The organism is Bradyrhizobium sp. LTSPM299 (assembly GCF_000938235.1).
Classification (GTDB): Bacteria; Pseudomonadota; Alphaproteobacteria; order Rhizobiales; family Xanthobacteraceae; genus Bradyrhizobium.
This window is the reverse complement of sequence record NZ_JYMU01000098.1, coordinates 1-57,671: the sequence shown is the minus strand read 5'-3', so window position 1 is coordinate 57,671 and position 57,671 is coordinate 1. Positions and strand designations below refer to the sequence as shown.

At 63.5% G+C, this 57,671-nt stretch carries 53 protein-coding genes (1 of these 53 running past the window's edge); 30 read left to right on the top strand and 23 right to left on the bottom strand.

The features are described from left to right. The 9 genes from UP10_RS40890 to hisC form a co-directional block, all read left to right on the top strand. Positions 1–436, top strand: the end of a protein-coding gene (locus UP10_RS40890; protein WP_044592813.1) for a phosphotransferase family protein. It extends 668 nt beyond the left edge of the window; the window shows 436 of its 1,104 coding nt (coding positions 669–1,104); the start codon falls outside the window, past its left edge; its stop codon occupies positions 434–436. Continuing rightward, positions 433–936: a hypothetical protein gene (locus UP10_RS40885; protein WP_044592812.1), complete on the top strand. Its 504-nt coding sequence runs from the start codon at positions 433–435 to the stop codon at positions 934–936. The genes UP10_RS40890 and UP10_RS40885 overlap by 4 nt, the downstream gene beginning before the upstream one ends. Before the next feature lie 126 nt (positions 937–1,062). Further along, a complete protein-coding gene (locus UP10_RS40880) occupies positions 1,063–2,322 on the top strand; it encodes an aromatic ring-hydroxylating oxygenase subunit alpha (protein WP_044592811.1) in 1,260 nt (419 codons plus the stop codon). Next, on the top strand, positions 2,322–2,819 hold the full coding sequence (locus UP10_RS40875; RefSeq protein ID WP_044592810.1) for an aromatic-ring-hydroxylating dioxygenase subunit beta: 498 nt from the start codon (positions 2,322–2,324) through the stop codon (positions 2,817–2,819). Before UP10_RS40880 ends, UP10_RS40875 begins: the two co-directional genes overlap by 1 nt. A gap of 13 nt (positions 2,820–2,832) precedes the next feature. Next, positions 2,833–3,627, top strand: coding sequence for an enoyl-CoA hydratase/isomerase family protein (locus tag UP10_RS40870; protein ID WP_044592809.1), 795 nt, complete (start codon positions 2,833–2,835; stop codon positions 3,625–3,627). Positions 3,628–3,630: 3 nt separating this feature from the next. After that, positions 3,631–4,383, top strand: coding sequence for an SDR family NAD(P)-dependent oxidoreductase (locus UP10_RS40865; RefSeq protein ID WP_044592808.1), 753 nt, complete (start codon positions 3,631–3,633; stop codon positions 4,381–4,383). Position 4,384: 1 nt separating this feature from the next. Further along, entirely contained in the window at positions 4,385–5,311 is a 927-nt protein-coding gene (locus tag UP10_RS40860) for an alpha/beta hydrolase (RefSeq protein WP_044592807.1), read from the top strand. Next, complete coding sequence (locus tag UP10_RS40855; RefSeq protein WP_082077546.1) at positions 5,308–6,501, top strand: acyl-CoA dehydrogenase family protein; 1,194 nt, start codon at positions 5,308–5,310, stop codon at positions 6,499–6,501. The genes UP10_RS40860 and UP10_RS40855 overlap by 4 nt, the downstream gene beginning before the upstream one ends. 85 nt (positions 6,502–6,586) lie before the next feature. Continuing rightward, entirely contained in the window at positions 6,587–7,639 is a 1,053-nt protein-coding gene (gene hisC, locus UP10_RS40850) for a histidinol-phosphate transaminase (RefSeq protein WP_044592806.1), read from the top strand. Between the two features lie 8 nt (positions 7,640–7,647). On the opposite strand, the gene UP10_RS40845 is transcribed toward hisC, so the two are convergent. Genes UP10_RS40845 through UP10_RS40810 form a run of 8 tightly spaced genes read right to left on the bottom strand, consistent with a single transcriptional unit; the run spans position 7,648 to position 16,405 of the window. Further along, positions 7,648–8,391 (bottom strand): NAD(P)H-dependent oxidoreductase, encoded by a 744-nt coding sequence (locus tag UP10_RS40845; RefSeq protein ID WP_044592805.1) that lies wholly within the window; start codon positions 8,389–8,391, stop codon positions 7,648–7,650. A 7-nt stretch (positions 8,392–8,398) separates the two neighbouring features. Beyond that, complete coding sequence (locus UP10_RS40840; RefSeq protein ID WP_044592804.1) at positions 8,399–9,559, bottom strand: ABC transporter substrate-binding protein; 1,161 nt, start codon at positions 9,557–9,559, stop codon at positions 8,399–8,401. Between the two features lie 28 nt (positions 9,560–9,587). Further along, positions 9,588–10,634, bottom strand: coding sequence for a branched-chain amino acid ABC transporter permease (locus UP10_RS40835; protein WP_044592803.1), 1,047 nt, complete (start codon positions 10,632–10,634; stop codon positions 9,588–9,590). Continuing rightward, positions 10,634–11,506 (bottom strand): branched-chain amino acid ABC transporter permease, encoded by an 873-nt coding sequence (locus UP10_RS40830; protein WP_044592802.1) that lies wholly within the window; start codon positions 11,504–11,506, stop codon positions 10,634–10,636. The genes UP10_RS40835 and UP10_RS40830 overlap by 1 nt, the downstream gene beginning before the upstream one ends. Further along, positions 11,507–13,441, bottom strand: a complete 1,935-nt coding sequence (locus UP10_RS40825) for an AMP-dependent synthetase/ligase (protein WP_050044059.1) — start codon at positions 13,439–13,441, stop codon at positions 11,507–11,509. Continuing rightward, positions 13,441–14,235, bottom strand: a complete 795-nt coding sequence (locus UP10_RS40820; protein ID WP_044592901.1) for an ABC transporter ATP-binding protein — start codon at positions 14,233–14,235, stop codon at positions 13,441–13,443. The genes UP10_RS40825 and UP10_RS40820 overlap by 1 nt, the downstream gene beginning before the upstream one ends. Beyond that, positions 14,232–15,086 (bottom strand): ABC transporter ATP-binding protein, encoded by an 855-nt coding sequence (locus UP10_RS40815; protein WP_044592801.1) that lies wholly within the window; start codon positions 15,084–15,086, stop codon positions 14,232–14,234. Before UP10_RS40815 ends, UP10_RS40820 begins: the two co-directional genes overlap by 4 nt. Before the next feature lie 5 nt (positions 15,087–15,091). Next, positions 15,092–16,405: a phytoene desaturase family protein gene (locus UP10_RS40810; RefSeq protein ID WP_044592800.1), complete on the bottom strand. Its 1,314-nt coding sequence runs from the start codon at positions 16,403–16,405 to the stop codon at positions 15,092–15,094. Positions 16,406–16,704: 299 nt separating this feature from the next. On the opposite strand from UP10_RS40810, the gene UP10_RS40805 reads away from it, so the two are divergent. The 3 genes from UP10_RS40805 (at position 16,705) to UP10_RS40795 (ending at position 19,297) form a co-directional block, all read left to right on the top strand. Further along, complete coding sequence (locus tag UP10_RS40805) at positions 16,705–17,352, top strand: TetR/AcrR family transcriptional regulator (protein WP_044592799.1); 648 nt, start codon at positions 16,705–16,707, stop codon at positions 17,350–17,352. Positions 17,353–17,711: 359 nt separating this feature from the next. Further along, positions 17,712–18,836 carry a serine hydrolase gene (locus tag UP10_RS40800; RefSeq protein ID WP_082077544.1) on the top strand — a complete coding sequence of 375 codons (1,125 nt, stop codon included), beginning with the start codon at positions 17,712–17,714 and terminating at the stop codon, positions 18,834–18,836. A 128-nt stretch (positions 18,837–18,964) separates the two neighbouring features. Next, positions 18,965–19,297, top strand: coding sequence for a hypothetical protein (locus UP10_RS40795; protein ID WP_044592798.1), 333 nt, complete (start codon positions 18,965–18,967; stop codon positions 19,295–19,297). Positions 19,298–19,304: 7 nt separating this feature from the next. On the opposite strand, the gene glgA is transcribed toward UP10_RS40795, so the two are convergent. Both glgA and glgC read right to left on the bottom strand, forming a co-directional pair. Further along, a complete protein-coding gene (glgA, locus tag UP10_RS40790; RefSeq protein ID WP_044592797.1) occupies positions 19,305–20,759 on the bottom strand; it encodes a glycogen synthase GlgA in 1,455 nt (484 codons plus the stop codon). Next, positions 20,756–22,018, bottom strand: a complete 1,263-nt coding sequence (gene glgC, locus UP10_RS40785) for a glucose-1-phosphate adenylyltransferase (RefSeq protein ID WP_044592899.1) — start codon at positions 22,016–22,018, stop codon at positions 20,756–20,758. Before glgC ends, glgA begins: the two co-directional genes overlap by 4 nt. A 278-nt stretch (positions 22,019–22,296) precedes the next feature. On the opposite strand from glgC, the gene UP10_RS40780 reads away from it, so the two are divergent. From UP10_RS40780 to UP10_RS40765, 4 genes are all read left to right on the top strand, one after another. Beyond that, on the top strand, positions 22,297–23,529 hold the full coding sequence (locus UP10_RS40780) for a rhodanese-like domain-containing protein (RefSeq protein ID WP_044592796.1): 1,233 nt from the start codon (positions 22,297–22,299) through the stop codon (positions 23,527–23,529). A 101-nt stretch (positions 23,530–23,630) separates the two neighbouring features. After that, positions 23,631–24,059, top strand: a complete 429-nt coding sequence (locus tag UP10_RS40775; protein ID WP_044592795.1) for an SRPBCC family protein — start codon at positions 23,631–23,633, stop codon at positions 24,057–24,059. Beyond that, a complete protein-coding gene (locus UP10_RS40770) occupies positions 24,056–24,496 on the top strand; it encodes an EVE domain-containing protein (protein ID WP_044592794.1) in 441 nt (146 codons plus the stop codon). The genes UP10_RS40775 and UP10_RS40770 overlap by 4 nt, the downstream gene beginning before the upstream one ends. Continuing rightward, a complete protein-coding gene (locus tag UP10_RS40765) occupies positions 24,493–24,960 on the top strand; it encodes a MarR family winged helix-turn-helix transcriptional regulator (protein ID WP_044592793.1) in 468 nt (155 codons plus the stop codon). The genes UP10_RS40770 and UP10_RS40765 overlap by 4 nt, the downstream gene beginning before the upstream one ends. Positions 24,961–25,015: 55 nt before the next feature. Here the strand turns inward: UP10_RS40765 and UP10_RS40760 are convergent, their stop codons facing one another. Then, complete coding sequence (locus tag UP10_RS40760; protein ID WP_050044058.1) at positions 25,016–26,023, bottom strand: NHL repeat-containing protein; 1,008 nt, start codon at positions 26,021–26,023, stop codon at positions 25,016–25,018. 184 nt (positions 26,024–26,207) lie between these two features. On the opposite strand from UP10_RS40760, the gene UP10_RS40755 reads away from it, so the two are divergent. Beyond that, positions 26,208–26,432: a hypothetical protein gene (locus tag UP10_RS40755; protein WP_156180760.1), complete on the top strand. Its 225-nt coding sequence runs from the start codon at positions 26,208–26,210 to the stop codon at positions 26,430–26,432. 78 nt (positions 26,433–26,510) lie between these two features. Here the strand turns inward: UP10_RS40755 and UP10_RS40750 are convergent, their stop codons facing one another. Next, positions 26,511–27,746, bottom strand: coding sequence for a serine hydrolase domain-containing protein (locus tag UP10_RS40750; protein WP_044592791.1), 1,236 nt, complete (start codon positions 27,744–27,746; stop codon positions 26,511–26,513). A 169-nt stretch (positions 27,747–27,915) separates the two neighbouring features. After that, positions 27,916–29,292: an aminotransferase-like domain-containing protein gene (locus tag UP10_RS40745; RefSeq protein ID WP_044592790.1), complete on the bottom strand. Its 1,377-nt coding sequence runs from the start codon at positions 29,290–29,292 to the stop codon at positions 27,916–27,918. 94 nt (positions 29,293–29,386) lie between these two features. On the opposite strand from UP10_RS40745, the gene UP10_RS40740 reads away from it, so the two are divergent. After that, entirely contained in the window at positions 29,387–29,818 is a 432-nt protein-coding gene (locus tag UP10_RS40740; protein ID WP_044592789.1) for a DUF983 domain-containing protein, read from the top strand. On the opposite strand, the gene UP10_RS40735 is transcribed toward UP10_RS40740, so the two are convergent. From UP10_RS40735 to UP10_RS40725, 3 genes are all read right to left on the bottom strand, one after another. Further along, positions 29,808–30,629 (bottom strand): carbohydrate ABC transporter permease, encoded by an 822-nt coding sequence (locus UP10_RS40735; RefSeq protein ID WP_245322202.1) that lies wholly within the window; start codon positions 30,627–30,629, stop codon positions 29,808–29,810. The genes UP10_RS40740 and UP10_RS40735 overlap by 11 nt on opposite strands. Continuing rightward, positions 30,629–31,501 carry a carbohydrate ABC transporter permease gene (locus tag UP10_RS40730; RefSeq protein WP_044592788.1) on the bottom strand — a complete coding sequence of 291 codons (873 nt, stop codon included), beginning with the start codon at positions 31,499–31,501 and terminating at the stop codon, positions 30,629–30,631. The genes UP10_RS40735 and UP10_RS40730 overlap by 1 nt, the downstream gene beginning before the upstream one ends. Positions 31,502–31,588: 87 nt before the next feature. Continuing rightward, positions 31,589–32,788, bottom strand: a complete 1,200-nt coding sequence (locus UP10_RS40725) for a multidrug effflux MFS transporter (RefSeq protein ID WP_502692458.1) — start codon at positions 32,786–32,788, stop codon at positions 31,589–31,591. A 318-nt stretch (positions 32,789–33,106) separates the two neighbouring features. Here UP10_RS40725 and UP10_RS40720 point away from each other — a divergent pair, with 318 nt between their 5' ends. The 6 genes from UP10_RS40720 (at position 33,107) to mddA (ending at position 42,709) form a co-directional block, all read left to right on the top strand. Continuing rightward, a complete protein-coding gene (locus UP10_RS40720; protein ID WP_044592786.1) occupies positions 33,107–34,441 on the top strand; it encodes an MFS transporter in 1,335 nt (444 codons plus the stop codon). 420 nt (positions 34,442–34,861) lie between these two features. Then, the gene (locus tag UP10_RS40710; protein ID WP_044592784.1) at positions 34,862–38,083 is read left to right on the top strand and encodes an AAA family ATPase; all 3,222 of its coding nucleotides are present in this window, start codon (positions 34,862–34,864) and stop codon (positions 38,081–38,083) included. 256 nt (positions 38,084–38,339) lie between these two features. Further along, on the top strand, positions 38,340–38,954 hold the full coding sequence (locus UP10_RS40705; protein ID WP_044592783.1) for a TetR/AcrR family transcriptional regulator: 615 nt from the start codon (positions 38,340–38,342) through the stop codon (positions 38,952–38,954). 8 nt (positions 38,955–38,962) lie between these two features. Then, a complete protein-coding gene (locus UP10_RS40700; protein ID WP_044592782.1) occupies positions 38,963–41,068 on the top strand; it encodes an alpha/beta hydrolase in 2,106 nt (701 codons plus the stop codon). A gap of 49 nt (positions 41,069–41,117) precedes the next feature. Then, positions 41,118–41,960 (top strand): alpha/beta fold hydrolase, encoded by an 843-nt coding sequence (locus UP10_RS40695; protein WP_044592781.1) that lies wholly within the window; start codon positions 41,118–41,120, stop codon positions 41,958–41,960. A 17-nt stretch (positions 41,961–41,977) separates the two neighbouring features. Then, positions 41,978–42,709 (top strand): methanethiol S-methyltransferase, encoded by a 732-nt coding sequence (mddA, locus tag UP10_RS40690; protein ID WP_044592780.1) that lies wholly within the window; start codon positions 41,978–41,980, stop codon positions 42,707–42,709. Between the two features lie 70 nt (positions 42,710–42,779). Here the strand turns inward: mddA and UP10_RS40685 are convergent, their stop codons facing one another. From UP10_RS40685 to UP10_RS40655, 7 genes are all read right to left on the bottom strand, one after another. Beyond that, a complete protein-coding gene (locus UP10_RS40685) occupies positions 42,780–44,201 on the bottom strand; it encodes a Dyp-type peroxidase (RefSeq protein WP_044592779.1) in 1,422 nt (473 codons plus the stop codon). Positions 44,202–44,206: 5 nt separating this feature from the next. After that, complete coding sequence (locus tag UP10_RS40680) at positions 44,207–44,926, bottom strand: hypothetical protein (RefSeq protein ID WP_156180759.1); 720 nt, start codon at positions 44,924–44,926, stop codon at positions 44,207–44,209. Continuing rightward, positions 44,916–45,944: a catalase gene (locus UP10_RS40675; protein WP_044592777.1), complete on the bottom strand. Its 1,029-nt coding sequence runs from the start codon at positions 45,942–45,944 to the stop codon at positions 44,916–44,918. The genes UP10_RS40680 and UP10_RS40675 overlap by 11 nt, the downstream gene beginning before the upstream one ends. Before the next feature lie 167 nt (positions 45,945–46,111). Then, entirely contained in the window at positions 46,112–46,747 is a 636-nt protein-coding gene (locus UP10_RS40670) for an aspartate/glutamate racemase family protein (RefSeq protein WP_044592776.1), read from the bottom strand. Positions 46,748–46,916: 169 nt separating this feature from the next. Beyond that, positions 46,917–47,927, bottom strand: a complete 1,011-nt coding sequence (locus UP10_RS40665) for an amino acid ABC transporter substrate-binding protein (protein WP_044592775.1) — start codon at positions 47,925–47,927, stop codon at positions 46,917–46,919. Between the two features lie 12 nt (positions 47,928–47,939). Continuing rightward, a complete protein-coding gene (locus UP10_RS40660) occupies positions 47,940–49,289 on the bottom strand; it encodes an aspartate aminotransferase family protein (protein ID WP_044592896.1) in 1,350 nt (449 codons plus the stop codon). Positions 49,290–49,294: 5 nt separating this feature from the next. Beyond that, entirely contained in the window at positions 49,295–50,170 is an 876-nt protein-coding gene (locus tag UP10_RS40655; protein ID WP_044592774.1) for a MurR/RpiR family transcriptional regulator, read from the bottom strand. Positions 50,171–50,310: 140 nt separating this feature from the next. On the opposite strand from UP10_RS40655, the gene UP10_RS40650 reads away from it, so the two are divergent. From UP10_RS40650 to UP10_RS40625, 6 genes are all read left to right on the top strand, one after another. Further along, on the top strand, positions 50,311–51,498 hold the full coding sequence (locus UP10_RS40650; protein ID WP_044592773.1) for an amino acid ABC transporter permease: 1,188 nt from the start codon (positions 50,311–50,313) through the stop codon (positions 51,496–51,498). A gap of 1 nt (position 51,499) precedes the next feature. Continuing rightward, positions 51,500–52,621: an amino acid ABC transporter permease gene (locus UP10_RS40645; RefSeq protein ID WP_044592772.1), complete on the top strand. Its 1,122-nt coding sequence runs from the start codon at positions 51,500–51,502 to the stop codon at positions 52,619–52,621. A 331-nt stretch (positions 52,622–52,952) separates the two neighbouring features. Then, the gene (locus UP10_RS40640) at positions 52,953–53,747 is read left to right on the top strand and encodes a FadR/GntR family transcriptional regulator (protein ID WP_044592771.1); all 795 of its coding nucleotides are present in this window, start codon (positions 52,953–52,955) and stop codon (positions 53,745–53,747) included. Between the two features lie 28 nt (positions 53,748–53,775). Next, a complete protein-coding gene (locus UP10_RS40635; RefSeq protein ID WP_044592770.1) occupies positions 53,776–55,194 on the top strand; it encodes an amidase family protein in 1,419 nt (472 codons plus the stop codon). 40 nt (positions 55,195–55,234) lie between these two features. Further along, positions 55,235–56,665, top strand: a complete 1,431-nt coding sequence (locus tag UP10_RS40630; RefSeq protein ID WP_044592769.1) for an amidase family protein — start codon at positions 55,235–55,237, stop codon at positions 56,663–56,665. Positions 56,666–57,428: 763 nt separating this feature from the next. Continuing rightward, positions 57,429–57,671 (top strand): transposase (locus UP10_RS40625; protein WP_502692175.1); only part of this gene is annotated, 243 nt, incomplete at its 3' end.

Below are 57,671 nucleotides of genomic sequence, written 5' to 3'. Positions count from 1 at the left end.
ATGGTTGCAGGAGAACTGCCCGCAGCCGCTGCGCCGGACCATCGTGCATGGCGACTACAGGATCGGTAACTTCATCGAGCACGACAAGAAAATCGTCGCCATCCTCGATTGGGAGCTGACCCATCTCGGCGATCCCCATGAAGATCTGGCCTGGGCACTAATGCCGACCTTCAATGGCAGGAGCAAAAAGCTCTACGGCGTGGTCGAGCGCGCCGAGGTGATCGAGCTCTATCAGCGCGCCTCTGGAATTCCGGTCTCGGCCAAAAGCCTCGCATTCTACGAAGCATACGCGCTGTATCAGGCCGCGGCGATCCAGATGTGCGCCGTGCGCGCCTTCGAGGTCGATCGCTTCAACGACATGCGGATGGCCGTGATGGCGAGCCAGATGCCTTCGATTGTGAGGGCCTTCGAACGGGCGCTGGAGGCTGCGGCATGAGCGCGTCTTTCGAGCGGTTGATCGAGGGCATCATCGACGCCTTGCAGACCCATGTTGTGCCGAACAGCGGCGACGATTTCATCCGCGGTCAGGTGTTCTCCGCGATCTATGCGCTGAACGGGCTGAAGCTCGCTGCGGACTGGAAGCCGGGGCCACTGCTGGATCAGGTCTGCTTGCAGGACGACGCATTTGCTGGGGTCAGGCAGCAGGCGATCGGGATGGATCATCCGCCAATTCCCGCAACGCCCCGCATCGCACGCGAAAACGCCGACGCTGCGCAGATCGAGGCATTGCGCGACGACGGCGACAGGCTGCTCGGACAGCTTCTGCTCTGGGCGAGCGGTGAGGGCGCGCGTACGGCCGATCCGGATGCGGCGAACGAGATCGAGCGCTTGCTGCGGCGCGCGATCTGCGATCAGCTCAAGATCGAACTCGCGACAACGCCGAAATCGATGCTGCAACAGATCGCAGGCGGCGACGGCGACGCCGCGCGAGGTTGAAGCGCGCTTGCCCGCAAAGAAGCTTGCCGATTCGGCTCGGTCATGCTATTTACTAAACGGTCGTTCGGATTATTATAGAGTGCACGAAGAAAGCCGAAGGACGCGGCCAGCGAGGGAGACGCAACGATGAACGTGATGACCGGCGTCTCGCCGTGGGAGCGCCTGATCCGGCCGGACCGGGTGCATGGATCGCTCTACACCGATCCCGCGATCTTCGAGGCGGAACTCAAGAACATCTGGTACCGGACCTGGGTCTATGTCGGGCACGAGAGCGAGGTGCCCAACGCCAATGACTACGTCGTCAAATCGATCGGCCCGCAATCCATCATCATGACGCGCGACGAGCAGGGCAAGGTCAACCTGCTGCTCAACCGCTGCTCGCATCGCGGCAACCAAGTCTGCTCCTATGAGCGCGGCAATGCGCGCTCCTTCACCTGTCCCTTCCACTCCTGGACCTTTGCCAATGACGGCCGTCTGGTCGGCTATGCCTTCCCGGATGGTTATGAAGGGCAGGACAAATCCCAGCTCGCGCTCGGGCGGGTGACACGCGTCGAATCCTATCGCGGCTTCGTGTTCGGCTCGTTCGCTGCCGATGGGCCGACGCTGAAGCAGCATCTTGGCGGCGCCGCCGAGACCATCGATCGGCTGGTGCGTAGCTCGCCGGAAGGCGAGGTCGAGGTCACCGCGGGCTTCCTCAAGCACCGCGTCAAGGCGAACTGGAAGTTCATCCTGGAAAACGAGTGCGACGGCTATCATCCGGCCTTCGTCCACACCTCGATATTCGGCGTCGCCGACAGCATGATCGGCAAACTCTATGGCGGCGCCTCGACGGCGCTGACGCGCGACTACGGCAACGGCCATACCGAGATCGACTTGCGCCCCGAGTTCCGCAAGCGCGGCGCGCCGATGAGTTGGTTCGGCACCAGCGAGGAGCGGCTGCCGGACTATACGGCGCGAATGAAGTCCGCCTATGGTGACACCGCCGCGCGCGAGATCATGATCGACGGCACGCCGCATGTGATGATCTTCCCGAACCTGTTCATCGCCGAGATCCAGATGTTCGTGATCCAGCCGCTCGGCGTCGACGACAGCGTGCAGCATGTCACCGCGCTGCAGTTCAAGGGTGCGCCGGACCTGAACCGCCGGCTGCGCCAGCAGACCATGGGCTCGGTCGGCCCGGCCGGCTTTCTGCTCGCCGACGATTCCGAGATGTATGAGCGCTGCCACCGCGGCGTGCAGGCGCGCAATCCCGAGTGGATCTTCCTTGGCCGCGGCGAGAAGCGCGAGCGCCGCGACGAGCTCGGCTTCACGATCGGTCATGTCACCGACGAAGTGCCGTCGCGCGGCATCTGGAGCCATTACCGCAAGCTGATGGAGCCGGCCTGATGCTGTCGCGCGAAAGCAGCGCCACGCTGATGAGCGCCATCACCGCCTTCCTCTATCGCGAGGCGCGGCTGCAGGACGAGCATCAATACGAGGCCTGGGAAAAGCTCTGGACCGATGACGGCGTCTACTGGGTGCCGGCCAATGGCGCGGATATCGATCCGGAGCGGCAGATGTCGATCATCTACGACAACCGCTCGCGGATCACGCTGCGCGTTCGGCAGTTGATGACCGGCAAGCACTTCACCCAGACGCCGCAGTCCAACTTGCGCCGGCTGATTTCCAACATCGAATTGATGGACCAGCAGCCTGACGACGGCGACATCGCGGTCGCCAGCAACAGCCTGATCTTCGAATCGAGCCTGCGCGACGACACGCTGTGGGCCGCGCGCAATGAATACCGGCTGCGTCATGTCGATGGCGAATTGCGGATGGCCACCAAGAAGGTCGTCCTCGTCAACAACGACAAGGCGATCTACACGCTCTCATTCCTGGTTTAGGAAAGGTCTCGCCATGATCGACAAGGGACCCGTTCTGCTCGACATCGACGACGGCATCGCTCGGCTGCGGCTGAACCGTCCCGATGCCGCCAACGGCATGAGCGCCGAGCTGTTGAGCGCGCTGTGCGATGCGATCATGGTCTGCCACGGCCATCCCGATCTGCGCGTGGTGCTGCTGAGCGGTGAGGGCGCGAATTTCTGTGCCGGCGGCGACGTCCGCGCCTTCCTGTCCAAGGGCGAGAAGCTGCCGGACTATATTCGCCAGGCGACGGCTTACTTGCAGAACGCGGTGACCGGCCTGCTGCGGCTTGAAGCGCCCGTGATTACCTCAGTGCAGGGCTTTGCCGCAGGCGGTGGCGGGTTTGGTCTGGTCTGCGCCTCCGACATCGTGATCGCGGCGGAGTCGGCAAAGTTCCTCGCCGGCGCGACGCGGGTCGCGATGGCGCCGGATGCCGGCGTCTCGGTCACGCTGTCGCGGCTGGTGGGCTTGCGGCGCGCGATGTCGATCCTGCTGACCAATCCGGTAATTCCGGCCGCCGAGGCGCTGCAGATGGGCATCGTGACCAAGGTCGTGCCCGACCACGAACTCGCCGACGCCTCGCTGGCGCTGGCGCGTGAACTTGCGGCCGGCGCGCCGAAGGCATTGGCGGCGACCAAGCGGCTGGTCTGGGCCGGCACCGGCACCAGCATCGAGCAATGCCTGTCGGAGGAGGCGCGCACGGTGGCCGAACTGTCAGGCATGGCCGACGCCCGCGAGGGCCTTGCCGCCGTGATCGAGCGGCGCAAACCGATCTTCACGGGGCGTTGAGGCATGGCAGCCGCGTTGCCATTCGGGCGTCTCGATGGCCGCCGTGCCTTCGTCTCCGGCGGTGCCCGGGGCATTGGCGCGGCGATCGCGCGAAGTTTTGCGGGTGCGGGCGCCAAGGTCGTCATCGCTGATCTCGACGTTGCGGCAGCTTCCGACCTCGCACAGGAGATCGACGCTGGCATCGCAGGACTTGATGTCAGCGATGTTAAGGCCGTGCAGGCGGTCATCGCGCAGGATGGTCCGTTCGACATCCTCGTCAACAATGCCGGAATCGACCAGCACGCCTTCTTCACCGACACCACGGCGGAAGATTGGGCCAGACTGATCGCGGTCAATCTCACCTCGGTGCTCGCCTGCACCCACGCCGTTCTGCCGGCGATGAAGGCGGTGCGCTTCGGCCGCATCATCAACGTTACCTCGGAGGCGGCCCGGCTCGGCTCCAAAGGCGGCTCGGTCTACTCGGCCGCGAAGGGCGGCGTGATCGCCTTCACCAAGAGCATCGCGCGGGAAAATGCGCGCTTCGGCATCACCGTGAACGCGATCGCGCCGGGGCCGATCCGCACCCCGATGCTGGAGCGGGCGGTGGCCAAAGGCGGCGACAAGATTTTGCGCGCGATGACGGATGCGACGCTGCTCGGCCGCCTCGGCGAGCCCGAGGAGGTGGCAGCCGCGGCGCGATTTCTGGCGTCGGACCAGGCCGCTTACATCACCGGCGAGACGCTCGGCGTCTCCGGCGGCATGGGGATTGGCGGCTGAGATGAACGGTGCGGCCAACGATAGCGAGGTCGATCGCGCGATCGAGCGGTTGCGTGCGATCTATCGCAACTGGACCCGCGATACGTCGGTCGCGCAGATGCGCAGCGACTGGGACGCGGCCTTTGCCGGCTGTTCGGTGCCGGTGTCGTGCCGGCATGTTTCCGCCGGCGGCGTCGACGGTGAATGGATCGTGCCGGCAGACGCGCCGCACGACAAGGCGATCCTCTATTTCCACGGCGGCGGCTTTCGCATCGGCTCGGTAGCCTCGCATCGCGACCTGATCGCGCGGATGGCCGAAGCCAGCGGTTGCCGCGTGCTGGCGATCAACTATCGCCTGGCGCCGGAGCATCGTTTCCCGGCCGCGCTGGACGATGCGTTGACCGCCTATGGCTATCTGCGCGACCAGGGCTTGCGGCCGGCCGACATCGCCTTCGTGGGCGATTCCGCCGGCGGCAATCTCGTGCTCGCCGCGATGCTGGCCGCGCGCGACCGCGGGGAGCCGCTGCCTGTAGCCGCTGCGGTGATGTCGCCGTGGACCGATCTCGCGGCAAACGGCGCGAGCTATGACAGCCGGGCCAAAGCTGATCCGATCCACCAACGCGCGATGATCTTGGCGCTCGCGAAAAATTATCTCGGCAAGGACGGCAACCCCTGTGATCCGCGGGCCTCGCCGCTCTACGCCGATCTCGCCGGCCTGCCGCCGCTGCTGGTGCAGGCCGGAGACCGCGAAACCGTGCGCGACGATGCGACCGAGCTGGCCACGAAGGCGAAGGCCGCCGGTGTCGAGGTCGAATTGCAGATCTGGGACGATATGATCCATGTGTTCCAGATGTTTCCGGAGATTCCGCAGGCGCGAGAGGCGATCGTGGGCCTCGCGAATTTTCTGCGCGGGCATCTTCACATCGAAGGTGGGAGTGCGTCACAATGAACGTCATGACATCAGATCCGCGCGAGCCCTTCGAAGCCGATTTTCACTTCTCGGAGCAGCCCAATCTGCCAGAGGAACTGCGCATGCTGCGCGAGCAGGTCCGCCGCTTTGTCGAGAAGGAAGTTGTGCCGCATGGCGAAGCGTGGGAGCGTGACGGCAAGATCCCGCGCGAGATCTTTCTCCGCATGGGCGCGCTGGGTTTCCTCGGCATGCGTCATGCGGCCGAGTATGGCGGCACCGACATGGGGCCGCTGGCCTCGATGGTGTTTGCCGAGGAACTGGGCCGCTCGAGCTTCGGCGGCTTCACCTCGTCGATACTGGTGCACACCGACATGTCGGCCGTCCACATCACTCTGCGCGGCACGCCCGAACAGAAGCAGAAATATTTGCCGGCGATCATTCGCGGCGAGACCATCTGCTCGATCGCGGTGACCGAGCCGGACGCGGGCTCGGATGTTGCTGGCTTGAGGACACGCGCGACGCGTGACGGCGATGTCTGGGTGATCAACGGCGCAAAAATGTTCATCACCAATGCTGTCTATGGCGACATCCTGATCGTCGCCGCGCGCACCGATCCGCACGCCAAGGGCAGCCGTGGTCTCTCACTGTTCATCGTCGAGCGCCACACGCCGGGTATCTCGGTGACGAAGCTCGACAAGCATGGCTGGCTCTGTTCGGATACAGCCGAGATCGGCTTCCAGGACGTGCGTATCCCGGCCGAGAACCTGCTCGGCGAGGAGAACAAGGGTTTCTATGGCATCATGGAGACCTTTCAGAACGAGCGCATCGTCATCGGCGGCATCTGCGCCGGCGAGTCCGCCAAGGCGATCGAGCTGACGACCAATTATGTAAAGGCGCGGCAGGCGTTTGGCGGTCCGCTCTGGAACCAGCAGGCCGTGCGGCTGAAGCTCGCCCAGCTCGCCGCGAAGGCGGCGGCGGCGCGGCAGCTGGCCTATCATGCCGCCGAGTTGGCTGAAGCCGGGCAGGAGTGCCTGCGCGAGGTGTCGATGGTGAAGGCGCTGTCGCCGGAGGTACTGCATGAGGTCGTGCATGGCTGCCTGCAGCTGCATGGCGGCTCTGGCTTCATGCGTGGCACCCCGATCGAGCGCATGGTGCGCGATGCGCGGGTGCTGACGATCGGCGGCGGCGCCACTGAGGTGATGCTGGAAGAGGTCGCGAAACGGATGTGAAGGGTGATGTACCTGGCCGAAAGCGGACTATCGTCAAGGCCCGCCATATCCTACTGTGACGAGATCAGCAGTTGGATCGGGGATCATGAGTCGCTTCTGGAGTTCAGTCGTCCACAATCTGTCGCCCTACGTGCCCGGCGAGCAGCCGAAGCAGCATGGCATCGTCAAGCTCAATACCAACGAGAATCCGTACGACCCGTCGCCGCGCGTGCTGGCGGCGATCGCCGCCGCGACAGACCGTCTGCGGCTCTATCCCGATCCGCATGCGACCGTTCTGCGCGAGGCGATTGCTGCCCGCTACGATATCACGCCCGACGAGGTGTTCGTCGGCAATGGTTCGGACGAGGTTCTGGCCCACACCTTCCAGGCCCTGCTGAAGCATGATGCGCCGCTGCTGTTCCCCGACATCACCTACAGCTTCTACCCGGTCTATAGCGGCCTGTATGGCGTCAACTACGAGGAGGTACCCCTCGACGATGGGATGAGGGTGCAGATCGCCGACTACCGGCGGCCATGCGGTGCCATCATTGTGCCAAATCCGAACGCCCCGACCGGGATCGCGCTTTCGCGCGACGCGATCGAAACGCTGCTGACCGACCATCCGGACCAGTTGGTGGTGATTGACGAGGCCTATGTCGATTTCGGTGCTGCGAGCGCCGTATCGCTGGTTGCCCGCCACGACAATCTGCTGGTCATCCAGACGCTGTCGAAGTCGCGGGCCCTGGCTGGCTTAAGAGTTGGCTTTGCGATCGGCCAACGACCCCTGATCGAGGCACTGGAGCGGGTGAAGGACAGCTTCAACTCCTACCCGCTGGGTTGCCTCGCCATCGCCGGTGCGGTCGCAGCAATCAAGGACGATGAATGGTTTACGGCAGCGCGCCAACGCATCATTGCGACCCGCGAGTCGCTCATCCGTGACCTCTTTGAGTTGGGCTTCGAGGTGCTTCCATCCGCCGCGAACTTCGTCTTCGCGCGCCACCGCGCTCAAAGTGGCGCGCAGCTTGCGGCCCGGCTTCGGGAAGGCGGCGTGCTGGTGCGGCATTTCAAGAAGCCGCGAATTGAGGACTTCCTGCGGATTACTGTTGGTACCGAGGAGCAATGCGGCCGCTTGATTGCCTTGCTGCGCGGCTTGATCTGACCGCGCGCTCAGCCGGCGGGCCGGCCTTGGCCGACTGCCTGCGCCGCAACGCCGGGCCTGAGGCGCCAGTCCGGACCAAAATCTTCGAGCGGATGAAAGAACAGCGGCTTGGCGGTCTCGATCCGCCGTAGCCGCTCGGCGTAATCGTCGAGATAGCCTTGCCGCGTCGCCTCGTCGACGAAATTCGCCGACCAGGACACGAAGGGCGGCAGCACCTTGCAGCCAGTATAGGCGAGCGTACCGTTCTGGATCGGCCACAGGATCACATCGAGCGCCCCGACCAGTCCGTCAGGTGCGCACATCCCGGGATATGCGGCGGTCGAGGTGACGACCATGGCGCGGCGGCCGGCGAGGCCGCCGGTATCGTAGCGGCGGCCGGCGCCGTAGACCGCGCCGTTGACGAACACGCGATCGATCCAGCCCTTCATGATAGCGGGAACCGAAAACCACCACAGCGGAAACTGCAGGATCAGGAGATCGCACCAGATCAGCTTCTCGATCTCGGCGGTGATGTCGTCGCTGAGCGACCGGTGCTGGAAGTTGTGCTTCTGCTCGCGGTCGTATTGCAGCCGGTCGGGAAATCGCCGCTCGCCGAAATCCTCCCCGGTCGCCACCGGGTTGAAGCGCATGGCGTAGAGATCGGAGACCCTGACCGTATGCCCGAGCGCGGTCAGCTCCGCTACCGAACGCGCCAGAAGTGCAGCGTTGAAGGACTGCGCCTCCTGGTGGGCATACACGATCAGGGTTTTCATCGTTGGCTCACTCCACCGGCTTGAAGCTGAGTGTGGCCGCATCGGCCTGCATGATCTGCAGCTTCTGGTTCGAGAAACGGACGCCGGGGCCGAAGCTGATCGGCGCCATCACGCCGGTCTCTACGTTTTTGGTCTTCTCCAGCTCGGAGATGGTACAGGCCCAGGTCGGTTGTTTGCCGCAGCGCTCGATCGCCGCGATCAAAACCTTTGCCGCCGCATAACCGCTCATGGTGTAGCGGTTGATGCCCTTGAACTCGGCCTCCGACACCAGCGACTTTGCCTTTTCGAGGAATGCCTTGCCGGCGGCACCGGCGAACGGTTCGACATAGTCGACGGCGTAGATGCCGTCGCCGGCTGGGCCCATCAGCTTCAGCACCGGCTCGATGCGGCCGGGCCAGAAGATGCCGGTCACCGGCTTGACGCCGAGCTTCTCGAGCTCCTTCATCATCGCGATGTTTTCGGCGATGATGCCGCCGGCCAGGAACACCTCGGCGCCGGATTCTTTGAGCTGCAGCATGTCGGACGAAAAGTCCTGCTGGCCCTTCTTGTAATTGCCGCTGTAGACGACCTTCAGCTTCTTCGCCTTGACCACGGAGTCGAAACCATCGCGTACGGTGATGCCGTAGTCATCGTCCTGGGTGATCAGGCCCCATGTCTTGCCGGGATTCCTGTCCGCGAGATAGTTGACAAGATGGATGATGCCTTCCTCGTAGGATTGCCCGATCACGAACACATTCTTGCGCGGCGGCTCCCACAGGGACTTAACCGGTGCGACGTCGATCACGGTGGGAATTCCCGCTTTCTCCAGCACCGGCATCACAGCGATCGACTGGCCCGAGCCTGACATGCCGAGCATGGCGAAGACCTTGTCGACGTCGATCACCTTCTTGACGCCCTGGATGGTGCGCGCGGTGACGTAGCCGTCATCTTCAAGCACATATTTGATCTTGCGGCCGTTGATGCCGCCGGCGGCATTGGCCTCGGCGATTGCTATTCTGTGGCCGAGTGAAGCGGCGACGCCGAGCAGCGCCGGCGGGCCGGTCAGCGGCTCGACGTCGCCGATCATAATCTCGGTGTCGGTGATCCCGGGGTCGGCGGCTTTCACCGGACCGATGGCGAGACAGGTGGCGGAAATCAGCAGCGAGGCTGCCGCAAAATGTTTGATCATTGTCTCCTCCTCATGATGTGTTTTTTTGTTAATAGCGCAGCGGCCAGTGCACCCAGGCTCGCTTGATGTCATGCCAGACGCCGACCAGCCCGCGCGGTTGGAAGCGCAGGAACAGGATAATGACGAGGCCGTAGAGCATGCTCTTCAGTTCCTGCGCGCCTGTGGTGAGCATCGCGTCCATCTTGGAACTGAGCAGGCTGAAGACGAGGCGGGTCGCTTCCGGCAGCAGCACGATCAAGACGGTGCCGAGCACCGCCCCGAGCGCCGAGCCGAGCCCGCCGACGATCAGGATCGCCAGCGCCTCGATCGAGAGCAGGAACGGAAAGCCCTCGACGCTGACGAACGACAGATAGATGCCGTAGAGCGCGCCGGCGATGCCGGTGATGAACGCACACGTCGCGAAGGCGACCAGCTTGGTGGCGTGCAGATTGATGCCCATCACGCGGGCCGCGGTGTCGTTGTCACGGATCGCCACAAAGGCGCGGCCGACCCGGCTGCGGCGGATGTTGAGGGTGGCAAACAGCGTCAGGATGGCGACGCCGAGACAGAGATAAATAAAGGCGGTATCGCTGTCGAAGCTGACGCCAAAGATCTCCGGCCGCTGCACCTGGAGGCCGCGGGCGCCGTTGGTGAGCCAGCGCATCTCCAGGATCACGCTGTTGATGATGAAGGAGAAGGCCAGCGTCGTGATGGCGAGATAAAGTCCCTTCAGACGCAGCGACGGCGCGCCGACGATCAGGCTGGCGAGCGCCGGCACCACCCCGGCGCCGAGGAAGCCGATCAGCGGGTGCATGTGGCATTTGGAGACCAGGATCGCATAAGCATAGGCGCCGGTGACGAGGAAGCCGACATGGCCGAGCGAGATCAGGCCGGTGTAGCCGGTCAGGACGTTGAGCCCGAGCGCGCCGGTCATCGTGATCAGGATGATGGTGAGAAACGACAGCGCGTAGGAGTTCAAGAGATGGGGCGCGATAATAAGCGCCAGCACCAGCACGGCCGACCACAGCCAGACCGGCGGGGAATCGACCAGCGCGACCAACTCGCCATAAGTTTGCTTGTAATCGCCGGTGCGCATCAGACCCTCTCGATGTCGCGTTCACCGAAGATCCCGAACGGGCGGATCATCAGCACGACGATGATCATCGCGAAGCCCGCGATCTCCTTGGTGCCGGAGCCGATATAGCCGCCGGCGAGATTCTCGGTGATGCCGATTAGGAGGCCGCCGAGGCCGGAGCCGAGCACGGCGTCGAGGCCGCCGAGGATCGTCGCCGGAAACGCTTTCAGCCCAAGCTGGAACATGGCCGGCGACAAATCATAGGACAGCGCGAAGAACACGCCGCCGATCCCGGCGATGACGGAGGATGCGGCCCAGGCCAGCGCATGGACTCGTGTGGCGCTGATGCCCATCAGCAACGCCGTACGGTCGTCGGCCGCGACCGCACGCATCGCCACGCCGATTTTGCTGTAGCGGAAGAACGCCCAGATCGCCACGAGCAGCGCCAGCAACGTTGTGATGACGGCAATCTGCCCGGTGCGCACGCCGATGCCGCCGAGATGCACGATGCCGCGGCCGATGCCGATATCGAGACCGTGCGGATAGGCGTCCCAGATGAAGTTGATGGCCGAGCGCAGGATCACCGCGAGGCCGATGGTGACCATCACGGTCGCAAACACCGGCTCGCCCAGCATCGGCCGCATCACGACGCGCTCGATGATGAAGCCGAGCAGGACCGCCGCGAGAATGGCACTGATTGCGACCACGAATACATTGCCGCTGACCGTGGTCGAGATCGTCCAGGCGATATAGGCCGTGATCATGGTCATCTCGCCTTGCGCGAAATTGACCAGGCCGGTCGACTTGTAGATCACGGCAAAACCCATTGCGATCAGGCCGTAGATCGCGCCGATTGCGAGGCCCGAGATCAAGAGTTGCAGCAGATATTGCATTCAGCCCTCCGCCGGATAAATGATGGCGAGCTCGCGCGCGAACTTCTTCTCGATCATGGCGCGGCGCACTTTCTGTGTGGCGGTCAGTTCGCCGTCGTCATGGTCGAGTTCTTTCTCGAGGACCGCGAAGCGGCGGATGTTCTCGACCCGGGCAAAGCGCTTGTTGGTCTCATTGACGATGTGCTCGACCAGCTCATGCACTTCGGCGAGCTGCGACAGCGACTTGTAGTTGGTGTAGGCCAGCGCCCGGTCGCGGGCCCAGCGGCCGACATTGTCGTAGTCGACCTGGAGGATGGCGCCGAGATACTTCTTGGCCTCGCCGACCACGATCGCTTCCTTGATAAACTCAGAATCTTTCAGCGCATTCTCGATCTCCGATGGTGCGATGTTCTTGCCACCGGCGGTGATGATGATCGCCTTCTTGCGGTCGACCACGGCGATCTCGCCATTGTCGAGCAGCTCGATGATGTCGCCGGTGCGCAGCCAGCCGCCCGGCTCGAGCGAGGCGGTCGAAGCTGTCGCATCGAGGAAGTAGCCCTTGAAGATTCCGGGGTTGCGCAGCAGGATCTCGCCGTCGGCATCACACTTCCATTCGGTCTGCGGCAGCGGCAGGCCGCAACCGCCGATCCGGTGGCAGCTCCCGGTCTGGATGAAGGCGACGCCGCCGCTCTCGGTGAGGCCGTAGCCCTGCGACACCGGGCGGCCGATGATGTCGAAGAAGCGCAGGGTCTCCGGCGAGATCGATGCGCCGGCGCAGAGCCGGTGGCGGCTAGTGGCGAAGCCAAGATGTCGCTGCAAATTGCGAAACATCAGGAGATAGAGCAGCCCGTAGGCCGTGCGATCGAGCCAGCTGTCCTTGCCGGCCTGCCGGCGATCGGACAGTTTGCGGCCCCACGCGAGGCAGGCTCTTGTGAAATCTTGCCACAGCTTGCCGCTTTCGCCGAGCTTGAACAGAAAGCCCTGCTGCAGCTTCTCATAGATGCGGGGGACGCCGACGAAGAAGGTCGGCGCGATTTCGCGGATATTGAGCGCGACGGTGTCGATCGATTCGGCAAAGCTGACGGTGCCGCCGAGCACGAGATGCGTCACCATACCGTAGCAACGCTCGGCGACGTGACAGAGTGGCAAGTAGCTCACGGCTTCGAATGGCTTATCGGCGATGCCGACGGTCCTGGCGTAGGCGTAGGCCGCATAGACCAGGTTGCGGTGCGTCAGCATCGCGCCCTTGGGTGGGCCTGTCGTGCCCGAGGTGTAGACGAGGATGCAGACATCGTCGGGCGCGCCCTGGCTGATCAGGCGGTCGAGGGTGGCGTTGGCCTCGGGGCTCTCCAGCGCATAAGCGTTGCCGCGTTCGCACAGCGCCTCGAACGACATCAACTCGGACTGGCGATAGTGCCGCAGGCCCTTCATGTCGATGCAGACGATGGCCTCAAGGTCGGGCAAGCCGCCATTGTTGGCCATCGCATCCAGCACTTTGTCGGTCTGCTCCTGGTCGCCGGTGACGACGATGCGGGCGCCGGAGTGCTTGACGATGTATTGCAGCTCGACCCAGGGATTGGTCGGATAGATCCCGACGGCGACTGCGCCGATCATCTGGATGCCCAGATCGGCATAGAACCATTCCGGCGCGTTCTCGCCGGCGATGGCGACGCGGTCGCCCGGCTTGATTCCGAGCGAAAGGAGCCCGAGCGCAACCGCGCGCGCCGTCTCGTCATAGTGGCGCCAGGAATACGGATTCCAGATGCCGTATTCCTTTTCGCGCAGCGCCAGTGCCTCGCCGTGGATCGTGGCGCGATGCTGCAGCAATTGCGGGATGGTGATGGCGGCGTCTTGTAGCGCGTTCTGGAACGCATCGGCATCGGTCACGGGCGCACTGCGCGCTATGTCGGCTCGCATCGACGGGTGGACGGTTCGCAGGCTGTCCAGGGTCGACATCAGGCGCCTGCCTTTGCCGCGGCCTCAGTGCGGTGGCCGCCGAGATAGGCTTCGGCGACGGCGGAATCGCGCCTGATTTCGTCGGGCGTGCCTTCGGCGATCTTGCGACCGAAGTTCAGTACATGGATACGGTCGGAGATGTCCATCACGATGCGCATCTCGTGCTCGATCATCAGCACGGTGATGCCGAGCTCGTCACGGATGTCGAGCACGAAGCGCGCGATGTCCTCGGTCTCCTCCTGGTTCATGCCGGAGACCATCTCGTCGAGCAGCAACAGCTTCGGCTCGCAGGCCAGCGCGCGGGCGAGTTCGACGCGCTTCTGCTGCCCGTAGGAGAGCGTGCCGACGACCGCGTCCCTGACATGCTCGATCTCGAGGAATTCGATGATGTGCTCGACGCGCTGCCGCGCCGCGATCTCCTCCTTGCGGGTGCGGCCGAGGAACATCACGGCATCGAGCACCGTCGAGCGCAGATGGGTGTGGCGGCCGGTCAGGATGTTCTCGACTACGGTGCCGTGCTTGAACAGCGCCAGGTTCTGGAAGGTGCGGCCGATCCCGACGGCGGCGAATTTCCACGGCGAGATCGTGGCAAGATCGATGCCGTCGAACGCGATGCTGCCACCGTTTGGTCGTAGCACGCCTGAGATCATGTTGAACAGCGTGGTCTTGCCGGCACCGTTCGGGCCGATCACGCTGCAGATCTCGCCTTTGGTGACGCGGAGGCTGACGTCGGCCACGGCCTGCAGGCCGCCGAAGCGCTTACTGAGGTTCTCGACGGTGAGCAGCGCGGTCACGACAGCCACCGCTTGCGGCGCTTGTAGTGCTTGACGTCGCGCAGGCTCTTGCGCCCCGCGCGGGAGATGCCGAGATAGAATTCCTGGACGTCCTCGTTGGCGGTGAGCCTCGCTGCCGTGCCGTCGAGCACGACCCGGCCGGTCTCCAGGATGTAGCCATAGTCCGCAATATCGAGTGCGCGCTGTGCGTTCTGCTCGACCAGCAGCACGGTCATCTTCAGCTCGTCGCGGAGGCGAGCGATCACCTCGTAGATGCGGTCGATGATCAGCGGCGCCAGCCCGAGCGACGGCTCGTCGAGCGCGAGCAGCACCGGATCGGTCATCAGGGCGCGGCCGATCGCGAGCATCTGCTGCTCACCACCGGACATGTAGCCGGCAATCTGGTCGCGCCGCTCGTAGAGCCGCGGGAACAGCGCAAACACCTTGTCGCGGCGTTGGCGCGCATCCGCGTTGGTCCTGGTGTAGCCGCCCATCTGCAAATTCTCGTCGATGGTGAGGGCTGCGAACACGCGGCGGCCCTCCGGCACCTGGACGATGCCACGGCGGACCAACTCGTCCGGTGCGAGATGGTGCACGTCGTCACCGCGGAAGCGGATGCTGCCGTTCTCGATCACGCCTTCTTCGGTGTAGAGGATGCCGGACATCGCCTTCAGCAACGTCGATTTGCCGGCGCCGTTGGAGCCGAGCAGGGCGACGATGCCGCCCTCGGGCACTGCGATCGAGACGTCGCGGATCGCTTCGATTGCGTTGTCGTAGACGATGCGGATGTTGCGGAATTCGAGCAGGCAATCGTGCGCAGGCGCCGCCTGTGGTGCGCCGGGGGGCATTTTGGTCGGGATCGTGGTCGGCATCGCTCTCAGACCCGGCCGGCCTGTGGCATTCGCGGGCGTGCGGCAAGGATCGCATCGGTGACGATCTTCGCGGTCTCGGCACAGGCCTGCGTGCCGCCATTGCCATATTGCTTCACCGCGTCACCGACGCACCAGAGGCCGTCGATGCCGGTTTCCCGCGGCAGATCGTAGCCAGCGCAGCTCCGTTGCGCCGGCCAATCGTCGCGCATCACGCGGATCGACAGGATTTTGGCCTGATCGAAATTGTTGAACTGCTCGCGGAGATCAGTGAGGGCGAGTTCGACCTCGGCCTCCGAGTCGAAATCGCCAAGCGCGGGGATCGGCACGGCGTAGGCAACATAGAGATGCCAGTCCGGCGGCGCGAGCTCCGGACAGGTCGCAGTGAGGTTGGCCATGTTGCAGAGCCGGCGCGTCTTGCCGAAGGTGATGATGCCGGGATGGTTCATCAGCGGCTCGCGGCTGGCGACGTTGATGACGATATTGGCGGCCGGGCGAAGCACGTCCTTCACCTTGCCGACGTAATCCGCCGGGAAGACTGCTTCGCCGGCGAGCGCGACCGTGGCCTTGGGTCCTGCATTGCTGATGACGAGATCGGTGTCGATCCGCACCCGTTCGCCGCCCCTGATGACGGTGACGCCTTCGACGCGGCCGTCAGCCGTGTGGATCATTACCGCCGGCGTGACGAGCCAGATGTCGCCATTGCGGCGGATCGCAGTGCCGAGGCTGTTCCAGACCCCGATCGTGCCTTGCGGGCAGAAGCCGAACTTCTTGAAGGCGCCCTTGCTGGTAAAATAGGTGAGGAAGGCGCGGGCCGGCAGTTCGTCGGCATTGCAGGCGAAGATCGCGGCGCAGAGATTGCGAAACAGCGCGTGCACGGTGGCGTTGCTGGTATAGCCCTTCAGCCAGTCTTCGGTCGATTGCCGCCCGTCGGGCAAATTGCCGGAGCGCGCGTCGGCGAATTTTTCCAGGATGCGCGAGGCCTGTTTCGTGAGTTGCCCGAGCAGCAGCGACCAGCCGCCCCGGCCGACGTCGATCAGCTTGCCGTCGATGAAGAAGGAACTCGCAGGTTCGGGTGAGCGGATATCGAGCGGGGCGCCGACGGTGTGGAACGTCTCCTCGAACACGCCGCCGAATTCGATCGCGATAGCGCCGATATTGACCTTGAAGCCGTCGATCTCCTCGGTCGAGGCGCGCCCGCCGAGCCGGTCCTTGTCGTCGACGACGAGCGTATGCAGGCCGCCATGGGCCAGCCGCGCCGCGGCGCACAGCCCGCCGGCGCCGGCTCCGATCACGATAGCATCGACCTTCTGAGCATCCACGAACTGCCTCCCTCGATGCCGCCGGTTGCTCCCGGCATGCGCGATCTGCTTGCTTGACGGCCGTCATCCTAATATAATCCGAACGGCCGTTCAAATTATTTTTTGCCGCAGGCCGAAGGTTCGTCCAAGGGGTGGTCGAAGGGGACGTCGAAGGGTTCGTCGAAGGGTTCGTTGCGGATGTTGCAAGAGGTTCTGGTGGATGGCCCTGCAAAGCGCGGGAGTGCCGGGCAAGGCTCTAGTATAGAGAGACCGGAGTCGCCTGATCGCGACGATGCCTGTTGTGGACAAGAGAGACGCTGATGGCGCGGACGCGCTCGGAGAATTACGACGACATTCAGCGGGGCATCCTCACCTCGGCCTGCGGCCTGTTCGCCCGACAGGGCTACATGCGCGCGTCGATCTCGGATCTCGCCGACGCCTGCAAGCTCTCGCGCGGCGCGCTGTATCACTATTTCGATTCCAAGGAAGCGATCCTGTTCGCGATCCTCGATGCGCATATCCGCGAGATGATTACGGATGTCGAGGCTGCGATGGCCGGCAAGACGACGACGCTGGAGCAGTTCCGCGCCGCGATCCAAGCTATCGTCGAACTCAACGCGCGCTCCAGCGACGAGCAGCGCGTGATCCTGAACGATTTGTCGTTCCTCGGTGAGACCGAGCAGGCCGCCATCAAGGCGCTGGAGCGCCAGTTGGTCGACGTGGTCGCCGACCTCCTGATCCGGCTCGACAAGGAAGGCAAGATCGTCAAGCGGACCAAGAAGATCTACAGCATGATGCTGTTCGGCATCCTGAACTTCAGCCACACTTGGTACGATCCGAGAGGCGGGGTCGACCCAAAGGAGTTCGCCGACATGGTGGTGGACCTGTTCCTGTACGGCTTCACCATGCCGCTGCCGGCCAAGGACGCCGCCAAGGATACCGCGAAGCCGCAGCGCCAGCGCGCCTGAGCCCGGGCACGATGTCGCAGCATTCGTCTTACGCGGCGTCGGCCCAGAATACCGCTCGGTCGCGACCGCCAGCTAAGTCGCAGCAAATCAAGACGATTCCTCTGGGTGAAAACTGGAGCCCGGATATGGAACCGGAATCGCGGCGATCTTTCGCTTGAATCGATGGGACCACAGCAAGCTTCGATTGACGAATTGTTGCTAATTAGAAACGTCCCTGGACGGGATGCTGTGCTCGCAGGTGCCGATCGAGTTCCGGCGCCGTCGCTGGTGCGCACGGGAGGGCGGTTGCAATTGCCGTAACGGTTCTGGCCGACGGAACGGTCATTGCGCCGCCTCTTTCCCGCCTGAGGATCACGGCAATGAGGCTGTGGCTCATCGTCCAGATTGTGACCGCTTTGCTTGCCGTGTCCGCGATTGCAGGCGCGGGCTCGGAGCCCGACATGCAGGCGCAGATCCAGGATATCGTGACCGCCGAACTCGCGCCGACTACGACCGCGACCGACCCGGGTGGTCTCGCGGCAGCCGTTTATGCCGGCGGCCGTCTCGCATTCTTCAACTACGGCTTCGCCGACGACGCCGCCAAACGGCCGATCACGCCGGATACGCGGTTCAATCTCGCATCGCTGCGGAAGATTTTTGAGGCCACGCTGGTCGCGCTCGGCACCGGTCGCGGCGAGCTGCGACTGGATGATCCCGTCAGCAAATATCTGCCCGAGTTGCGCGGCGATTATATAAGCCGCGTCACCATCGGCGAACTCGTCACCCATACGTCGGGGCTGCTGCTGCCGACCGATCATCCGCCCTGGCCGGACCAGACTTTCAGCCGCGACCAGTTCATCGCGATGCTCAATGCATGGACCCCGCATGCGGGAGAACAGCCCGGCAAGCAGCGCATCTACAGCCACGCCGGCTATGTCCTGCTGCAACTCGTGCTCGAGCGGCGCTACGGCATGCCGATCGGCGTGCTGATCGACAACCGCATCCTCAAGCCGCTCGGCATGACATCGACATTCATTCCGGAGCGCGGCGAGGACAATCGCGCAGTGATGACGCCCCAGATCATGCAGCGTGTGGTCCAGGGTTACTCTGATCAGGGCGTGCCGATCGGTCCACCGGGCAACCAGCAGAGCTACTACGACTTCGCAGGCACCGGCCAGATGTTCTCCTCCGCCCGCGATCTCGGCATCTTCCTCCGTGCCTGTCTCGACGGCGCGGTGATCGATCCTGACCTGCGCGCGGCACTTGAGATGACCGAGCGCGAGAGTTTCCGGGTCGACGACAAGTTCGGGCAGGCGATGGCGTGGGAGCATGTGCGGCTCGATGGTGTCACCGTCGTCGACAAGCCCGGCGGCCTCAACAACGCCTCGGCCTATCTCGGCCTGGTGCCGGCGCGAAAGCTCGGCATCGTGCTGCTCGCCAATCGCGGCGAGTATCCGCACGAGATCGCGCGTTACAGGATATTGCCGGCGCTCGCGCGACTTTAAAGGCAGCGCGTGCCAATCCAATGACACGCTTGCGCAAATGCCGAGGCGGGGTGCGAAAATTGTCATGGCGCGGCACGACGGCCGGCTGTATAAGCCAGTAGCTTCTTCTCCAATCTGAAGAGGCTGACATGACCGACTTCCCCGCTTCCGACATCCTAACGTCCGACTTGCATACGTGGCTTTCGCAACAGCACCACGGGCTGCGGACCTTCAAGACCTTCCAGCAAAAACTCGAGACCTTGAGCAGCGACGAGCCCGAGCAACGGGCCGTGTGCCGGCTGCTGAGCGGTCTCGTCGGCAGCTATATCGAGGCTTTCGATGAAGCTCCGCTGCCCGTCACGGTCGCCGACCGCGCCTATAGCCGCTTGCTCGATCTCGTTGCCAGCCTCGATCTGCGCGGAAATACCGACCGGCGGCTGGCCGACATCAACCGCATCGCGGCCTGCGATCTCCTGCGCTGATTGTGCATCAGCGACGCGTCGCGACGAGTTCGCGATAGAGCGCGGCGTATTGGCCGGCACGGTTGTGCCACGAGACATCTGACGTCATGCCGCCATGTTGCAGCCGGCGCCAGGTTACCTTGTCGTTGAATAGCAGGTTCGCCTTTCGGAGCGCGTGGGCCAGCGCTTCCGATGTGACGGGTGCGAACTTGACGCCGGTCGCCTCCCCGCCGGTGACCGCGGCTTCGCCGACGTCGAGCACCGTGTCGGCAAGCCCGCCGACATCAGCGACAACAGGGACTGCGCCGTAGCGCAGCGCGCATAGCTGGGTGAGGCCGCAGGGCTCGAACCGCGACGGCACGGCGAGCGCATCCGAACCCGCCTGGATCAGGTGGGCCAGCGCCTCGTCATAGCCGATCTTCACCGAGATCCGTCCGGGATTAGCATCAGCCAGCGCCTGATAGCGATCCTGGAGATCGCGATCGCCGCTCCCAAGCAGAGCCAGCTGGATGCCTTCGCCCAGCAGCGTCGGGACGTTGTCGAGCAGAAGATCGAGGCCCTTCTGCCAAGACAGCCGGCTGATGACGCCGAGTAGCAGCGCATCGGCTGCGGGATCGAGCCCGAAGCGTTGCTGCAGCTCCGCCTTGTTTGCCGCGCGTGGCACCAGTTGCTCCGCACTGAAACGCGCGGCGATATCAGGATCGGTTGCCGGATTCCACACCGCGATATCGATGCCGTTGAGGATGCCGCTCAGCACATCGGAGCGTTCGCGCAGCAGGCCGCCGAGTCCCATGCCGCCTTCGTCGCTCTGGATCTCCTGCGCATAGGTCGGAGACACCGTGGTGATGCGGTCGGCGAATTGCAGGCCGGCCTTGAGGAAGCTGATCGTGCCGTAATATTCGACGCCGCCGACCGCGTAAGACTCATCCGGCAGTCCGAAGCTCGCGAGCATGTCGGGCGAAAATTGTCCCTGATAGGCGAGGTTGTGAACCGTCATGACAGTGCCCGGCCGCGGCAGGTTGCTGTAGTGCAGATGGGCCGGCACCAGCCCCGCTTGCCAGTCATGCGCGTGCACGACCTCGGGCACGAAGGAGGGGATGGCACCCTGGCCGATCTCGGCCGCTATCCGCGCGAGCGCCGCAAAGCGGATGCCATTGTCCGGCCAATCGTGGCCGTCGGGACCGACATAGGGGTTGCCCGGGCGCGCGAACAGATGCGGCGCATCAAGCGCGTAGAGATCGAGGCCGTCATGCGACCCGCCGAGCACGCGGACCGGCCCGCCGTAGAATTCCTGCCAATCCAGCAGCGTTTCGGCTGAGGCAAGCGCATTGAGGACGCTGGGATATCCAGGCACCAGCGTCCGCGTCGCAACATCGTGCTCCCGCAACGCCGCCGGCAGCGCGCCGGCCACGTCGGCCAGCCCGCCGGTCTTGACGATCGGGTAGATTTCCGAGGCGACCGCGAGGACGCGGATCGGCGTCATGTCCCGAGCCTGTCGATCATCGCCTGCGTGATCAGCGAGATGCCCTGCGAGGTCGTGCGGAATCGCTTGCCGTCGGATTCGGGATCCTCGCCGACCACGAGGCCCTCCGGGATCTTCACACCGCGATCGATCACGACATTCTTGAGCTGTGCGCCGCGGCCGATATTGACGTAGGGCATGATCACCGCATTCTCGATGCTGGCATATGAATTGACGTGCACACCGGTGAACAGCAGGGAACGGCGCAGCGATGCGCCGGAGATAATGCATGCGCCCGACACCAGCGACGTCACCGCCTGTCCGCGCCGTCCGTCCTCGTCGTGGACGAATTTGGCGGGAGGCGTGATCTCGGCGTAGGTCCAGATCGGCCAGGAGCGATCGTAGAGATCGAGCTCCGGCACCACATCGGTGAGATCGATGTTGGCGGCCCAATAGGCATCGACGGTGCCCGCATCGCGCCAATAGGCGCGGGGATCGTCGCCCGAGCGGACGCAGGAATCGTTGTACTGATGCGCGATCGCGCGGCCGTGCTTCACAATGTAGGGAATGATGTCCCTGCCGAAATCGTGAGCCGAGTTCGGGTCGGCGGCATCGCGGCGCAATTCGTCGAACAGGAATTCCGAATTGAAGACATAGATGCCCATACTGGCGAGCGACTTATCCGGCTTGCCCGGCATCGGCGGCGGATCGGCCGGCTTTTCGAGGAAGGACTGGATCAGGCCATTTTCGTCGATATGCATGACGCCGAAGCCGCTGGATTCTGCCCGCGGCATTTCCAGGCAGCCGACGGTGACGTCGGCGCCGCTCTCGACATGCTGCTTGAGCATAATCTCATAATCCATCTTGTAGACGTGGTCGCCCGCCAGCAGCACGATGTATTTGCTGCCATGCGGCTCGATGATGTCGATATTCTGATAGACCGCATCGGCTGTGCCGACATACCACTGCGTTTCCGAGACGCGCTGGCTCGCCGGCAGGATATCAAAGCTCTCGTTTCGCTCCGGGCGGAAGAAGTTCCAGCCGCCCTGCATGTGCCGGATCAGGCTGTGGGCCTTGTACTGGGTCGCCACCGCGATGCGGCGGATGCCGGAGTTCACGGCGTTGGAGAGCGCGAAATCGATGATCCGGGATTTGCCGCCGAAATAGACCGCAGGCTTGGCGCGCCTGTCGGTCAGCTCCTGAAGTCTGCTGCCGCGTCCGCCAGCCAGCACGAAGGCGAGGGCGTGGCGGGACAGCGGTTCATTTACGATGGGCCTCATGATCTTCCTCCAGGGCTTCACGGTATGGCCCCGCTGCCTTCTCTTTCGGAAGGCTTGATCGGGCACAACGGGGCCGGCTGCGAACGTAGCAAGCGGCCCCGGTTGAGCAAAGCGGTACGGTGAGTTTCGTTCCGTGATCCCGCGGGGCGGGGGCCTGCAAGCAACGCAGGGGCCGGTATGTCGGCCATTGACCGAGCGTCATTTCGGTATAGAGGAGGCCGGCCCATCGCTTCCGCCCCGTCCCGAATTCCAGACCTGTATTCCAAGGCCCCTATTCCATGACGATTTCAACCGTGACACCCCAAGATATCCGCGCTGCATTGCTGCTGCGCCAGGAGATCGCGCTGCTCGATCTCAGGCATGAGGCTGAGTTCGCCACCGGCCATCCGTTGTTTGCTGCCAACATGGCGGTTGGCCGGATTGCGATCGAGGCCGACCTGCGGCTGCCGCGCAAGGATGTGCCGATCGTTCTCTATGATGATGGTGAAGGGCTGGTTGACGCCGCAAGGGACCAATTGCAGGCGCTGGGCTATGGCAATGTTCGCGCGCTGGCCGGCGGCCTGCAGGCCTGGCGTTCGGTAGGCTACGAGGTGTTCCAGGACGTCAATTCCTACGCCAAGGCGTTTGGCGAACTGGTCGAGGCGCGGCGCCATACGCCATCGCTGAGCGCGGACGAGGTCGCGTCCCTGATCGCAGCGAAGGCCAATATCGCGATCCTCGATGTGCGGCGGTTCGACGAATATGCCACCATGAACATCCCGGGCTCGGTCAGCGTGCCCGGCGCGGAACTGGTGCTGCGTGCGGGACGCGCCGCGCCCGATCCTGACACCACCATCATCGTCAACTGCGCGGGGCGAACCCGCTCGATCATCGGGACGCAATCGCTGATCAATGCGGGGCTGCCCAACAAGGTGCGGGCGTTGCGCAACGGCACGATCGGCTGGACGCTCGCCAAACACGGTCTTGAGCACGGCGCCGACAAGCGCGGCGATATCGGACCATTTGACGGTGCAAAGGACAATGCGCGCGACGTCGCCTATCGCGCCGGTGTCCGGCAAATCGGCACCCGCGAGCTGGCCGCGTTGCAGGCGGACAACACGCGCACGCTCTATCGCTTCGATGTGCGTGATGCAGATGAGTACGCGTCCGGCCATCTCGCCGGCTTCCGCCATTACGCGGGCGGCCAGCTCGTCCAGGAGATCGACATGGCGGCGCCAGTGCGCGGCGCGCGCATCGTGCTGTCGGACGACAGGAGCATCCGCGCCGACATGACGGCGTCCTGGCTCGCGCAGATGGGCTCGGACATCTACGTGCTGGATGGTGGTTATGACGGCCCGCGCGACGCTGGACCGCCGCAAGTCCTGCCCAAACCCGATCCCGCACACCGCTACCGGCGCCCCTATGAAGGCACCGCGGTCGCTGAGGCGGCGATGCAGGCTTATCTCGACTGGGAATATGGCCTGGTCGAACAGCTCAGGCGCGACGGGACGCACGGGTTTTACGTGATCTGAGAAGGGGTGTCCGATCACCTCATGCGGCGCCACAAAGGGCTTGCATCCCTATACTAAGTACGCTTATAATAAGTTAACTTATCAAACAGGGAGCGAGTACCATGGCCGCACAATCCGCCTGGCAGACCCAATTCAGCATCGAGACCGCCGCGATCCCGGAGACGATCTGGGCGCTATTCCGGGACGTGACCGGATGGACGCGCTGGAACGCCGGGATCGAGTCGATCGCCCTCGAGGGCCCGTTTGCGGCCGGCACCAGCTTCGTCATGAAACCGCCTGGCGAGGAAGCGCTTCGCTCCGTGCTGACGGAGGTGCGCGAGAATGAGTGCTTTGTCGACGAGACCCGGGTCGGCGATCTCGTCATTGCGGTCGCGCATCGCATCAAGCGCCTCGATCCGTCGCACACCCGCGTTACCTACGCGGTCGATGCGCGGGGCGAGGGGGCAGCCGAGATCGGTCCGATGATCTCGGCCGATTTCCCGGATGTTCTGGCGGCGCTCGTTGCCGCCGCGGAAGGGAGGCGGTCATGACCGGCTGGCTCGGCGTGGTGTCGCGCAGCCATGTGCAGCGCGGCGTTGCCGGCGGTTTCGCGCAAGTGTGCCACGGCAAGGCGCAGCCGCTGCGGCGGATGCGCCCGGGCGACTGGCTGATCTACTACTCGCCGACGATCGAGATGGGCGGCGAGGCGCTACGCGCCTTCACGGCCATCGGCGAGATCGCCGATGACGAGGTTTTCGAGCACGATATGGGCGGCGGCTTTGTGCCGTTCCGCCGCCGCGTGCGCTACGCGACTGCGCGCGAGGTTCCGCTCGCCGATCTCAAGGACCGCCTCGATCTCTGTGCCCAGCCGAACTCGGGCATGGCGCTCCGTCGCGGACATCTGTTGCTGACATCAGGTGATTTTGCGACCATCGCGCGCGCCATGGACGTGAAAGTACCTGATGTGAAAGCACCCGTGCCGGCATGACGAGCAGGAAACAAACGGCCCCGCCGCTGCCGACGCGCTTCTCCGGCCCGGCAGAGAGCCCGGGCTTCCTGCTGTGGCGGGTCTCCAACGCGTGGCAGCGCCGGCAGCGTGCGGCGCTGCAGCCGCTCGGTCTGACGCATTCCCAGTTCGTGATCCTGGCCTGCGCCACCTGGTTCGGCGAGAAGGAGCCGCTGACCCAGGCGCGGATCGGCGAACTCACCGGCGTCGACCCGATGACGACATCGCAGGTCGTGCGCTCGCTCGAATCCCTGAAATATCTGACGCGACATCAACACCCCGACGATCCCCGGGCGAAACTGATTGCCGTGACAAGCGCGGGGCGCGCCCTGGCGCAGAAGGCGGTGGTCGTTGTCGAGGAAACCGATGCCGCCTTCTTTCGTCCGGTGGGCAATGACGCAGGCGGCCTCGTCAAGCTGCTGCAAACGCTTGCGGGTGACGGTTAGCGCGCGGGGCGGACGATCCCGCCCATCCCGCGCGCACTCATCGCCGACCCGATCGTTACTTCGGCAGCGTGATCGGCGTCAGCGTGAACGGACCCGGGTCCTTCCCCTTGTTGTCGCCGATGATGTAGGACAGCTTGCCCTCGGCGACCCAGCCGACACCGCCGACCTGCGTCACCGAGACCGGCTCGGCAAAGCCGTCCTTAATGGTGTCGATCTCGGCCGCATCGCCCTTGACCGTGACCTTGTCGAGCTTGCCATTGCCTTCGATCAGCAGAAAGCCGTTGCCATAGGCGCGCATGGCGTCGGTATGGTCGAGCGGTCGCGACGGTTTCAGCTCCGTCACCGCGCCCGCGTTGCCGTCCTTGACATCGATCCTGAACAGCTTTGCGGGGACGAACGTCGTGACATAGAGATTGCCGTCCGCGCCGATTGCGATGCCGTCGAGCCCGACGCCGTCCTTGGCCGGCGCCAGTTGTGGATCGGTGGCGAAGGTCGCCAGCGCGGTGCCGCCGGGCTTCAGGCTGTAGACGATCGGCGTGAAGGAATCGCTGACATAGGCGGTGCCGTCGCTGCCGACCACGATGTCGTTGCAGAGCGATTTTGGATCGCTGAGGGCAAAGCTGCCCTTCGGCGTACCGCTTTTGAGGTCGAAGGTTTTCAGCCAGGCGCCCTTGGTCTCGCTCGGGCCTGCGACGCCGAAGCCAGAGATGTCGTTAGAGCAGACATAGAGCGTGCCGCTCTTCTCGTCGGCGAGCACGCCGAGCGTCGAGCGGCTGTCGCCGGCTCCCGGCTTGACCAGTTGCTCCGGCTTGCCGCCCGTCGGAATCTTCGTCACCCCGCCGAGATTGAAGCTGCCGACATAGAGCGCGCCGTCGGACGTCGAGGTGATGCTCTCCGGAAAGCTCTTGTCGGGAACACCGACGGGAGCCGTCTCGGCGCGTGCGGCGCAGGCCGTACCAAGCGTGAGGATGATAGCCGCCGCACTGAGTGCAGATGCGCGACGGATCTTGAGCAGGTCTCCCTTTGCGCGCGGATGTCCCGCGTCGCACTTTTGTTTTGTCATGTTGGCGTTTCCTGATGGGACGTGGTCCGACCAGGCAGGAATTGTAAGGCGATCGTCGCCGGTCGACGGCTTATTGGACTTGCAGGTTCCCGACCGGATTGTTTCACCCGCCTGCCTTGTCGCCATCGATATATACGATAGTATATAGCGAGTGGGAAGCAGCCGATGGCGGAAGGGGCGCGTCATGGAACGTGAGTTGGCCTCGCAGCACCGATGCATGGGCTGCGGCGGCGTCATCGATGGTCTCGCCGACGATGCTGCGATCGGCCGCGACGCCCGCATCGGCCTGTTCGCCGACGAATGCGGCTTCGTCTGCAATGACTGCACGGCAAGCCTGATCGAGGCCGCAGCGCGGCGCCGGCGGGAGATGGTCCACCGGAAGTGGCCGACGCGCGAGCGGCGTGTCTAGTGGATGCCAGTTCGCGTGAAGAAAATGCGCCAAAAAAGAATCTGGAGCTTCGGTTCTGATTCAATCAGAACCGAAGCTCTAGTCTGCCCCGAATGCGTCGTAGACCAGTTTCCTGAACGCCGGCGTAATGCGCTGTCGCTCGGTCTGGGTCTGCTCCAGCATGATGTAGATCATGTCGAGTTTCGGATCGACACCGAAATAGGTGCCACTGCCGCTGTCCCATTTCAGCTCGCCGATCGAGCCCGGCGGCAGTGGCTTGGCAATGCCGGGATCGGTGCGCACGGCGATGCCGTAGCCATAACCAAAGCCGTCGCCGGGAAAGTACCAGTAGTCGCGGCCGACGCCCGAGCCCGGCCCGATATGGTCCGTCGTCATGGTCTTGAAGGCGGCGGGTGAGAGATAGCGCTTGCCATCTAGTTCGCCGCCGTTCAGCAGCAGCTGGGCGAAGCGTGCGTAGTTGAGGATTGTCGACAGCAATCCGCCGCCCCCGGATTCCCACTCGGGGTGCGCGCGCCGGTCGCGCTCGCCGTCGATCAGGATGGTGTCCGACGGCAGCGGCTCGGCCAGCCGCGTCCGCTCGGTCTCCGGATCGAGCACGAATTTGGTGTCCTTCAACTGCATCGGATCGAAGATGCGCTCCTTCTCGAACTGATAGAGCGTCTTGCCCGTGATGACCTCGATCACGCGGCCGAGCACGTCGGTGGAATGACCGTAGCGCCACAGCGTGCCGGGCTGCCGCGACAGCGGCAGCTTCGCCAGCCGCGCGACAAATTGCTTGTTGTCGAATGGACCGTCGAAAAGATGGCCCTCGTGGTAGAGCTTCTGGATCCAGTCGGCGCCGATATATTCGTAGGTGATGCCCGAAGTGTGCCGCATCAGGTCCTCGATGGTGACCGGGCGGATCGGCGGCACCAACTCCAGCTTGCTCAGATCGTTCCCGCCATCCGGCTCGATGCCGACCTTCACGTCGGCGAAAGCCGGGATGTATCTCGACAGCGGATCCTGCGGCGACAGCCGGCCCTCATCGACCAGCATCATCGCGGCGACGTTGGTGATCGGCTTGGTCATCGAATGCAGTGCGAAGATCGTGTCCGGCGTCATCGGCGCCTTGGCCGTGACATCGCGGAAGCCGAAGCTCTTCAGATAGACCGGCTTGCCGTGCTGCTGGATCAGGATGACGGCGCCCGGAATCCGTCCCGTTCCGACCTCGTTGTTGAAGAACGCGGTGATGTGCTCGAGCTTGTCCGGCGACGGGGCAGGGATGTCGGAGGCGCGCGTCGTGTCGATTGTGACTGCTACAAGACATGCGATCATCACCGTCGCCGCGCGAAGCGCTCGGGCGACAGCATGGACGGTCCAATCATACCCGCATGACATCTATAATTGCGCCCCTGCCTGATGTCCCGAATGCGAGTTCTAACGCGGGCACCCCGCATAGCATAGTATTTTTGGGCGGTATTATTCCCTCGACGGTTGACCAATTTTACACGATCTGCGTTGCACCGACCGGCGTGCGGACCGCGCCCGACAGCACCTGCAGCGCCTGGCTCAATTCGGCGCGGTTGCGCGCGGCGCCGAGCGACACGCGCAGGCCGCGCGGCGCTGGTGCTCCCACCGCGAAGGCATCTTCGCCGACGACAGCCAGGCCGTTGCGCATCAGGTGCGACAGGAGGTCGGTGCCGTCGAAGTGTTTTGGCAGCGGCATCCAGAGATGATGGCTGGCCGGCCGCGCCGCATAGCTCACGCCCTTGAGGAAACGGGTCGCGAGTTGCTGCCGCGTTGCCGCCTCGTTGCGGATGGCGCGGATGATCTCGGAGGCCACCCCGGAGCGCAGCCATTGCGTGACCAGTGCGACCATCAGCGACGGTGACATCTGCATGGTGGCCTGCAGGCCTGCGCGCATCCGCTGCTCGGCGCCCTGATCGGGCGCCAGCAGATAGGCAACCCGCAGCGCCGGCGCGATGCATTTTGCGATGCTCGCCGCGTAATAGGTGCGCTCGGGGATGAGGGTCGCGATCGGCGCGATCTGTGGTTCGAGCGGGCCATAGACATCGTCCTCGATCAGCACGCAGTTCCGTTTGCGGATGATCTCGGCGATCGCCTTGCGCCTGGCGGCGCTCATCGTCGCCGTCGTGGGGTTCTGCTGCGTCGGTACTAGGTAGACCGCCTTCGGCTTGTGCTTGCGGCAGGCCTCGTCGAGCGCGTCGGGCCGCGCGCCTTCCGCATCCATCGCGACGCCGACGAGACGAACATCAAGCCGCGCCGCGGCAGCCTTCACGCCGGGAAAGGTCAAGGCTTCCGTCAACACGACGTCACCGGGCGATGTCAGCGCGAGCAGCGCGTTGAAGATGATCGCCTGCGATCCCGGATAGATCACGATGCGGTCGGCCGATGCCTGCGGCAGGCACGGCTGCAGCCAGGAGGCCGCGACCTCGCGCTCATCGGCGCTGCCGCCGGGACGCGCGTAGCCGAGATAGGCGGAAAAGCCGGCTTCTGAACGCAGCGTCGCCAATCCTTGCGCGATGCGGAGATCGAGATTGGCCTCGACCGGCTGCGGCGGCAGGTTCATCGACAGGTCGATGTTGACGGGTGCAGGCAAATCCGAGGCGGCGCGCGCGGTGGTCTCGGAGACGAAGGTGCCCTGGCCGACGCGGGCGTCCAGCAATCCGCGCCGGCGCGCCTCGCCATAGGCGCGCGTCACCGTGGTGAGATCGATGTCGAGCGCCGAGGCCAGCCCGCGATGGGTCGGCAGCCGCTGGCCGCGAACCAGCCGTCCGCCGGCGATATCGGCCGCCAGCGCATCGACGATGCGCAGGAACATCGGGCCGTGCCATTCGGAAACTGTAGGGATCCAATCCATGCAATCTAGTGCATTGTCTTTGATTGTAGGTCTCGAAATTCATATTGTATGGATCATCCGACCAGGTCAAGGACGACGGCCAAGGATTACGACAATGAGCGAGACGGTTTCACTGCCAAAGGCGATGTTGCGCGGCTTCACGATGAAGTGCCCGAACTGCGGGCGCGGCCATCTGTTTGGCCGCTTCCTGAAAGTGGCCGATCATTGCGAGGTGTGCAGCGAGGATTTCACCCCGCAGCGCGCCGACGATTTTCCGGCCTATCTCGTCATCGTCGTGGTCGGCCACATCGTGGTGCCGGCGCTGCTCTGGATGGAGATGACCTACGCGCCGCCGGCCTGGCTGCAACTGGCGATCTGGCTGCCCTTCACGCTGTTCAGCGCGCTCGGGCTGCTGCAGCCGACCAAGGGCGCGATCGTCGGTCTGCAATGGCAGTTGGGGATGGAGGGATTTGCGGCGTCGCGCCGGCGGTTGGCGCCGGTGCGGGCACGCAACGCGACGCACAACGACCTATCGGTCAGGCTTTAATGATAAAGCCGCGGGAGATGTAGTTCCGCACAAAATAGATCACTCCCAATCCTGGCAGAAGCGAGATGACGGTCATGGCCATGACCAGGCCAATGTCTGTCCGGAAGTTGAACAACGCGTTGATCGCCATTGTGATTGGCTTGCCCGCTGTCACCGTGAGGATACGTGCGAAAACGACTTCGACCCAGGAGAAAATAAAGCAGAAGAAAGCTGAGACGCCGATGCCCGGAGCGATGGCCGGAATGAGATGACGAAAGAAGAACGACAGCCATGAGTGACCGTCGAGGTACGCCATCTCGTCAAATTCGCTTGGGACCGCCGCAATGAAGCTTTCGAGAATCCAGATCGCAATTGGGATGTTGAACAGGCAGTGGACCAGCGCAATCCCTATCGGGGAATTCACCAGATTGAACTGAGCAAAGAGAACGAAGATCGGTAACGAGAGCACCACTGGTGGCGTGATACGAAAAGTCAGCAGCATAAAGAAAAAATGCCGGTCACCGACGAACGCATAACGCGCAAAGGCATACGCTGCAGGCAATGCAACGGTCAGGCAGAGCGCGACGTTCATCATGACATAGAGAAACGAATTGAGAATCGAGGATGTCAGGGCAGGCGATCGAATGACGTTCAAATAATTGACGAGGCTGAAACGGCCTTCAGGAATGCCATCCCGCGGCAAGGTAGAGGTAAAGCTGACGATGAGCGTCTGCGCAAAGGGAAGGATGAGGAAGGCCGCAAGGGCGAGAAACGCGAGGAGTATCAGAAGCGACCTTGCCGTGTTTCGGCGGAGCATGTCTTGATCGCGCATTATGCACGCTTCACGGTTTGGAGTTTCTTGCGGCCGTCCATCGTTGTCTTGAATGACCACGCGACAATCAGGATCATCAAGAAGTAGATCATCGACCGTGCTGCCGCCATGCCGTAATTAAAACCCTGGATGTCTTCTCCGAGGTCAAGGCTGAGAAAAGTGGTTGCTCCGTTTGGCCCGCCGGCGTTGATGCGGAATGCCTCCGTGTAGATCATGAAGCTGTCGACGAAGCGCAAAAGCAGCGCCATGGATAGCACGCCGCCGATCTTCGGTAGCTCGATATGCCGGAATATCTGGAATCGCGAGGCGCCATCGATCGCAGCGGCCTGGTAGAAGGCAGGCTGGATGCTCGACAAGCCTGAATAGGCAAGGACCACCACCAGCCCCAACCAGTGCCAGGTATCCATGACGACGAGCACCAACCATGTATGGATGGCGTTGAACTTGTAGTCGAAGGCAATGCCGAGCCAGGCGAAGGTGCGCCCCGCCAATCCTGCGGGACTGATCAGGTTCAGCCACATGATCGGGATCATGTTCGACGGGACAACCAGTGGGGCCGCCAACAACATCAGGGCAACGCTCTGACGCCAGCCGCTGCGAGGTAATATCAGCGCGATACCGACGCCAAGCGGAATCTGGACGCAAAGAACAATCGCGGAAAAAACAACGCTTCGAGCGAGGGCGTCATAGAATCGTTCGGTCGACAGGATGTCGCGATACCACTGAACGCCGACCCAGTTTAACTGCTGGAGGGAGAATATATCAAAGAAGGAGTAGTTGAAGACTGTGACGAGCGGAACAATGCCGACGAACAACAGGACTGCAACCGCAGGAAGCATGAAAAGCCATGCTCGATTATCCAAAGGTTTCATCTACTCCGCCGATGAGCGTCGGGCGTTGACACCAAGGATGTGCCACAGTTCGGGGAGGCGCGCTCCACGAGGGCACCTCCAGAATCCTCAGACCGGGTGATGATGCGGCCGGAACATGCGGCCCTTTTCCGTGATCAGCACCACGGCGAGTGCGGCCAGCGTGCAGAGCAAGAAGCCGGTCGCGAATGGCAGCAGCGTGCCGTCGTAATCCTGGCCGATCGTGGTGCCGATTCCGATCCCGAGCAGCGTGGTGATCGTGCCGTAGAGCGATGAGGCCGTGCCGGCGATCTTGCCCTGCGGCTCCATTGCGAGCGCGGTGAAGTTCGCCATCATCAGCCCGAAGGCAAACATCATCAGCGCTGCCAGCACCATGAACAGCGGCAGCGACAGCGTCTCGGTTTTGACAGCGACGAGCAGCACCGCGGCGACGACGACAAAGCCCGATATCGCGGCGTGTGAGATCACGCGCATCCCGATGCGGCCGACAATGCGCGAGTTGAGGAAGCCCGCCACCGCGACGCCGACCGCGATCGCGGCAAACGCGAGCGGGAAATAGTGCCCGAGCTTGAAGACCTCGGTGAAGATCTGCTGCGACGAGAATACGAACGCGAACAGCGCGCCCTGCACGCCGCCGGCGGCGAGCGCGTAGCCGAGCGTCTGGCGGGTGGTGACCGTCTGGCGGAACGCGGCGAGCACGTCCGGGATCGCCAGCGACTTGCGGTTCTCCGGCGCCAGCGTCTCCGGCATGCGCAGCGCGCTCCAGGCCAGCGCAATCACGCCATAGATCATCAGGATGACGAAGATGCCGCGCCAATGCGTCAGCAGCATCACCGCCTGGCCGAAGGACGGCGCGATCACGGGGACGGCGATGAACACCATCATCGCCAGCGACATCACGCTCGCCATCCGCCGTCCGGCGTAGCAGTCGCGCACGATCGAGGTGGCGATCACGCGGGTGGCCGCGGTGCCGAGCCCCTGCAGCGCGCGCGCCAACAGCAGCGTCTCGAGCGAGGGCGCCATGATCGCGAGCAGGCCGGCGATGGTGTAGACGGTCATGCCGCCGAGCAGCACCGGACGGCGGCCGAAGCGGTCCGACAGCGGGCCCATGACGAACTGGCCGACGCCGAAGCCGACCAGGAAGATCGACAGCACGAGCTGCGGACGGTTGGCGTCGACGATGCCGAAGGCGGAGCGGATGTTCGGCAGCGCCGGCAGCATCATGTCCATCGCCAGCGGGTTCAGCGCCATGATGGAAGCAATAATGATGACGAATTCAGGAAAGCCCATCGGGCGGTGGCCTGAGGAGACCCAGGCATCGGCATTGATGTCAGACACTTATCGACCTCTTGGGGAGCCTGAATCATAGCGATCTTGCTGCGCTGCACAATCCGCGTTTTGGGATGGGTGCCCGGCGGTCACAGGTGAGGTAGCCCGGTCAGGACCGGTTGAAGGGCGTTTTTCGCCCCAAATACGGTTGCATGAGCAACCATTTTGCTCGTGCCGCGCGTGAAGTTCTGCTATCTCAGCCACCAGAACCTCGCAGGGCCTGCGCGTCGCGGCGGATGCCGATCTTGCGAGAGTAAAAACGGGTACGGGGGAGGCCACATGTCCATCGAACTGTCCGCGCGCTCGCGCGGCGCTGAACTGTCGGATGAGGAACGCAAGGTCCTCACCGCGACGCTCGTCGGCACCACGATCGAATGGTACGACTTCTTCGTCTACGCGCAGGCGGCAGGCCTGGTGTTCGGCGCACTGTTCTTCGCGCCGATGAACCAAAACAATCCGCTGCTGGCGCAGATCGTGTCATTTGCGACGCTCGGCCTGTCGTTCCTGTTCCGCCCGCTCGGCGCCATCGTCTGCGGTCATCTCGGCGATCGCTTCGGGCGCAAGAACATGCTCGTCGTCACGCTGCTGTTGATGGGGGCTGCGACCGCGCTGGTCGGCATGCTGCCGACCTACGCACAGATCGGCGCCTGGGCGCCGGCGCTCCTGATCCTGCTGCGCATCCTGCAGGGCTTCTCGGCCGGCGGCGAGTGGGGCGGCGCGGCGCTGATGGCGGTGGAATCGGCGCCCCGCGACCGGCGCAGCTTCTTCGGCTCGTTCCCGCAGATCGGCACGCCGCTCGGCATGATCCTGGCAACCGGCGTGTTGTGGGTGCTCACGGCGAGCCTCGGCAAGCAGGCGATGATCGAGTGGGGCTGGCGCATCCCGTTCCTGCTGTCGATCCTGCTGATCGTGGTCGGCATCGTGATCCGCCGCACCGTCGAGGAATCGCCGGTGTTCCAGGCGATGCAGCTCCGGCGCAAGGAATCGGCGGCGCCGATCAAGGAGCTGTTCCGCAATCACAGCAAGGAGATCCTGCGCACCGCGTTGATCTTCATGGCCAACAACGCGGCCGGCTACATCCTGATCGCCTTCATCATCAGCTATGGCGCCAACACGCTGAAGATGCCCTCGGAGCAGCTTCTGCTGGGCGGCACGCTTGCCGCGGTGAGCTGGTTCATCTTCACGCTGATCGGCGGCATCCTCGGCGACAAGATCGGACGTGTCAGGTGCTTCCAGATCGGCTACGGGCTGATGGTGCTGTGGGCGGTGCCGATGTGGTTCCTGATCGACACCCGGAACCTGCTGCTGTTCTTCATCGGCGCGGTCGGCCTCACGGTTGCGCTCGGCCTGTCCTACGGCCCGCAGGCGGCGCTCTATGCCGAGCTGTTCCCGGCCAAGGTGCGCTATTCCGGCGTCTCGATCGGCTACGCGCTCGGCGCCATCCTCGGCGGCGCCTTCGCGCCGATGATCGCGCAATGGATCATCGGGACCTACGGCGAATCCTGGCGGGTCGGCGTCTACATAGCGGTGCTCGCGGTGATCTCGCTGGTGACGGTGTCCACGATCAAGGATCCGCAGGGCGTCGATCTGAACGTCAACGACGCGGGCGGGTAACCAGTAAGGCGAAGATTGGCAGCTCCGTCATTGCGAGGAGCGATAGCGACGAAGCAATCCATGGCTCCGCGTATGCCGCCCGATGGATTGCTTCGCTTCGCTCGCAATGACGGGGATTATGCCTCCGAGCATCGCCTTCAGCCGCGCTCTCAGAGCCTTCCGCACCGCCCAGGATTTCCAGCTTTTGACCCAAAGCCTGACACCGGCGAGCACAAGGTCGCGCGGTGGTCGACCCGCCCTCACGCATCGCAATTCCAAAGCAGGGTTTTCCGGCGCGAATCAGCTGTACGACTGCGAGCGCATGGTGTTCAATCCTTGGAGCTGCCTGCCTGAGTACAGGCAGCTCGGCAGCGTCAACCGGAGGCTTGCGGTCTATCCAGCCTCGCGGCAGCTACGGCAGAAACGGGACATGGTGGCGTCATGAACAGCCTGCCGAATCCGGATCAGGCGGACACACTTCAGTGGACGCGGTCGCCGACCAACGGCGGGGGCGAGGCTCCGCATGCCGAACGCCGCCAGCTTACCGTGGCATTTGTCGACATCGTCGGCTCGACCCCCCTGAGTGAGCGCATCGATCCCGAAGAATTCTTTGCGATTATCAAAACCTACCGCGATATCTGCGACGAGGAGATTCGCCGCTACGGCGGTCACATCGCCAGACTGATCGGCGACGGATTGTTGGCATATTTTGGCGTGCCGCAAGCCCATGAAGATGATCCCGAACGCGCGGTGCGCGCTTCGCTGGCGGTCGCCGCGGCGATCAAGGAACATCAGTTTCCGTTGTCCGATGGCGGCTTCGTCCGCCTTGGTGTGCGGATCGGGGTCAACACGGGGTTGGTGGTCGTCGGCAGCGTGCCCGGCGAGCCCCCCGAGCGGCGGGAAGTGTTCGGCAGCTCCGCGCATGTCGCTGCCCGCCTGCAAGGGCTCGCCAGTGAGAATGGTGTCGTGGTCGGTGCGAGCACTTACGAGCTGACCCGCCGAACGTTCAGCTACGCGCCGCTTGGCAGACGATCGCTCAAGGGTGTGGAGGAGCCGGTCGACGCCTGGAGTGCGGAAGCTCTCGCGTCCAGCGAAAGCAGGTTCGACAGGGCGCAGAGGTTGCCTCTTGCTCCGATGATTAACCGAGCCAGCGAAAGCGCACTGCTCGACGAGATGTGGCGGCAGGCGGTAGCGGGCTCAGGACAGGTCGGCGTCATTTCCGGCGAACCTGGCATAGGCAAATCACGCCTGATCCGCCAATTCCGTAGCTCCCTTGATGCGGCTCGGCGCAGCGTTGTGTCGCTGCAATGCTCGCCGTTCCACGTAAACACGCCGCTTGCCCCGGAAATCGAGCGGCTCAGGCGCGTGACCCGCATCCAGGAGGTCGACGACGCGGAACTCGCATTGGCAAAATTGCGCTCGTTTTTGGCAAGAGAAGCCCCCAACGTCGTGGACGCACTCAGCTACTACGGGGCTATCCTGTCGATACCGGCCTGCCCGGAATACGAACCCGTGGATCTCGGATCTCCCTTTGCGCGAGACCGGGCTTTCGAGGTGTTCATCGATGTTCTCATCGCCGCCTCGCGCAAGCGGCCCATATTGGTTGTCGCGGAGGACGTCCAGTGGATCGACCCGACCACCATCGAACTGGTGGTACGCATCACAGCTCGCTGTTCCGGCGAGCGGATCATGATCCTGATCACACATCGCGATGATTACCAGGCCGACTGGTTGCCGGGCTCGACAGTTCGACGGATTGCTCTGCAAAAGCTTGCACCGCGCGAATGCGAGCAAATGGTGGCCGCCGTTGCCGGCAGCGATATCGTCCCACACCGGATCACCAGCCAGATCGTTGCAAGAACGGATGGCGTGCCACTTTTCATCGAGGAGTTTACGCGGGCCGTGATCGATGCCCGCGCGATCGAGCGCGCCACTGACGGTTTGACGGTGAGCAAGAAATTGCCCGAACCGTTGGTGCCGTCGAGCATTCAAGACTCACTAATGGAGCGCCTTGATCGCCTTGGTCCGGCCAAGCGTGTCGCCCAGATCGCCTCCGTCTTCGGGAGGCAATTCAGTTATGAAGGTATTTTCAACGTACTTCCAGGCAAAGACCAGACGCTGAAACACGCGTTGCGGGCACTGGAGAGCGCAGAGATTGTGTATCGCATCGAGGAATCCCAAGGCGCCATCTTCGCATTCAAGCACGCGATGATACAGGAAGTCGCCTACTCCTCGCTCCTCAAGGAGGAGCGACGCGAGCTCCATGCGCGCGTCGCATCATGGCTGCTTCAGGAGGCTGCGATCCGAGAGAGCAGTCAGCCCGCCGTGCTCGGCTATCACTATGCGAGCGCAGGCAACATTCCGGAAGCGATCGAGGCCTGGCTTCAGGCCGGCAAATCGGCGCTCCGCCGATCAGCCACCAAGGAGGCCGTGGCCCATCTGCGCGAAGGCCTCTCGCTGATTCCGAGGCTGCCCGCTTCACAACAGCGCTTCGAGGCTGAAATCGCGCTGCAGTCCAACCTGGCGATGGCCTACACCGCAAACGCAGGGTGGTCGGATCCGCACGTCTATGGATCCTACACGCGTGCACTCAAGCTTTGTGCGAGCCATGGCACCGTTCGCGAGAAGGCGACGGTGCTGTGGGGAAGTACCATAGCGAAGCTGGTCAACTGCGAGCTCACCAAGGGCCTCGAACATGCGGAGGATTTCGTCCAGAGGGCCGAGGAGTGGCACGACGACGAGGCTGCCCTCATGGCGTACACCGCGGCCCTGATCGCCAATTTCTTTCTCGGTCGTCTGGAGCAGGCGAGCGAACTCGCCGCTCTGATCAGCGCCCGCTACAATCCTCGTGATCACGGCAAGCTGGTCCAGATCTATCAGCACGATCCATTGATCGTGTCGCTCGTCTACTCGGGACACATCGAATGGCTGTTGGGTCGGCCCGGCCGGGCCAGAGAGTGCTGCGAGACGGCGCGGCAGCTCGCGAATGAGATCGGGCATCCCTTCATGTTGGCATTTGCTTCCATTCTTGGCGTGTCCGATCACTGGTATGAAGGCGATCTTGCGGCCAACCTTGCCAGCGTCGAACGCGGCCTTAAGGTCGCCGATGAGTATGGCTATCCAATGTACCGGGTCATTGGTCCTTTGTGGGCGACCTCTGCGTTGGCTGCACGAGGCTCTGCGCCGGAGGTGCTCGAGCAACTGTGCGGCCTGCTCGGAAAACTACCGGCCGAGAATCGGTGCATTCAGGTCCCGCTCTATCGAATTCTGCTCGCCACGGAATTCGGACGGATCGGGCAGATCGAAAGGGCGCGAAGCTTCGCGGCTTCGGCTGAGTCCCTGGTGAAGCAAACCGGTGAGCGCTGGGCTGCTGCCGAGATCTATCGGATCCACGGCTCGCTGATGTGTCAGGAACCATTGCGAGACGACCGGGCTGCCATGCGCTTGTTCAAACGCTCGCTTGCCTCTGCCAGGAAGCTCGGGGCGGTCGGTTGGGAATTGCGCACGGCGATCAGCATCGCGCGCCTGGTCAGCACCGGCGAGAGCCCATCCAAACGCGTTGAAGCACGCGACCTGCTGATATCGACCCGAGCGAAATTTGCATCCGCGGAAACGTCCCGCGATCTGCGTGAGGCCGATGACCTGGTGCGGCTGCTGAGCTAGCGCGTAGCCAAATTCGAATTGTCGCCGGTTTGACGAAGGCGAGGTCGTTTGCAGCGAGTTTATCGACGCGAATGCTCCCGAACCGGACATCACGGGGATGGTTCAAACATTACTTTCGACTTGACATCGGTCGGTCGACCGAATTACATTTCGGACGAAACCTTGGCATGGCCGACTCCGAATGCGCGCGCGAGGGATTTCAGATGAACAAGAATGATCCGGCGACCGGAAGCACCGGCCGTCAGTAGAGGCTCGGATGGCGCGTGCATTGGCAGTAAAGGCAGAGACCGGCACAATCGTCCTTGAGGCGGCCAAGAAAGTCTTGCGCGAGAACGGCTATTCGAAGCTATCAACGCGGGATGTGGCTGCGGCCGCAGGCGTGCCGCTCAGCCAGATTCACTATCACTTCGGCTCCAAGCAGGGGATGCTGCTGGCGCTCTTCGAATACCTCAACTCGCAACTGCTTGATCGCCAGGCCGCTCTGTTCGGCGAAGCCACACTCAAGCTCTCCGAGCAATGGGACCGGGCATGCGATTATCTCGACGACGACATTGCCTCCGGCTATGTGCGCGTTCTGCAGGAATTGATCGCTGCAAGCTGGGCCGATGCACCGGTGGCCAAGGTGATCCGCGCCGGAATCATGGGGTGGCTCGATCTCATCACTGGTCTTGCGCGGCGAGCCGAACGTGAGTTCGGTGGCCTCGGCCCCTTTTCGGCCGAGGAGGTCGCTGCCCTGGTTGCCAACGCGTTTATCGGCGCAGAGAGCCATTATCTTCTCGGTCTCGAGAAGAAAGGCATCCCCGTGCGCCGGGCGTTGCGGCGCTTCGGCGATCTTATTCGTATTGCAGAAGGCAGTTCATCGACGAGATAGGTGACGTCATGCGTGCCAAACTTCCGGACCAGGAAGGGTTTGTCGAGCGCGACGGCGTAACGCTATATTACGAGATCTACGGCGCTGGCCCCGAGACCATCGTCTTCCTGCCCCCCTGGAGTATCGTCCACTCGCGGGTCTACAAGGCGCAGCTGCCCTATTTCAGCGAACGCTTCCGCTGCATCGCGTTCGACGGTCGCGGCAATGGCAAATCCGGTCGGCCGGAGGATGTGGCGGCTTACTCCCTGGACAATTACGTGGCCGATGCGCTTGCGGTCATGGATGCGACCGATGCGGGCAAGGCTATCGTCGTTGGGCTTTCCTTTGCCGGCTTGCTGGCCTGCATATTGGCCGCGCACCACGCCGATCGCGTCAAGGCTGTGATATTGGCCGGTACTTCAGCAAGCATCGGGCCGAGCTATCCCTATGCAGGGCCGGACCACTTCCATGCGAAGCACAAGCGGTTCGAGGGCTGGGACAAATACAACCGTGCCTACTGGCTTTCGAACTATCCCGATTTTGCCGAATATTTCGTTCGCAATATCTTTTCCGAAAAGCACTCGACCAAGCAGATCGAGGATGGTGTCGACTGGGCGGGCGATACCACCGGCCCGGTGCTGGCCAAGACGGTGGAAGCGCGCACGATCCTGCCGGCGTTTGATGTCAGCGAAGCGATGTATCGCAAGATACGCTGTCCCGTACTGATGATTCACGGCGAGGAAGACCGCATTCAACCTTATGCCCGCGCGCAATTGGTCGCGGATGTCATCGGTGCCGAGCTGGTGACGATTCCCGGCGGCGGTCACAATCCGATGGGACGTTTTCCGGCCAAGTGCAACGCCCTTATTGCTGACTTCCTCGATCGCAAGCTCGGCGTCGGCGCTGCGAAAACCCGAGCCACTCGAACCGGCAAATCGAAGCGAGTGCTCTATCTCTCTTCGCCCATCGGCCTCGGGCACGGGCGCCGCGACATCGCCATCACGCGGGAATTGCGCAAACTGCATCCGGACCTGCAGGTCGACTGGCTTGCCCAGGACCCGGTGACGCGCCTGCTTGAAGCAAACGGCGAGCACGTCCATCCCTTGAGCGCGCGGCTTGCAAGCGAGTCGCGGCACATCGAGCTGGAATCGGGCGAACACGATCTGCATGCCTTCCAGGCTATCCGCCGAATGGATGAAGTGCTGATTGCGAACTTCATGATCTTCCAGGATGCCGTCGATCAGGACGGCTACGATCTCGTCATCGCCGATGAAGCCTGGGACATCGACCATTACTGGCACGAGCATCCGGAGCTAAAGAAGGCCGCGCTCGCCTGGTTCACCGACTTCGTCGGGTTCCTGCCGATGCCTTCCGGCGGAGAGCACGAGGCCTTCCTGAGCGCCGACTACAACGCCGAGATGATCGAGCATATCGAGCGCCATCCCGGTGTTCGCGATCGCGCGATTTTCGTCGGCGAGCCGCAGGACATCATCCCGCGCTCGTTCGGCAGAGATTTGCCGGCGATGCGCGATTGGGTGCCCCGGCATTTCGACTTCGCAGGCTACATCATCGGCGAGCATCCCCGGAACTTCGGCGATCGTGAAGAACTGCGACGGTTGCTGGGCTATAGGCCCGACGAGCGTGTCTGCATCGTCACGGTCGGCGGGTCCGGCGTCGGCACACATTTGATCCGGCGCATCCTGCAGAGTTACCCGATGGCTCGCATCAGTCGGCCCGAATTGCGCATGATCGTGGTGGCCGGTCCGCGTATTGACCTGGAATCGTTCAATGCACCGGCGGGCGTCGAACTCCGCGCCTTCGTGCCGAATCTCGACCGCCACCTCGCGGCATGTGATCTGGCTCTGGTTCAGGGCGGCCTGACGACATGCATGGAACTCACTGCCGCGGGAACGCCCTTCATCTATTTTCCGCTAAAGAACCATTTTGAGCAGAATTTTCACGTCGCCCATCGTCTCGACCGCTACGGCGCTGGACGACGCATGGAGTTTGCGACGTCGACGCCGGACATGATCGCCGACGCCATGGTTGCGGTGTTGCAGGCCTCGGTGCGCTTCAGGTCGGTTGAAACCGACGGCGCGGTCCGCGCCGCCGGCATGCTAGCCGATCTCATTTGAGGGCAACGTTTCGGAAGGCGAGCCGCGCGTCAGATCGGGGAGTACGGACATGATCGAGGAAGTCTCCGGATGTATCGATTACGATGAGTGTGGCACCGGCTCGACAATTGTACTTGTACCGGGCTCATGCAGCACCGGCGCCGCGTGGCGCCCGATTGTCGCGGAGCTGAGCAGCCGGTTTCGCTGCGTCACCACGAGCCTGCTGGGCTACGGCGGCACCCTCGAACGACGTACCGCTTCCGATCCCTGCATTTCCCACGAAGCCGAAGTGCTGGAGTCGGTCGTTCGAAAGGCTGGTGGCCCCGTCCATCTGGTTGGCCATTCCTTTGGCGGCCTGGTGGCTCTTGCTGTTGCGCTCCGCAGTCAAGTCCCGCTGTCGAGCCTTGTGATCCTGGAAGCACCGGCAATTGAGCTGTTGCGAACGCAAGGAGAGGATCGGTACTACGGGTTATTCCGGGACATGACCGAAGCATATTTCGCTGGTTTCGCGAGTGGAAACGCCGGAGCGATCGCAGCAATGATAGACTTCTATGGTGGCCCCGGCACCTTTGCCTCCTGGCCACCGCGGGTTTGCGCCTACGCCGAGCGGACGACACCCGTCAATATCGTCGATTGGGCAAGTGCGTACGGCTTTCCGCTATCGGCGGCACTGCTGGCGGCTATCCGGATGCCTGTCTTGGTCGCCCGAGGCAGTGCAAGTCATCCAGCGATGCAGCGCGCCAACGCGATGCTGAGCGAATGTATCGACCAGGCGGCCCTGGCGACGATTGACGGCGCCGCGCATTTCATGATCGCGACCCACGCCACGGATGTCGCTCATCTGATTGCACAACATGTGCTCGGTGCAGAGCTACGTCAGACCGCGTTCAGGCAGCGCGATATCTGCTTTTAGCGAGAAAGGAAACTCTCATGGGTCGCTTGATCGCATTTCTCTACGGATTAATCAGTTACGCCGTGTTCTTCGTCACCTTCCTTTACGCCATTGGCTTCGTATCAGACCTGCTGGTGCCGAAGACCATCGACGATGGCACGTCAGCCTCGACGTCGGCGGCGCTTGTCATCAATGTCTTGCTGATGTCGCTGTTTGCGATTCAGCACAGCGTCATGGCTCGCAGGCCGTTCAAGGAATGGTGGACGCAGTACGTGCCCAAACCAATCGAACGTAGTACCTATGTGCTGTTCGCAAGCCTGGCGTTGATCCTGCTGTTCTGGCAGTGGCGGCCGTTGCCGAATGTGGTTTGGCACATTGAGAACCCCCAGGTCTCAGCGGCGGTGACCGGGCTTTCGTTCATCGGTTGGCTGATCGTGCTGACCAGCACCTTCCTGATCAACCATTTCGAGCTGTTCGGTTTGCACCAGGTCGTCAATAATCTCACCGGCCAGCCAATGCCGGTGCCGCGTTTTCGCACTCCGCTCTATTACAAATTCGTGCGGCATCCGATTTATCTCGGCTTCATCATCGCGTTCTGGGTGACGCCGACCATGACGGTCGGACATCTGCTGTTTGCGGCTGTCACCACGGCGTACATCGTGGTGGGGGCTCTGCTGGAGGAACGTGATCTGGCTGACCTCTTCGGGGACGAATATCGACGCTACAAGGATCGGGTGTCGATGCTGGTGCCTTGGCGCAGATCGGCATGAGAACGTGACAGCGTTACGCTCCGTGCCGCTGCGGCGCCAGCATCAATGGCCCTCGGCCTGTTTGGCTTACTTACGTCGTCAGCGATCCCAAATAGCGGATCGCCCGGAGGCTCGGCAGGAACGCATAGGCGCCGCCCTGCGTCGAGACAAATCGCGGCAATCCGCGCAGCCGGATCGTGCTGCCGGATTTGAGCGGCAAGTCGAACCAGCTGCTGTCGGTGCCGTTGGCACCCGTGATGGCATCGTTGGATCCGGTGAGGCGCGGATCCTGCAGGCCAAGGTTCAGCCAATCGCAGGACATCGCCTCGAACTGGGCGCCAAGGTTTGCCCCTATGAAGTTGCCCAGCAGGCCGCGCTCCGGTTCGGGTTGGCGCGGCTGCGTCCGATCATAGGCTGGTCCATAGGGCACGCCTCGCCGGACAAGGCGCCGGCTGTTGTTCGCCACCCGTTGCACGATCTTTCCGCCGCGCGGGTTGCTCCGGCGGATATGGGCTCCATAGGGGCAACGGGACTCGCCGACGTAGTCGAAATTCGCCGCCTTAGCCAGATTGGGATCAGGCACGTCCGCCGAGAGGGCCATCGGTGTGCCATTGCGCCATCGGCCGCACAAATTGGCGGCGACGATCTCGCGCAAGGCACTACGAGGCGTCACGCCTTCGATCGAGAAGACTTCGCCGATTTTCGCTTCGGCGCCGGGCGGCAGCAATTCGCTGACGGCTTGCGGCTGCTTGAGCAATTCGTCGGCGGCCTGATCGAGATACGCCTCGAAGCCGGCGACGTCCTGCTTCAACACGCGAAAGGCGTTGAAGGTGCCGTTGTGTCCCAGCTCTTCGGGCTCTGGAACCCGCCACTTCAAATCTTCCAGGTTGGTCCGATGCCCCAGCAATACGGTGCCGAGCGGAGCCTTGGGTTGTCCGTCGTCATAGCGATCCGCGTCATGAACGCCCTCGAACCTTGGTTGCATGATGTTGTCGCGGTAGCCGAAGTGCACGCGATCATCGGGGAAGCTGCAGCCCTCGCGGGTGCCGACCAGTTTGACGGCGCTGGTGTCGGCGAGGGCGCGCTTCTGGACGTCGTCCAGCTGTTCGGCCTGCTCGGCGTAGATCGTCGCGATGAGATGGATCCGCTTCGGCTGGTCGAAGGGAGCCGGCCAGTTTGCGGGCGCGCTCGGCCCGACATCCCCCAGCTTCAAGGCGCGGGCGGTCATGCCTTCGACGAATTCGTTGGGGAACATCTCGAGCGAAGCGCTCGGCGTGCCGAGGACGCGCAATCCCTCGTAGGTCAGGCCAATGTTGAAACAGGTGTCCGGCTTGCTTGCCCCCCAGTCTCCGTTCGTGATCTGCGGAACACCGTCGCTGCGGCCGGACGTCGAGGCTGCGAGCCAGCGCCGGGCCGCTCCGGGATCGGCGACTTCCAGGATGAGGTAGCGCACGTGCGGCTTGTTGGTGTAGCCACGCAAGATATTGCCCTGCAGATCAGCCAAGTTGATCATGGCGCTCACCAGCCTAACTTCAATCGTTCGCGGACCTGAGCCGCCGAAAATCCGGGATAGGCTCTGTAGCCGTTGCCGAGCGAAACGTTCGGATTGGCGCGGAGCTGGAGGACCAGTTTGCGCGGAAGCAGCGTCAGGTCGTCATGATTGCCAGACATAGCCGTGTCGCCGTTCAAGGCTTCCTGGTCTCTCAAAAAATCAGTGGCGGTGTCCGGCACCTGGTACATGTCGCGCTCGTGCACCCATTGGATGAAGGCGTCGACATTCTTCTCGCAAGGGATCACGTCATGTCCGTCTTCGACGAGTGACACGACGGCATTGAACACGCTGCCGATCGTGGCGATGAAGTCACGAATGTAATTGGTGAAATCCCCGTCATAAACGGAGAACATGCAGATGTTGTCGCCGACGATGACGAAGCGCGCGAAATGTACGGTGCCGACATTGTTCAATCCGGCATAGATCGCGTCCTTGTTTTGCGCGATTGCCAGCGCGGCTTCGGCCCGTCCGATCGGCGACTTGACCTTGAGCGGCATGATCAGATTCATCATGCACTGGACATTGTCACCGTGCTCGAACGACGGATGGGGACCGCCGGGCAGAGGCTTCACCGGCGTCTTGTGCGCCCATATGGGCACCAGAATCCACGACGCTGCGCGCTTGAAGAAAATGGTCGTGGGCAGCCAGTCCACAAAGCGATCGAGCAAACCTCCGTCACTTGGCATTGTCCGGCCTCCACTTGAAGGGACACCCGCCGCGCATTTCACGCGAGGCTTCGTAGGCGCCCAAGCGGGCCTTGAGGATCGGATCCTCGGAGGGGTCGATGCCGGGCGCGAGACGGTTGGGATTGAAGCTGATGCGTTCGCCGTCCTTTTCCTGATCGTCGGCCACCTTGGTCAGCGTCAGGGTCCCCATCGCGATCCGGGTTCGTGTTCCCGGCCAAGGTTTTGTGCAATCGTCGAACGCATCGCCCGCTTCGCCGATCATCATCATGAGCATGAACCGGGCCGGCCACCGCCGCAGGCGGTCTTTAAGCTCCGCGCGCAGATAGTCATCGCGCAGCTCGTCCGTGGGGGCGGTGTTGCAAACGCCAGCGACCGGCTGCCAGGAAAAGCGAACGGGCCGACGAACTCCATCGGGTGCCGTCACCCAGAAGGTGTGGACGGCGTGATAGGGGGCGCGGGCATAACTCACCGGCGCTCCGATCAGGCCGACCTGAAATACGCCAAGCTGGGCGAACCGGTGCATGTCGGCATATTGGAGCGCTCCCGCATCGACACTCCTGGTTTCGCTCGGGTACGGGTTGCGCCGCGGCACCTTAAGCTGAAGAAGGTCGCCAAGCTTGCGCCACCAGCTCTCTCTTTGATACGGCGCGAGCTTCGCGATCTCGGAGAATTCGAAAAAGTCATCGACATTGCGGACGAAGAATTCGCCGAGCGTCGTGGCGATCAGGTCGCTCCCCAACCCGTCCGACAGGTGAAAACGGACAGCCATTCCCCGGACATCGGACCATCCATCGTGCCGGTCCGGCCCCCCCAATCCGTTGGAGAATCTGACCGAAGCGTCGACAGGCTTTCCGTTGAAGTGCTCTGCGATGCAATATGTGCGCGCCACATCCGACGCCACGAATTCGCCCTTCACGCCGATGCCGAGCGTGTGAACCGGCCGCCTCGCGCCTACGGGCTTCGGCAAATTGTCAATGATGACCCGGACGAGCCGCTTTGCTGTTGATGGATCGACCATGCGCGCTCCATTGGACAGACCACTAAGGGTGTGCCGTTGGTGCGCTCGGTGCTTTAGCGTTGTCGATCGAATTAAGCGTGCGCCCCTGGCCTCAATGGTACATTCGATCGCCGGCCGGATGTGTGATGTGGTTCACAAGGTTTGCCGAATCGAGCGCCGCGCAATCCCTAACCGACCCCGAGCATCGCCCTCAATTTCTTAACCGCACTATCCGGCGTCGTCAGCACCGGCTTTCCCGTGACCTCGGCGACGCGTTCGGCCGCGGGCGCCATGCTGTACTGCGCGAGTGCGATCAGATCGCAGTCGCGCAGGTCCTTGGAGGCCTCCACCACGATGCGGTCGTGCTCGACGCGGTCGCCGCGGTCGAGCGCGGCCAGCGCGCCCTCGGCGAGTTTTGGTACCAGCTGGACCGACGACGGGAACTCCGGCGGCATCGAGATCAGCGTCGGCGGGAAGGTCGAGAGCAGGCCGATCTTCTTCCCCTTGGCGACCGCCTGTTCGATCATCGCCTCGTTCGGCTTCAGCACCGGCATCGGCGCGTGCTCGCGCGCCACCGCTTCGATGCAGGGACCGAACGCGGAGCAGGTGAACAGGATGCCGTCGGCGCCGGTCGAGGCCGCATAGCGGGCCATGGTGAGAAAACGCTCGGTCATGCGCGCGGTGAGCTTGCCCTCGCTGGCGAGGTCGGCCGAGAGCGAGTCGTCGAGCAGGTTCATCAGCCGCGCCTGCGGCCACAATCTTGCGAACGCCGCTTCGATCGGAACGATCGAGTGTTTCAGGGCGTGGATCAGGGTGATGCGCATGGTTGGTGCTTCTTCTCCCTCTCCCCGTTCTTCACGGGGAGAGGGTTGGGGTGAGGGGCTCTGTCGTCGTAACAGGTGAGAGGAGGCTATGCGGAGGCTCCCCCTCACCCGGATTGCATCTGGCAATGCAATCCGACCTCTCCCCGCAAGCGGGGCGAGGCAAAGAACACTACTTGAACGGAATGGCGTACATCAGGCCGCCCTTGCTCCAGGTGCCGTTGAGGCCGCGCTCGAGCTTCAGCGGGCTTGCCTTGCCGACATTGCGCTCGAAGATTTCGCCGTAATTGCCGCCGGCCTTGATCGCCCCAACCAGCCATTTGTTGTCGAGGCCGAGCCGCGAGCCGAGATCGCCTGATACGCCGAGCAGGCGCTGGATCGCAGGCACCTGCGACTTCGTCATCTCGTCGGCATTGGCTTGGGTGACGCCGAGTTCTTCGGCCTCGACCAGGCCGTAATGCAGCGAGGTGATGATGTCGCTCCAGACCTCGTCGCCGTTGCGGGTGAACGGGCCGAGCGGCTCCTTGCTGATGGTCTGCGGCAGCACGACATAGTCGTCGGCCTTCGGCGCCGCGGTGGCGACCGCGCCGGCGAGCGCTGAGGCGTCCTGGGTCATCGCATCGCAACGGCCGCCGAAGAAGGTCTGGTACATGGTGTCGACGCGGTCGAACACCAGCGGCTTCCAGTCGATGCCGTTGGCGCGGCCGTAATCGCCGAGCGTCACCTCATGCGTGGTGCCCTGCGCGACGCAGACGGTGGCGCCGTTGAGGCCCTTGAGGTCCTTCACGCCGGTGTCCTTCTTCACCACAAAACCCTGGCCGTCGTAGAAATTGACCGGGCCCTGGCGCAGGCCGAGCGTGGTGCCGCGCAGATAGGTTTGCGTCGAGTTGCGATAGAGCACGTCGATCTCGCCGGACTGCACCGCTGTGAAGCGGTTCTGCGCGGTGAGTGCGACGTAGCGCACCTTGCTGGCGTCGCCGAGCACGCCGGCGGCAAGCGCGCGGCAATAGTCGACGTCGAGCCCCTTGTAATTGCCTTGCGAGTCCGGTGCCGAAAAACCAGCAAAACCGGCGCTGACGCCGCACGCCAAGGTGCCGCGCTGCTTGACCGTGTCGAGCGTCGCCGCGGTGGCGCTTGATACGCCGGCGACGAGCAAAGTTGCCGTGATAATGCCCCTGTACATTGTACTCTTCTCCTAGTGACCAATATCTTTCAACGCGCTGTCGACGGCAACGCCGAGCCGTTCGACGATCATGTCGATATCGCCTGTTGTTGCGATATAGGGCGGGGCGAGCAGCACATGGTCGCCGCTCTGGCCGTCGGCGGTGCCGCCGGACGGGTAGCAGGCGAGCCCGCCCGCAAAGGCCGCGGACTTGATCCGCGCATGCAATTTCAGTTTGGGATCGAACGGCTGCCGCGTGGCTCGGTCGGCGACCAGCTCGATGCCCCAGAACAGACCACGGCCCCTGATGTCGCCGACATGGCGGTGATTGCCGAAGCGCTCGACGAGCCGCTGCTCGAGCTGCCTGCCACGCTCTTTCACCTGGTCGAGCAGCTTCTCGTCGCTGATGATCTTTTGCACTTCGAGCGCGGCGGCGCAGGCCAGCGGATGCGCCAGATAGGTATGGCCGTGCTGGAACGCGCCGGAGCCGTTGCGCACGGTGTCGACGATGCTGCCGCTGGCGAGCATCGCGCCGATCGGCTGGTAGCCGCCGCCGAGACCCTTGGCGATCGCCTGGATGTCGGGCGAAATGCCTTCCTGCTCCCAGGCATGCAACGTGCCGGTGCGGCCCATGCCGCACATGACCTCGTCGAGGATCAAGAGCGCGCCGTGGCGATTGCAGATCTCACGCACCGCCTTGAAGTAACCTTCCGGCGCCGTCACGGCGCCGGCGGTGGCGCCGACCACGGGCTCGGCGATGAAGGCTGCGACGGTGTCGGGGCCGAGCCGCTGGAATTCGGCTTCAAGGTCCGCCGCCAGCCGCGCCACAAATCCGGCCTCGGATTCATCGTCATGCTTCTCGTGATAGGCGAACGCCGGGGTGACATGGCTGAACGCCGGCGACAGCAGCGGCGCATAGGGCTCGCGGCGCCAGGCATTGCCGCCGGCCGACAACGCGCCCAGCGTATTGCCGTGATAGCTCTGGCGCCGTGCGATGAAGCGCGCGCGCTTGGACTCGCCGCGCTCGATGAAATATTGCCGCGCCAGCTTGATCGAGGCCTCGATCGCCTCCGAGCCGCCGCTGACGAAATACGCATACGCCAGTCCGCCGGGCTCATGGCCGACCAGCCGCTCGGCGAGTTCTTCCGCCGGTGCCGACGAGAAGAAACCGGTGTGGGCATAGGCCAGTGTCGAGGCCTGCTTTGCGATCGCGGCGAGCACCCGCGGATGCTGATGGCCGAGGCAGGACACCGCGGCGCCGCCGGAGGAATCCAAGATGCGGCGGCCGTCCTCGGCGATCAGCCAGACACCGTCGCCGCCAATTGCCTTTGGCGGGGTCTCGCGCAGGCTTCGATGCATCACGCGGCTCTTGGGGGCGGCCATGACCTTCATCCTTTCTCGACAAAATATTGCGACATCTCGGCCAACCGGCCCTCGGTCTGTTCCAGCTTGCGTTTTGCGCCCGCGCCGCCCAGCGTGAAGGCGACGGCAGCCAGCGACTGCGCGATCGCGATCGCGCCGGTCAGGCTCGGGAAGAAGCCGGGCGAGGCGGCAGCCTCGAACAGCAGCAAATGATCTGCACCCTCGGCCATCGGCGCGCTGATCGTATCTGATATCGCGATCAGCTTGGCGCGGGCCTGATGAGCCGCGCGCGCCGTGTCGACGCTGACGGTGGTGTAGGGCGCGAAGCCGAGCACGACCACGGCGTCATCGGCGCGGAAGGCGCCGTGGTCGAGATCGAACGGGCCGGAGCCACCGACCAGTTGCACCGCATCGGGGCGGAACAGGCGGAGCTGGTAGGTCAACAGTTCCGCGACGCTGCGGCAGCTGCGAAAGCCTGATATCCAGATTCGGTTTGCGCTGTGCAATGCACGCGCGGCCTCGGCAATCGCGCTCGACGAGATGCGCGCAAGGCCGGCAGCTTCGGCCTCCAGTTTTTCGTTGACCAGCGTGACATCGGCATTCGGCCCGGCGCGGCGGCTTTTGGCGCGGCCGGAGAACGGCGACACCTGCGCGGGCCGGCGCGCCTCGGTGAGCGCGGCGCGCAGTTCATCCCAGCCGGAATAACCCAGCGCCTTGGCAAGACGGGTGAAGGACGCGGGATCGGCGCCGGCGACGGAGGCGAGGTCGCGCATCGAGCGCGTGGTGGCGTCGTAATCATTGGCTGCGACAAAACGACCAACCTCCTGCAACCGCATAGGCAGCGACGGCAGCGCGCTGCACAATTCGTTGAGGGGCGATGGTTTCGGCTGAACCTGGGCCATGAAACATATGTTGCATAAATCGCAATTTGATGCAACATATGAAGTGCGCAGTCCAATTTTTGACGCGTTTTCTTCACGCGAACCGGTATCCACTTCGCTCGAAAACGCTCTTGCGATCGTTTCCCGGGGATCCTTGTGCTGTGACGACATCGACGCCGAAACCTCCTCCCACGCGGCCCTGGCGCTTGTCGCTTGATGATCCGCGCATCGTCGGCCTGTTCTGGCAGATCGTGGTGGTCGGCATCGCGGTCGCAATCGTCGCCTGGCTGTGGTCGAACGCCGTCCATAATCTCTCGGTGCGCCGCATCTCGACCGGCTTCGCCTTCCTCGGCCGTGAAGCCGGGATGCCGATCGCCGACAGCTGGATCGACTACAGCCCCAAGAACACCTATCTGCGCGCCCTCCTCGTCGGCCTCGTCAATACGCTGCGCGTCGCCGTGATCGGCATCGTGCTCGCGACCGTGATCGGCACGCTGGTCGGGATCGCGCGGCTATCGTCGAACTGGCTGCTGTCGCGGCTCGCGGCCGTCTATGTCGAGGTGCTGCGCGACCTGCCGATCCTGCTGCAGCTGCTGTTCTGGTACGTGCTGATGCAGGGGTTGCCGGCGGCGCGGCAGGCCTGGCAACCGGTCGAGGGCGTGTTCCTGTCGAATCGCGGTCTCATCATTCCGTCGGTCCCGTTGCAAGAGGCCAATTGGTGGACGATCCTCGCACTCGTTGCAGGATTGATTGTCCTTTATCTGGTCAGGCGTCGCCTGATCGGCCAGCAGATGCTGGACGGCAAGGCGCGGCCGGCCTGGCCCTATGCGCTCGGCGTTGTGGTCGTGCTGCCCGTGCTGGTGTCGTATCTCGCGGGCGCGAGCTGGGGCATCGAATTTCCCGAGCTGCGCGGCTTCAATTTCGTCGGTGGCTCGACCCTGGCGCCGGAATATTTCGCGCTGCTGATCGCGCTCGTCACCTACACTTCGGCGTTCATCGCCGAGATCGTGCGCAGCGGCATCCAGGCGGTGCCGCGCGGGCAATCGGATGCTGCCAAGGCGCTGGGGCTGAAACGCGGCTTCGTGCTGCAACACATCGTGTTGCCGCAGGCGCTGCGCGTCATCATCCCGCCGATGACGAGCCAGTATTTGAACCTGACCAAGAACTCTTCGCTCGCGGTCGCGGTCGGTTACCAGGACATCGTCTCGATCGCCAACACCACGCTGAACCAGACCGGACAGGCGATCGAGTCGATCGCGCTGATCATGATGGTGTTCCTCACCATCAGCCTCGGGATCAGTTTCTTCATGAACTGGTACAATGCGCGGATCGCGCTGGTGGAGCGCTGAGATGAGCTCCATCGCGCACGTCCCGCAGGATCCGCTGCCGATCAGCCGGTCGCGCGCGCCGCGGACGCTGGGCGGCCAGATCATCGCGTTGGTGCGCGCCAATCTGTTCCCCTCGATCCCTTCGAGCATCGCGACGCTGCTGATGCTGGCCGTGCTCGGCAAGGCCTGCGTCAGCCTCTGGCAATGGGGTGTCGCCAATGCGGTCTGGACCGTCTCCGGCAGCGATACCAGCGCGTGCCGCGCGGTGCACGGTCTCGGCGCCTGCTGGGCGGTGATCCCTGAAAAGTACCGCTTCATCCTGTTCGGCACCTATCCGTTCGACGAGCAGTGGCGGCCGGCGCTCGCGGTTGCCATCTTCATCGCGTTGTTCGCCGTCTCGAGCCGCCGCAGCTTCTGGCGCAAGGAGCTGATCCTGTTCTGGGCCGCGGCGCTGGTTGCAATCGGACTCCTGATGTGGGGCGGTATTCTCGGAATGTCCTTCGTCACGCAGGACCGCTGGGGCGGCTTGCCGGTGACGCTGATCCTGGCAACCTTCGGGCTCGCCTTCGGCTTTCCGCTCGGAATCCTGGTCGCACTCGGCCGCCGCTCAAAACTGCCGGCGATCCGCTCGCTCTGCGTGCTCTATGTCGAGCTGATCCGCGGCGTGCCGTTGATCAGCCTGCTGTTCATGGCAAGCGTGATGTTTCCGTTGTTCATGCCCGACGGCGTCAACATCGACAAACTGCTGCGGGCGCAGATCGCCTTCATTCTCTACGCCGGTGCCTATCTTGCAGAAGTGGTGCGCGGCGGCCTGCAGGCGGTGCCGCAAGGGCAATATGAGGCTGCGGATGCGATCGGGCTGTCCTACTGGCAGAAGAACGCGCTGATCGTGCTGCCGCAGGCGATCCGCCATGTCATCCCGCCGCTGGTCAACACCTTCATCGCCTTCTTCAAGGACACCAGCCTGGTCCTGATCATCGGTATCTTCGACCTGCTGACGACCGCGAAGACCGCGATTGTCGATCCGGCCTGGCAGTCCTTCAGCGTCGAGGTCTACGTCTTCGTCGGCGTGATCTACTTCGTGTTCTGCTTTGCAATGTCGCGCTACAGCCGCAGCCTCGAGGCGCAGCAGGAGGCGAATTAGAACTGCGAAATCGTGAGGGCGAGCCATGCCTCCGTCGTCAGCGTGAGGAGGGCATCGCTGGAACGGCTCCCTCCCCCCTTGCGGGGGAGGGTTGGGGAGAGGGGTACCACACGGGTGGTCTTTAGATCTGTGCGTGTCCGACACTCGAATTTGCGCGACCGATGCTCGCATCAATCATCTCTCCCGCGGCCACCCCTCTCCCCACCCTCTCCCGCAAGGGGAGAGGGAGCCTGACTGATGTGCTCACCTTACTCGACGTCCCGGTTTGCGCGACCCATGACGAGCGAGGAGGGCCTTGCCAAGCGGCGGCTGATCTATTTATGATGATAAAATGGATAAACCGGAGTTTAGGGACATCGACCCCTCCCGCCGCGCGTCGATCAAGCGCAAGCGGTCGGACGCCGTCGCCGATCTGATCCGCAGCCATATCTTCCAGGCGGGACTGAAGCCCGACGATCGGCTGCCGCAGGAGCCCGAGCTGATCGAGATGTTCGGCTGCAGCCGCTCGACCATCCGCGAGGCGCTCAAATCGCTGGAGGTGCAGGGTCTGGTGCAGAACACCACCGGCCCGGGAGGCGGCGCACGCGTGGCGCCGGTGTCGATCAACCGGATCGTCGGCCTGCTCAGCAACTACTTCTATTTCCAGTCCGTCAGCGCCGCGCAGATCTACCAGATCCGCCGGCTGATCGAGCCGGAGCTCGCCTTCAGCGTGGTCGGCCATCTCACGCCAGCGCATTTCGCCGCGCTCGACAAGGCGATTGCCGTGCAGGAGCACCACCCCGGCGGCGATGCCGACTGGGAGCATCATCGCCATGCCGAGATCGATTTCCATGACATCCTGATCGAGGCCTGCCCGAATCCGCTGCTCGGGCTGGTGTGCCGGTTCGTCAATGAGGCCATCCGTCATCTGATCGGCAGGTCCGGCGTGCAGGAATTCGCGGCGAGCTTTACTTGTGAGAACATCGACTTCCACAAGCGCCTGATGAGCGCGTTCCGCTCGGGCAATGCCGCGCGCGCCCGGCGCGTGATGCTCGACCATGTGCTCAGCGCCGAAGCGGTCGTCGTTCCCGCGACCGACCGGGGCATTGATCGGCCGGTCTTCAGCGAGCCGTTGCGGCTCGATTGAGAGGCAACGCGTATTGGAGGAAGCAGCAATGAGTACACGGCGCGAGAACGAATTGTGGAGTTGGTCGGCCGTCGATCTGGCGCGCGCAGTTGCAATGCGGGCGATTTCGAGTCGCGAAGCCGTGCAGTCCAGCCTCGATCGCATCGCGCAAGTGAATCCGGCATTGAACGCCGTCGTCGAGGTACTGGCGGATGAAGCGCTGGCAACGGCTGACATGGCGGATGCCGCAGTGAAGTCGGGCGCAGATCTCGGGCCGCTGCACGGCGTGCCGGTAACGATTAAGGTCAATGTCGACCAGCGCGGCCACGCCACCACCAACGGCGTCTTCGCATTCCGCGACATCATCGCGACCGAGGACAGCCCGGTGGTCGCGAATGTCCGCAAGGCGGGCGCCGTCATCGTCGGCCGCACCAATACGCCGGCTTTCTCGCACCGCTGGTTCACCAACAACGATTTGCACGGCGCAACCTACAATCCGTGGAGCCGGAGGCTGACGCCGGGTGGCTCGAGCGGTGGCGCGGCGTCCGCAGTCGCCGCCGGCATCGGCGCGATCGCGCATGGCAACGATTTCGGCGGCTCGATCCGCTACCCCGCCTACGCCTGCGGTGTCGCCGGCTTGCGTCCGACCCCGGGGCGGATTCCCTCGTTCAATCCATCGGCAACATCAGATCGTCCTATCACCGCGCAGATGATGTCGGTGCAGGGGCCGCTCGCCCGCTCGGTTGCCGACCTGCGCATCGGCCTTGCCGCGATGGCGCAGCCGGACGCGCGCGACGGCACATGGCTGCCGGTGCCCTTGCAGGGTCCGCCGCTCAAGCGGCCGATCGGTGTTGCGATTGCGCCAGCGCCGTTCGGCGACGAGGCACCCGAGGTGAGCGCCGCGGTCAGAGCCGCCGGACGCTGGCTCGCGGAAGCCGGCTTTGCCGTGGAGGAAACGCCGCCGCCACGGCTCACGGATGCCGCCGATCTCTGGCATCGCCTCGTCATCAACGAGGAACGGCGCACGCTCGCCCCCGCGATCCGCAAGTTTGGCGACGACAAGAGCCGCTACAATCTGGATTGCCACGTCGCCTATGCGCCTGAACTCGACGGCGATCAGGTGCTCGCCTGCTTTGAGCAGCGGCTCGCCATCGTGCGGGCCTGGCAGCTCTTCCAGGAGAAATACCCCGTCCTGATCCTGCCGGTGTCGGCGCAACTGCCGTTCCGCTTCGACCAGGATCAGGAAGATGCGACGGTGGTGCGTGCGCTGCTCGACGCGCAGCGGCCGCTGCTCGCCATCCCCACGCTCGGTTTTCCATCGGTTGTCGTGCCGACAGGAATTGCCGGCGACGCGACGGTCGGCGTGCAGGTGATAGCCGGCCGCTTCCGCGAGGACGTCTGTCTTGCGGCCGCCGAAGTGATCGAGGCACGCGCGCCGGCGTTGACGCCGATTGATCCGCGCGACTGAACCAATCTCACGAACCAACAGCGTCACGAGAGGAACACACATGACGAAAGCACCCATCTGGCAATGGTCCGCCGTGGACACGGCCAAAGCGATCCGGACAGGCGACGTAACGTCGGAGCAGGTTGTCCGCGCGCATCTTGACCGCAAGCGCGAGGCCAACCCCGCGCTGAACGCTGTTGTCGTCGACCTCGGCGACGCTGCACTGAAGGCGGCGAAGGCCGCGGACGAGGCGCTGGCCAGGACCAAGCGCGAGGGCAGCGACGTCGGCGCGCTGCACGGCGTGCCTGTTACGATCAAGATCAATATCGACGTCGAGGGCCAGGCCAACTCGAATGGGGTGGTGGCGTTCAAGGACAATATCGCGCCGGGCGACGCGCCTGTGACGGCCAATCTCAAAAAGGCCGGAGCCATCATCATCGGCCTGACCAACACGCCGGAATTCTCGCTGCGCGGCTTCACCGACAACCCGCTGCACGGCTTGACGCGCAATCCCTGGAATGCGGACGTGACGTGCGGCGGCTCCTCGGGCGGCGCCGGCGCGTCGATCGCCGCCGGCATCGGCACCATCGCGCATGGCAATGACATCGGCGGCTCGTTGCGCTGGCCGGCCCACTGCAACGGCATCGCCACCATCAAGCCGACCCAGGGCCGCATCCCGGCGTTCAATCCAAGCGCGACCGCGGAGCGGCCGCTGATGGCGCAGTTCATGTCGTCGCAAGGGCCGTTGACGCGCCATGTCGCAGACGTCCGCCTCGGCCTCGAGGTGATGGCGCAGCGCGACCCGCGCGATCCCTGGTTTGTGCCGGTGCCGCTGCAGGGACCGAAGCCCGCAGCGCCGATCAAGGTCGCGCTCGCAAAGATCCCCGGCGACATGGAGACCGATCGCGGGGTGATCGCACTCCAGCGCAAGGCGGCCGACCATCTGGCGGATGCCGGCTATGCGGTCAGTGAGGTCGAGGTCCCCGATCTCAACAAGGTCTGGCAACTCTGGTGCGACCTGATCATGACCGAAACCCGGATCCTGCAACAGGACCAGATGCTGGCGACGAGCAGCGCCGACTTCCAGAAGACCTTCCACGGCTTCATGGCGCTGGCAAACCCGCTTGACCAAGCCGGCTACATGAAGGCGATCGCCGAACGGTCGCGCCACATCAGGAACTGGATGGTCTTCCTCGAGCAGTACCCGCTGGTGCTGATGCCAACCACGGTCCGGCGGACGCCCGAGGTCAATGCGGATCTCGGCGGCGATCAACGCGTCAAGGACTTGTTCTGGAATGACCTCCGCTTCATTTCGTCGATCAACGTGCTGGGGCTGCCCGCGGCCGTGGTGCCTGTCGGATTGCATGACGGGTTGCCGGTCGGCGTCCAGATCGTCGGCTCGCGTTATCGCGAGGACATGTGCCTCGATGCCGCCGAGGCGATCGAGGGCAAGGTGGGCGTTTTGACAAGGCAATTGTGGGCGCGGGGTTGAGCTCTCCCTCTCTCTCGTCATTCCGGGGCTCGCGAAGCGAGAACTACGATGCGCAATTGCGCATCTGAGAATCCATCGGGCCGCAGATTACGTGGTGAAATGGTTTCCGGGCTCGACGCTGCGCGTCGCCCCGGAATGACAGGGAGGTGCGACAAACTGACCCGTCGGGCAACTCAGCAAAAACCTGTCAAGCTCCGACCGTAAAAATATTTCGGTTTATCGAAATAGAAAACCAGTGTATAGATGTCCTCGTCCCACCCGATTGAGGGGCGAGCGCACGTCACGAACGCGCGGTGGGATGCGGTGGACGCGGATTGCGCAACTGACGAGTGCGCATCAAGGGGACTGTGAAGTCGTGCAGGCCTGACGCCCTAGTGGTTGGTGTCTCCTTGGCAAGAGGCTTAGGTCTCTTGCTGAAGACGGTGACAACAAAGCCCAGTCTCGCCGGGGTGAGCACGTATAAGCCGTAAACCATCGCGCAGGGAAAGCCGGAGTGCCTCCGCTGGACCTGTATGCTCGTGTGCGATTCTCTTTCTACCATTACACACGAGACCGCGGGTGCAGCGTGCACCCGGCTTTCCCTGCGCCCTCTGTTTCGAGAGAGGGCGAAACGAAATGAAAAGCTCGGACAAATCACGTCGCGAGAACGCGGGCGTGTGATTCACAGAACATGCAACATATTCCGTGTCGTCCCGGCGAAGCAGGCTGTGTGAAAACCTGATCGGCTATTGTTGTCGGGATCGGGCTTTGATTCGAGGTTATGATGGCGCATGTGACGGGCCAGTCGCGGTATCAAACGACGCTTTTTCCTGAGGTTCTGGACGAGGTGGTGGGGCGCGACGATCCGGTTCGGGTGATCGATGCGTTTGTAGATACGCTGGCTCTTGCGGAGTTGGGATTTTCGAAGGCTGCGGCCGAGGAACTGGGTCGGCCGCCCTATGCGCCGGGCGACCTGCTGAAGCTTTACATTTACGGCTATTTGCACCGGGTGCGGGCGAGCCGTCGG

Coding starts and splice junctions, on each gene's coding strand:
- UP10_RS40830 (WP_044592802.1), bottom strand. CDS start 11,506: ATGCAATATCTGCTGCAACTCTTGATCTCGGGCCTCGCAATCGGCGCG.
- UP10_RS40870 (WP_044592809.1), top strand. CDS start 2,833: ATGATCGACAAGGGACCCGTTCTGCTCGACATCGACGACGGCATCGCT.
- UP10_RS40685 (WP_044592779.1), bottom strand. CDS start 44,201: ATGATCAACTTGGCTGATCTGCAGGGCAATATCTTGCGTGGCTACACC.
- UP10_RS40835 (WP_044592803.1), bottom strand. CDS start 10,634: ATGCGCACCGGCGATTACAAGCAAACTTATGGCGAGTTGGTCGCGCTG.
- UP10_RS40755 (WP_156180760.1), top strand. CDS start 26,208: ATGGAACGTGAGTTGGCCTCGCAGCACCGATGCATGGGCTGCGGCGGC.
- UP10_RS40760 (WP_050044058.1), bottom strand. CDS start 26,023: ATGACAAAACAAAAGTGCGACGCGGGACATCCGCGCGCAAAGGGAGAC.
- UP10_RS40630 (WP_044592769.1), top strand. CDS start 55,235: ATGACGAAAGCACCCATCTGGCAATGGTCCGCCGTGGACACGGCCAAA.
- UP10_RS40770 (WP_044592794.1), top strand. CDS start 24,056: ATGACCGGCTGGCTCGGCGTGGTGTCGCGCAGCCATGTGCAGCGCGGC.
- UP10_RS40885 (WP_044592812.1), top strand. CDS start 433: ATGAGCGCGTCTTTCGAGCGGTTGATCGAGGGCATCATCGACGCCTTG.
- UP10_RS40865 (WP_044592808.1), top strand. CDS start 3,631: ATGGCAGCCGCGTTGCCATTCGGGCGTCTCGATGGCCGCCGTGCCTTC.
- UP10_RS40805 (WP_044592799.1), top strand. CDS start 16,705: ATGGCGCGGACGCGCTCGGAGAATTACGACGACATTCAGCGGGGCATC.
- UP10_RS40745 (WP_044592790.1), bottom strand. CDS start 29,292: ATGGATTGGATCCCTACAGTTTCCGAATGGCACGGCCCGATGTTCCTG.
- UP10_RS40860 (WP_044592807.1), top strand. CDS start 4,385: ATGAACGGTGCGGCCAACGATAGCGAGGTCGATCGCGCGATCGAGCGG.
- UP10_RS40840 (WP_044592804.1), bottom strand. CDS start 9,559: ATGATCAAACATTTTGCGGCAGCCTCGCTGCTGATTTCCGCCACCTGT.
- UP10_RS40795 (WP_044592798.1), top strand. CDS start 18,965: ATGACCGACTTCCCCGCTTCCGACATCCTAACGTCCGACTTGCATACG.
- UP10_RS40825 (WP_050044059.1), bottom strand. CDS start 13,441: ATGTCGACCCTGGACAGCCTGCGAACCGTCCACCCGTCGATGCGAGCC.
- UP10_RS40740 (WP_044592789.1), top strand. CDS start 29,387: ATGAGCGAGACGGTTTCACTGCCAAAGGCGATGTTGCGCGGCTTCACG.
- glgC (WP_044592899.1), bottom strand. CDS start 22,018: ATGAGGCCCATCGTAAATGAACCGCTGTCCCGCCACGCCCTCGCCTTC.
- UP10_RS40675 (WP_044592777.1), bottom strand. CDS start 45,944: ATGGTCGATCCATCAACAGCAAAGCGGCTCGTCCGGGTCATCATTGAC.
- UP10_RS40640 (WP_044592771.1), top strand. CDS start 52,953: ATGGATAAACCGGAGTTTAGGGACATCGACCCCTCCCGCCGCGCGTCG.
- UP10_RS40775 (WP_044592795.1), top strand. CDS start 23,631: ATGGCCGCACAATCCGCCTGGCAGACCCAATTCAGCATCGAGACCGCC.
- UP10_RS40750 (WP_044592791.1), bottom strand. CDS start 27,746: ATGATCGCATGTCTTGTAGCAGTCACAATCGACACGACGCGCGCCTCC.
- UP10_RS40845 (WP_044592805.1), bottom strand. CDS start 8,391: ATGAAAACCCTGATCGTGTATGCCCACCAGGAGGCGCAGTCCTTCAAC.
- UP10_RS40875 (WP_044592810.1), top strand. CDS start 2,322: ATGCTGTCGCGCGAAAGCAGCGCCACGCTGATGAGCGCCATCACCGCC.
- UP10_RS40645 (WP_044592772.1), top strand. CDS start 51,500: ATGAGCTCCATCGCGCACGTCCCGCAGGATCCGCTGCCGATCAGCCGG.
- UP10_RS40725 (WP_502692458.1), bottom strand. CDS start 32,788: ATGGGCTTTCCTGAATTCGTCATCATTATTGCTTCCATCATGGCGCTG.
- UP10_RS40635 (WP_044592770.1), top strand. CDS start 53,776: ATGAGTACACGGCGCGAGAACGAATTGTGGAGTTGGTCGGCCGTCGAT.
- UP10_RS40735 (WP_245322202.1), bottom strand. CDS start 30,629: ATGCGCGATCAAGACATGCTCCGCCGAAACACGGCAAGGTCGCTTCTG.
- UP10_RS40705 (WP_044592783.1), top strand. CDS start 38,340: ATGGCGCGTGCATTGGCAGTAAAGGCAGAGACCGGCACAATCGTCCTT.
- UP10_RS40730 (WP_044592788.1), bottom strand. CDS start 31,501: ATGAAACCTTTGGATAATCGAGCATGGCTTTTCATGCTTCCTGCGGTT.
- mddA (WP_044592780.1), top strand. CDS start 41,978: ATGGGTCGCTTGATCGCATTTCTCTACGGATTAATCAGTTACGCCGTG.
- UP10_RS40655 (WP_044592774.1), bottom strand. CDS start 50,170: ATGGCCCAGGTTCAGCCGAAACCATCGCCCCTCAACGAATTGTGCAGC.
- UP10_RS40665 (WP_044592775.1), bottom strand. CDS start 47,927: ATGTACAGGGGCATTATCACGGCAACTTTGCTCGTCGCCGGCGTATCA.
- UP10_RS40680 (WP_156180759.1), bottom strand. CDS start 44,926: ATGCCAAGTGACGGAGGTTTGCTCGATCGCTTTGTGGACTGGCTGCCC.
- UP10_RS40855 (WP_082077546.1), top strand. CDS start 5,308: ATGAACGTCATGACATCAGATCCGCGCGAGCCCTTCGAAGCCGATTTT.
- UP10_RS40765 (WP_044592793.1), top strand. CDS start 24,493: ATGACGAGCAGGAAACAAACGGCCCCGCCGCTGCCGACGCGCTTCTCC.
- UP10_RS40710 (WP_044592784.1), top strand. CDS start 34,862: ATGAACAGCCTGCCGAATCCGGATCAGGCGGACACACTTCAGTGGACG.
- glgA (WP_044592797.1), bottom strand. CDS start 20,759: ATGACGCCGATCCGCGTCCTCGCGGTCGCCTCGGAAATCTACCCGATC.
- hisC (WP_044592806.1), top strand. CDS start 6,587: ATGAGTCGCTTCTGGAGTTCAGTCGTCCACAATCTGTCGCCCTACGTG.
- UP10_RS40695 (WP_044592781.1), top strand. CDS start 41,118: ATGATCGAGGAAGTCTCCGGATGTATCGATTACGATGAGTGTGGCACC.
- UP10_RS40800 (WP_082077544.1), top strand. CDS start 17,712: ATGAGGCTGTGGCTCATCGTCCAGATTGTGACCGCTTTGCTTGCCGTG.
- UP10_RS40880 (WP_044592811.1), top strand. CDS start 1,063: ATGAACGTGATGACCGGCGTCTCGCCGTGGGAGCGCCTGATCCGGCCG.
- UP10_RS40815 (WP_044592801.1), bottom strand. CDS start 15,086: ATGCCGACCACGATCCCGACCAAAATGCCCCCCGGCGCACCACAGGCG.
- UP10_RS40670 (WP_044592776.1), bottom strand. CDS start 46,747: ATGCGCATCACCCTGATCCACGCCCTGAAACACTCGATCGTTCCGATC.
- UP10_RS40720 (WP_044592786.1), top strand. CDS start 33,107: ATGTCCATCGAACTGTCCGCGCGCTCGCGCGGCGCTGAACTGTCGGAT.
- UP10_RS40780 (WP_044592796.1), top strand. CDS start 22,297: ATGACGATTTCAACCGTGACACCCCAAGATATCCGCGCTGCATTGCTG.
- UP10_RS40700 (WP_044592782.1), top strand. CDS start 38,963: ATGCGTGCCAAACTTCCGGACCAGGAAGGGTTTGTCGAGCGCGACGGC.
- UP10_RS40660 (WP_044592896.1), bottom strand. CDS start 49,289: ATGGCCGCCCCCAAGAGCCGCGTGATGCATCGAAGCCTGCGCGAGACC.